Here is a 50,787-nt window from a genome sequence, read left to right on the forward strand (position 1 = left end):
TCCGCGTGCTCGTAGCAACAATCCACGATTCCCGTGGTAGGCCCCGCACCCCACACTGAGGAACTGGCTCACTGACACAAGGGAAGCGTCCGGGGACGGCCACGATCCACCCATCAATGATCCCCCCACCGACCCCAGGTGGCCAGCATCCACTCTTCGCTCCCCACCACGGCCGCCACCGGCGGCCTCAGACACTGAGGAGCGAGCTCGCGAGCGTCACGAAGGGACGCAACCGCCCCTACCCTCGCCGATGCGGCCGGAACCGCCGCAACCGCAGGCTGTTGGCGACGACGAACACCGACGACAACGCCATCGCGGCACCGGCGAGCATCGGATTCAGCAGACCGGCCGCGGCCACCGGAATCGCGGCCACGTTGTAGGCGAATGCCCAGAACAGGTTGCCCTTGATGGTTCCGAGGGTGCGCCGGGCCAACCGGATGGCGTCGACGACGGCCCACAGGTCGCCGCTCACGACGGTGAGATCGCTCGCCTCGATCGCGACGTCGGTACCCGTCCCCATCGCGAGCCCGAGGTCGGCGCGGGCCAGCGCACCTGCGTCGTTCACGCCGTCGCCGGCCATGGCCACCGAATGTCCTTGCCGCTGGAGCTCGGCGATCGCGTCGACCTTCCCCGCCGGGGAGACCTCCGAGATGACGGTGTCGATGCCGACCTCACGCGCGACGTGTTCCGCCGCCCCTGCGTTGTCGCCGGTCAGCAACACCGGCGTCAGGCCCATCCGTCGCAGCTGTCCGATCGCCGCGCGTGACGTCGGCTTCACGCGGTCGCCGACCGCGATGACACCGACCGGATCGCCGTCGAACGAGACCACCACTGCGGTCGCGCCGTTCGCCTGAGCAGCGCTCACCGCCTCGGAAAGCTGTTCCGGCAGTGGATGGTCGACCCGCGACGGATTGGTCACCTCGACACGGACGTCGCCGACGGCGCCGACGACACCGGTCGCGTCGACGGTCCGGAACTCGCGCATCGCAAGTCCGATCGGCCCGTATCTCGCACGGGCGCCCTGGACGATCGCCGCCCCGATCGGATGCTCGGAGGCCTCCTCCACCGCCGCCGCGTACGTGAGAACCGTTTGCTCATCGGGACTCTCGCCGACGACGGTGACCGCATCGAGGGTCATCTCGCCGGTCGTCACGGTTCCGGTCTTGTCGAGGACGATGGTGTCGACCCGACGCGTCGACTCCAAGACCTCGGGTCCCTTCAGCAGGATGCCGAGCTGGGCTCCGCGACCGGTACCGACCATCAGCGCTGTCGGCGTCGCCAGGCCGAGGGCGCACGGACACGCGATGATCAGCACCGCGACCGCGGCGGTGAAGGCGAAAGTGATACCACCGGTCCCGTCTTCGGCGGCAGTGCCAACACTCGCGGCACCGATCAGATCCGGCCCGCTCGCGATGCTCCCGGCGCCGAGCCAGAACCCCAGCGTCGCAACAGCAATGGCGATGACGCCGGGCACGAAGAACGCCGAGATACGATCGGCCAGGCGTTGCGCCTGCGCCTTGCCCGCCTGTGCGTCGGCGACCATCGTAGCCATCTGCGCGAGCGCGGTGTCGGCGCCGACCCGGCCGGCGCGGACGACGAGCCGGCCGCTGGTGTTGACCGTCGCACCGATGACCTCGTCGCCCTCGGTGACCTCCACCGGCACCGATTCTCCGGTGATCATCGACGCGTCGACCGCCGATGCGCCGCGCACGACAACACCGTCCGTGGCGATTTTCTCACCGGGCCGGACAACGAACTCGTCACCGACGGCGAGCTCCCCCACCGGGATTCGTCGCTCTGCCCCGTCGACGAGCACGGCGACGTCCTTGGCGCCCATCTCGAGCAGCGCGCGGAGCGCGTCCCCCGCGCGTCGCTTGGAGCGCTTCTCGAAGTATCGGCCCGCCAGCAGGAACGTGGTCACCCCCGCGGCCGCCTCCAGATAGATCATCGAGGCGCCCTCGCCTCGCGACGCGATGAGATCGAAGCCGTGCCGCATGCCGGGTTCGCCTGCGGTGCCGAAGAACAGCGCATACAGCGACCAGCCGAAGGCGGCCAGGGTGCCGACCGACACCAGGGTGTCCATCGTCGTCGAACCGTGACGCAGGTTGACCCACGCAGCGCGATGGAACGGATAGGCGCCCCACACGACCACGGGAGCGGCCAGCGTAAGCGACATCCACTGCCAGTAGGTGAACTGCAGCGCAGGCACCATCGCCAGCAGCACCACCGGCACGGTGAGGACGGCCGACACGACGAGACGCTGCCGCAGGGCGTCGAGTTCACGATCCGCTCGGTCGCCGACGGCAGGCCCGCCCGCGGCGTCGTCGGACGGCTCTGTTGCCCCCGGCACCTGCGTGGCGCCGTAGCCGGCATCACGCACGACGGCGATGAGGTCGTCGGCGCCGAGGCCGGCAGGGAACTCGACGTGGGCCTGCTCGGTCGCGTAGTTGACCGACGCACTCACCCCGTCGAGCTTGTTGAGTTTGCGTTCGATCCGATTGGCGCACGACGCGCAGGTCATGCCGTCGATGTCGAAGTCGACCCGTTCGACGCTGGTCATCGATTCACTCCGTGTGCTGCTGATGGACCGACGGTTGCTGCGGAGGCTCACCGATCCCGGGGTCCACCGCACGCCCGATTCCGAAGGCGAGACCGAACACCGCCACCATCGCGATCAGGAAGCCGCCGATTCGATAGGCGGGGTTCATGCCAGTGCGTAACCGGCCTCGGCGACGGCCGCCTCGACCTCGGTGCGGGCGAGTTCACGGTCGCTGGTGATCTCCACGGCGCCGCTGTCGAGGGCGACGTCAACCTGCACGACACCACTGATGTCGGCGACCTCCTCGCGAACCGACGCGACACAATGTCCGCAGGTCATACCGGTGACGGTGTAGGTTGCGGTGGTCATGGCTTCCTCCCTGAAGTCGATGGTCTGGTTATCCGAAAATGCTTGTTGGCCAATACTTTCGGCGTGATGCCGGTCAGGACTTCACGAGCCGGGCGATCGCCTGCATCGCCTCGTCGACCTTCTCCCGCCCGGCCGAGTCACTCTCTTGAGCGGCATGGACGACGCAGTGGTTCATGTGCTCCTCGAGCAGCCCGAGGCCGACGGCCTGCAGCGCCTTGGTCATCGCGGATACCTGCGTGAGGATGTCGATGCAGTAGGCCTCGTCGTCGACCATCCGCTGCAGACCGCGGGCCTGGCCCTCGATCCGCCGGAGCCGGCGCAGATAGTCGTCCTTGCGGCCGATGTAGCCGTGTTGCGCATGCTCCATGTCGCAGATCCTCCGTGTAGCCCGTGGCGTCCTGGTCAATACCCCCACCAGGTATACCAGGTTCGCGCACATACCGGTACCCCCATGGGGTATACGTCGCGCAACGGATTGCGGCCGCAGATCCGACGACACAGCCAGGAAGATACCCCGAATCCACAACACCACCCGTCTTGTTTTCAGGGTGGTGTTGTGGATTCGGGGTGGATCGGTTCGGCGGTGGATCGGTTCAGCAGGCGACCGGGCCCGACTGCAGATCGTGGCGAAAATTCCCCGACTACCGCATCGCGGCGGCGAGCCGTTCGAGCGCGGCGGCGACGTCACGCAGCGCCGCGGCGATCTCCGCGTCCGATCGTCCGGCCGACGAGGCGGCATTTGCAGTCGGACCTGCGGTCGACGATCCGGGAGGTGCGGCGGGTGGTGGGGTAATCGGTTGCGAGCGGGCCGGCTGCGGGCTCGGCGGTGTCGCCGGGGCTTCGGACTGCGACTCCTGGTCGTCGGCGTCCGGCAATCGATGACGGCTGCCGGCGCGCGCAGCAGTGGTAGGCGGCTCGGCGCCCGTCGACCGACGGCCCGGACGGTAGCCGTCGTGATGACCGCCGGAGGCATGCGCACCGGCCGCGACCGGCGGGCGTCCCATGGACGCCTGCGGCATGACCTGCGACGACTCCTGGGTGGCGGTCGCAGAGGCCGGTTCTGCACGACGTCTGGCCGCGGGCGGTGCCGACGACGGCGTCATCGGGGTCGGCGACTCCGGAGGTGGCGGCGCAGGGCGATTCATCGGGGGCGGAGGCTGGTGCGGCGGCAGTGGCGGTTGCATCGGACCCGACTGGTGACCGGGCCCCTGTTGGGGCGGCATCGGCGGCGGCCCCGGCGGGATCAGGCCGGACTGTGGTGCCTGCCCCGGTTGCTGGACCGGACCCTGCCCCGGCATGGCGCCGCTCTGCGGACCTCGCGCGGGAGCGGGGGCATGACCGTTCGACGGCGCGAAGAAGTGCGTGCCGCCGTGACCCTCGAAGTAGAGGCAGGCCGCGCCGTGCTGCGAGCGAAAGGAACACGGGTTGCGTTCGATCAGCGACTGGGCGTGGTCGTCGAAGTCGTTCCACTCGAGCCACAGACGTCGGTCAGTACGCGGACGCACACTCGCGTCCGATGCGTGATTACCGCGGTGGCCGGCGGCGAGCCGGCAGTGCAGCAACCACTCCGATTGTCCCGTCAAACCCAGCGCCCCGCGTTCCGCGGGCGTGCAGACGACCGTCGACCAGCAGCCTTCGCCGTTCATCCGGCCTCTCCTTCGCGCTCACCGCGCACACGCAATCGGTCAAACGGTCTGCTCCCTGCGCTCGCGTTCGTGGCACGGGACATGGGGACGTCCTGGCACGCCGTCAACACGCGACACCGATTCTCTCCCCCGGCGGTCAGTGTACGAATAATCGGACCCTCCCCGCCATAGACGCGGCGCAAATATGTGCCGCCGATGCGCCGGCGGTCCGGCCGCGGGCTATCTGCGCGCACGGATGAAGTCGAGGACGACACCGGTGAACGCGTCGTTGTCGTCGGCGGCCGCGGTGTGTGCGGCATCCGAGAGTTCGACGACCTCGGCCTTCGGGACGACCGCGCGGAAGCCCTCGACGGCGTCGGCCGGGACGACGTCGGACAGCTTGCCGCGGATGAGCAGGATCGGCACCGACAGCGAGGCCAGTTGCTCCTCGAGATGTTCGGCTCGCACGAACCGGTCGTCGCCCGGTTTCGAGCGCACGAACGCCGGGTCCCAGTGCCAGTACCAGCGGCCGTCGTCTCCCTGACGCAGATTGCGTTTGAGCCCTTCCGGATTGAAGATCTTGTCGCGGTGCGGGAGATAGGAGGAGATCGCGTCGGCGGCGTCGTGCAGCGTGTCGAATCCGTCGACGTTGCCGGTCATGAAGTCGCGGATGCGGGCGCTGCCCTGCTGATCGAACCGCGGTACGACGTCGACGAGGACGAGTGCTTCGACGATGTCCGGCCCGAGCGTCGCGGCGGCCCCGATGCTGCTGAGCCCGCCCATGCTGGCTCCGACGAGCGTGACGGGCCGGCCGATCTGCCGGACGACCTCGACGACATCTGCGGTGAACAGGTCGAGGCTGTAGTGACCGTCGGGCGACCAGTCGCTGCGGCCGTGTCCCCGTGTGTCGAGCGAGAAGACCCGGGCACCCGCGTCGGCGAGGAGATGGCCCGTCTTCTTCCAGGAATGCCGGGTCTGACCGCCGCCGTGCAGCAGCAGGATCGTCGGTCCGGTCGGCCCGTCGGTGTCGGTGGCACTGCTGCCGACGCTGCCGGTGTCGTCAGAGGGCGGACGCCATTCGTCGGCGCGCGATGTGATGCCGCCGACGCCGGTGAAGTCGATCTCGTCGGGCGGCGTCGTCGAGGTCGGCATGGATCCGATTGTGCGCCCGTGCCCGCACCGGACTGTCCCCGGGTGTGCGATCAGGTGTCGGCGAGGAATCCGCGGATCGCGGAGTGCACTGCGGCGGGGTCGTCGAGGTGCGCGAAGTGTCCGGCATCGGCCACGCGCACGACGCCACTGCCCGCGGGGAGCAGCTCCTCGAGCCCGTCGGTGAAGGCGACCTGCATGCACCCGTCGGCGATCCCGTGCACATACAGCAGTGGCACGCGCGGTGGGTTCAGCCACGAGGTGGCGTCGTGGGCGTAACGATCGGCGACGCGCGGTCGCAGCATGGCCCGGTAGTAGCCGACGACGGCGGCCCGGTGGGCGGTGGTCGGCACCGCGGCGAGAGCGTTGTCGATGTCGACGGCGTCCGGCCGCGGCCCCCATCGTCGCCACAACAGTGGGATCAGCCACCCGAGACTGCGCTCGGCGAGCACCGGCACCTGGTTGAAGGCCATGTACCAGCTCATGACCATCTGCCGCGGCAGCAGCCGCAACTGTGTGCGCACCGACGTCCCGCCCTGCCGCAACGCGGCGATCGGCGGGACGGCCATCGCGACCACCCGCCGGAACGGGTTGTCGACGCGGGACGCGATGCCATGGACGGTGAGGGCTCCCCAGTCGTGGCCGATGAGAACGGCGTCGTCGCCGCCGCCGAGCGCGCGGTGCACCGCGAGTGCGTCGTCCACCAGTGCTGCGACGTGATAATCGCCGTCGGCAGGAAGCGCTGACGGGGCGTAGCCCCGCGTGAACGGTGCGACGACCCGATAACCGGCCTCCGCCAGCACCGGCCCGAGATGGCGCCACGTCCACGCCGAATCGGGGAAACCGTGGAGACACAGGGCGAGCGGTGCGGACTCCTCACCCCAGGTCAGCGCATGCAGCCGGATGTGGCCGAGGTCGACGTCGATACGGCCGGGCGCGGTCATGATCGCCGACGTTACCGCGTGCGGGTACTCGCGGTCAGCACCCGATATCAACACCCGATGTCAGAGTGCGACGGCGTCGATCGCCACGATCGACTCGGCTCCCTCGCAGTCGGAGATCTCGCCGTCGATCAACCCGAAGCACCTGCTGCGCGCGACCGGATCGGTCGTGGGGTGATCGGTCCGCGAGTGGCACCCGCGAGACTCGGTTCGTGCCGCTGCCGCCGCCACCACGACCCGTGCGGTGAGGGTCAGTGCGGCGTCCTCGACATCGCAATCGGTGACGTGCTGCCGAATCGGGGCGTGCTCGAGAAGCGCGGCCAGGCGACCCAGCCCCTCGGCGTCGCGTCGCAATGCCACCGATCGGGACATGTTGTCCTGCAACAGATATCGATCCACAGCGGGCTCTCCGCGAACATCCGACGGTGTGGCGTCGACGACCGGTCGGCCGACGCGGGCCACCGCGACCGCAGCAGCCCGCCGACCCATGACGAGTCCTTCGAGGAGACTGTTGGACGCCAGCCGGTTGCCGCCATGCAGGCCGGTCCGCGCGACCTCGCCCGCCGCGAGCAGACCGGGGATCGCCGTCCGGCCGTCGACGTCGGTGAGGACGCCGCCGCAGAGGTAGTGCGCACCGGGGACGACCGGGATGAGGCCGGCATCGGGGTCGAGCCCGGCGGCGGCGACACCGGCGGTGACCGTCGGAAAACGGGTCGCGAAGTCGGGGATGCTGCGCACGTCGAGGAACACGCATGGATCGCCCGTCTCGGTCAGTCGGGTCTCGACGGCGTTGGCGACCACATCACGCGGTGCCAGGTCGCCCAGGGGATGAACGCCGTCGGTCACCGGGCGACCGGCGGCATCGACGAGCCGACCGCCCTCGCCGCGCACCGCCTCGCTGATCAGCGTGCGACGTCCGCGCGCGCCGTCGACATACAGCATGGTCGGGTGGAACTGGATGAACTCCATGTCGGCGACGACCGCACCGGCACGAAGGGCGAGCGCGATGCCGTCGGCGGTCGCGCCGGCCGGGTTGGTGGTGTCCGCGTACAGGTGCCCGCTCCCACCGGTGGCCAGCAGGACGCTGGGAGCACGCACGACGTGGCGGCGTCCGGCCGACCGGAACACGACGCCCGCGGTCTGCCCGTCGGCGCGCAGGATCTCGGTCGCCACGGCGTCGTCGTGGCATGTGATCGCCAGATGTCGCGACGCATCATGCAGCCGAGCGCCGAGGGCGCGCTGCACCTGGGCGCCGGTGGCGTCACCGCCGGCGTGGATGATGCGGCGGACCGAGTGACCGCCCTCGCGGGTCCGCGCCGGCAAGCCGACGGCGTCGCGATCGAACTCGGCACCCCGCGCTATCAGTTCACTCACGGCCGACCACCCGTCGCCGAGGATCGGGCGGGTCGTCAGCGGATCGGTGAGGCCGGCGCCGGCGGCGACGGTGTCCGCGACGTGCAGGTCGACGGAGTCGCCGGGGACATCGGGCATGACGACGGCGATGCCGCCCTGCGCGTAGTAGGTCGCCGTCGGCTGCTCCGCATCCGACCGAAGGGCCGAGTCCGGCCAGACGCGACCCTTGGTGAGGACGATGACGCGCAACCCGGCCTCGGCGGCGGTGAGCGCGGCGGTGAGGCCGGCGACCCCCGCGCCGACCACGACCAGGTCGGCGCGCGACTCACCGCCGACGGTGTTCCGATCTGCTCGCGTATCGGTCATGTCACACCTCTCCGGGACGGGTTTCGTTGACCTGGTCAACGACGACACCGGCGTTTTCGATTCCCAGTCGAAAACTCTACCCGTCAGAGGGTCGTCAATGCACGGACAGATCCGCCCGGCGAAGGAGTTGGGCGTTCAGCGCGACGATCACCGTCGACGCCGACATGAGGATCGCACCGATCGCCATCGGCAAGACGAATCCGATCGGCGCCAGCACACCGGCGGCCAGCGGCACGGAGATCAGGTTGTAGCCGGCGGCCCACCACAGGTTCTGGGTCATCTTCCGGTAGGCCTGCGCCGACAGGTCCATCGCCGACACCACCGTCCGCGGATCGTCGCCCGCGAGCACCACGCCCGCCGAGCCGATCGCGACATCGGTTCCCGCGCCGATTGCCACACCGACGTCCGCGCGGGCCAGCGCGGGTGCGTCGTTGACACCGTCCCCGACCATCACGACGGTATTGCCCTCACTCTGAAGGTCGGCGACGATCGATTCCTTGTCCTCGGGACGCACTCCGGCGTAGACCCGTTCGATGCCGAGTTCGGCGGCCACCCGTTCGGCCACGTCGCGTGCGTCGCCGGTGGCCATCACGGCCTCGACCCCACGCCGGCCCAGCGCCCGCACGGCCTCCGCCGACTCCGGACGCACCTCGTCGGCGAGCGCCAGCGCACCGACGACCCGGCCGTCGACGACGACGTGCAGGACCGTGTTGCCGTTGCCGACGAGGCGGTCGGCGGCACCGATGGCGTCCAGTCGCCGATCCTCGAGCAACCGCGGTCCGCCGACGGCGACCTCGAGCCCGTTCACCACGGCCCGCACCCCGACTGCCGCGCTCGACGAGAAGTCCTGGGCAACAGGGATGTTGAGGCCACGCTCACGGGCCGCGCGCACCACGGCGGCGCCGAGCGGATGCTCGCTGTCGGACTCCGCGGCAGCCGCCAGGGCCAGCACCTCGCCGCCGGACATAGCACCGGTTTCGGAATCCGCCACCACGTCGACCACGGCGGGCTCACCCCTGGTGAGTGTCCCGGTCTTGTCGAACAGGACGACGTCGGCAAGGCGCAGTGTCTCCAGCGCGATCCGGTCGGTCACCAGGACACCCATCTTCGCCGCGCGTTCGGTCGCGATTGCGACGACCAACGGGATCGCGAGGCCGAGCGCGTGCGGGCAGGCGATGACGAGTACGGTGATCGTCCGGATCACCGCGTTGTCGGGCTGCCCTACCGCCGTCCACACGACCGCGGTGAGCACGGCGGCGCCGAGGGCGAACCAGAACAGCCAGCCTGCCGCGCGATCGGCCAGGCGTTGTGCACGGCTCGACGAGTTCTGCGCCTCGGCGACGAGGCGCTGAATGCCGGCGAGGGTGGTGTCGTCGCCGACGGCGGTGACCCGTACCCGGATGGCGGTGTCGGCGCTGACCGTGCCGGCGACGACCTTGTCGCCGACCGTGCGTGTCACCAACGCCGATTCGCCGGTGATCATCGACTCGTCGACATCTGCTGTGCCGGAGACGATCTCGCCGTCGGCGGGGACACGGCCACCCGGTCGCACGATCACGGTGTCCCCCGCCCGCAACTCCGACGGCGGGACCGTCGTCACCTCGTCGCCGACGACGCGTTCGGCCTCGTCGGGCAGTAGTGCGGCCAGTGATTGCAGCGCCGAGGTCGTCTGGGCGATCGAACGCATCTCGATCCAGTGGCCGAGCAGCATGATGACGATCAGCAGTGCGAGTTCCCACCAGAAGTCCAGTTCGTGGTGCAGCACCCCGAGCGACGCACCCCACGACGCGACGAACGCCACCGAGATGGCGAGCGCGATGAGCGTCATCATCCCCGGTGCGCGAGATCGCAACTCGCCCACCGCCCCAGCGAGGAAGGGGCGGCCGCCCCATACGAGCATGACCGTTCCCAGGACCGGCGAGATCCAGTCGACGATCCCCCATGACGGCAGCGAGTACCCGACCAGGTCGGCGAACATCGGACTGGCGATCACCACCGGGACCGCGAGGACCGTCATGGCCCAGAACAGTCGGCGGAACAAGGCGACGTGATCGCCGTGGCCGGCGTGACCGTCATGGGCGCCATGACCGCCGTGACCCGCATGGTCATGATGCGCGTCGGCGTCCTCGTGATGCGTTGCGGCGTGGCCGTGGCGGCTACGGGGCGATCCGGCCACAGTGTTCTTCTCCATTCCCCCGTTTTATACCCCTAGGGGGTATGCGTCAAGGGCCCGGGACCACGCAGAGTGCGAGAAATGACGCGCCGGGTGGACGCCGCGCGATCTCAACGCGTGGTCGTCGGTGCGCCGTCCAGGAACTCCACCACTTTCCTCGGCCACCGACGCAGCTCGGCGGGTGTCGCCGCCACATCGAGTTGCGCATCCGGTAAGGCGTCGGCGAGCAGCCGCCCGCTGCTCACCGGATGCGTGTCGTCGCCGGTCCAGCTGAGAATCAGCACCGGAAGGTCCAGGGCGGCAAGTTCTTCCGGCGGCGGCAGATCCGAGATCGCCGATCCGCGCAACACCCAGGGATAGATCGACGAGCGAACGGCAACCGGGCTGACGAACCGCTTGGCGTCGGCGAGCGCCGGTGATGCCGGGGCGTCCACGGACAGTCGTTCCAGCGCGGCGAGTCCGTGGCGTTCGATCAGGTCCGCGGACGCGATCCGGATGGGGATCTGGACACGACGCGTCTCCCAGATCGTCGGCGGGGTGGTCAATACGAGGCGGGTGAACCGATCCGGTTGCGCCAGGGCGGCATAGAGGATCGAGGCGGCACCCATCGACGAGCCGATCGCACCGACACGTTCGCCCGGCGCGGCGACGTCGAGCAGCGCGGTCAGGTCACGGCCCAGCTCGGGCCACGTGAACTCCTGTTCAGATCGGCCACCCGACGACCGCCCGTGCCCACGGGCGTCGTAGCGGATCAGCCGATGCGCCGACGACACCGCGCGCCAATCGAATTGGCCGGAGGACTCCTGCCGGTAGGCGCTCGAACTCATCCCGTGCGCCCACACCACCGCGGGGCCCCGACCGGTCTGGTTCCACGCGATCCGCGCCCCGCGGATCTCGGCGAACCGGAAGGCCGGGGTCATGTCACCCCATCACAGGGTGGCCGTGTCGATGACGAACCGGTAGCGCACGTCGCTCGCGACCACACGGTCGTAGGCCTCGTTGATCTTGTCCGCGCCGATGACCTCGATCTCGGAACCGATGCCGTGCTCGGCGCAGAAGTCGAGCATCTCCTGGGTCTCGGCGATACCGCCGATCATCGACCCGGCGAAGCTGCGCCGATTCGCGGTGACGGCGAACGCCGGGATCTCGATGGGATGCTCCGGAAGACCCAACTCGACCAGGGTGCCGTTGATCGCGAGCATGCCGAGGTACTTGTGGATCGGGAGATTCGCCGACACCGTGTTGATGATCAGGTCGAACTCGTTGCGCAACGTGTCGAAGGTGTCGGGATCGCTGGTGGCGTAATAGTGGTCGGCACCCAGACGCAGTCCGTCCTCCATCTTCTTGAGTGATTGCGAGAGCACGGTCACCTCGGCGCCCATCGCATGCGCGATCTTGACACCCATGTGCCCGAGACCGCCGAGTCCGACGATCGCGACCTTCTTGCCCGGCCCGGCATTCCAGTGGCGCAACGGCGAGAACAGGGTGATCCCGGCGCACAGCAGCGGTGCGGCCTCGTCGAGTCCGATGCCTTCGGGGATGCCGCAGACATAGTTCTCGTCGACGACGATGGCCGTGCTGTAGCCACCGTGGGTGGGCTGTCCATCACGGTCGACGGCGTTGTAGGTGCCAGTCATGCCCCGCTCGCAGTACTGCTCGTCGCCGGCCTTACACGGCTCGCATTCGCGACACGAGTCGACGAAGCATCCGACGCCGACGCGGTCACCGACGGAGTAGCGGGTGACGTCGGATCCGACGGACGAGACGATGCCGGCGATCTCATGACCGGGCACGACCGGGAATGCGGTCCGGCCCCATTCGCTGCGGGCAGTGTGGATGTCGGAGTGACAGATGCCCGCGTAGGCGATGTCGATGACGACGTCGTGCGGCTTCGGGTCGCGACGCTCGATGGTGGCCGCCTCGAGTGGCTGATCGGAGGCGGTGGCGATGTAGGCGTTGACGGTGGTGGGCATGAGTGCTCCCTCGGATCGACGTCAGATGCGCGGGTCGGGATCGTGGTCGCCGACGCTCGCTGCGGGTCTCCCCGCACCCACTCCAGTGTTGCGGAGATCCGTGGTCACGTGGGACGTCGGGCGAATAGATCACATTCAGGAATATTTATGTGCGCATATGCGCACTCATATCTACCATCGAGCTGTGGCCGCACTCTTCCGCATCCCGACGTTCCGTCGACTGTTCGCCGCGCAGGTCGCCTCCCTGCTGGGAACGGGCCTGATGACGGTCGCTCTCGGCCTGCTGGCCTTCGACCTCGCGGGTTCGGATGCCGGGACCGTGCTCGGTACCGCGCTCGCGATCAAGATGGTCGCGTACGTGGTGATGGCCCCGGTGATGCGCGCGGTCTGCGCACGGTGGTCGGCGCGTTCGGTGATGGTGGGCGCCGACGTCATCCGCATCGCCATGGCTGCCGCGCTGCCCGTCGTCGGCGAGGTCTGGCAGATCTATGTCCTCGTCTTCGCCCTACAGTCTGCGTCGGCGACGTTCACACCCACCTTTCCAATCCGTCATCCCGACGGTGGTGACCGACCGCGACGTCTACACCCGGGCGGTGTCGGCGTCGCGGATCGCCTACGACCTCGAGTCAGTGGTCAGTCCGATGATCGCGGCCGCGCTGCTCGGTGTGGTCGGCTACTCGTTCTTGTTCGTGGGGACCGCGGTGGGTTTCGCCGCCTCGGCCGCCCTCGTGGCGAGGTCCGGGCCGCGGATCCCGTCGCAGCGCGCGGACTCCGTCGGTGACTTCTGGTCGCGGACCACCGCAGGTTTACGGATCATGCTGTCCCGTCCGGTCTTCCGCGGCATTCTGTGGGCGAACATCGCCACCGCCGCGGCGACGTCCGTCGTGGTGGTCGGTTCGGTGGTCTATGTCCGCGCCGAACTCAGTCTGGGTGACTCGGTGCTCGCGGTTGCGCTGGGTGTCTTCGGGACCGGATCGATCGTGGCGGCGGTGGCGTTGCCGTGGTTGCTGCGCAGGGTCGCCGCGGGGCGGGTCGTCGGCGGAGGTGCGCTGGGATGTGCGGCCGCTCTCGCGGGTGTGGGACTGATGACGGCGATCGCACCGACGATCGGTGCAGTTCTCGTCCTGTGGTTCGTCTTCGGGGTAGCGACGTCGCTGGTGAACACCGCATCCACCCGAATGCTCCGCGACCACAGCGCCGCCGACGACCGTGACGCGGTGTTCACCGCACAGTTCTCGCTGTCGCACGCGGCATTCCTCGTGACCTATCCGGCAGCGGGGTGGGGGCCTACCCTCGTCGGACCGTGGGCGACCCCCGTGATCCTCGCCGTCCTGGCCGCGGCGGCCGCGATCGCCGCGCGGCGGACGTGGTCGCGGGCGGCGTCGTCGAGACCGGTTCGCGCACACCGACCGCCTACCATGACTGCAACGGCACCGACCGGCTGAGCTCGTCGAGCACGCGGGCCGCCGGTACCGCGAGGAGGTCTGTCGACGATGGACGAGATGGCGTCACCGCGCGACCCCGTCAGTCTCCACCACGCCGTCGAGCCCGATCCGGCCCTGCTCAGCGCAGCGACGTCCGTGTTCGCGATGCTCGCCGACCCCACCCGGCTGCACATCGTGTGGCTGCTCTCCGACGGCGAAGCCGACGTCACCGCGCTGACCGAGGCCACCGGCGCGTCCCGGACCGCGGTCAGCCAGCACCTCGCGAAGCTTCGCTTCACCGGGCTCGTCGACACCCGTCGCGACGGCAGGCGGATGATCTATCGCCTCCGCGACGGGCACCTGAGCCGCCTCATCGAGGAGGCGCTGAATCATGCCGATCATCGGCTGACCGGGGAGCCGGTCCACGAGTGAGGCCGGTGCGCTCGGGCCGTCGGGCAGAGCTCGGCACACCTGACCTGATGACGGTGAACGTAATGCTGAGCGTGACGATCGCCGTCATCTGTGTGCAAGCACCGAGAAACGCGGCTCATGCGAACTGAATTTTGGCACCGCTAACTTGCAAGTTCGGGTGACCGAACTTAGAGTTGGCGCATGTCAGCAGCCCGCCGACCCGCGATCGCGCTCCTCGCCGTGGCCGTGATGCTGGTTGTCGGCGCATGCACTGCCGAACCCGCGCGGGACCGCCCCAAGGTCCTCACCACTTTCACCGTGCTCGCCGATGTCGCCCGGAATGTGGCCGGTGAGAACGCCGACGTCGTCTCGCTCACGAAGTTCGGCGCCGAGATCCACGGTTACGAACCCACCCCCGGAGACCTCCACAAGGCCGTCGACGCCTCACTGGTGGTCGTCAACGGACTCCATCTCGACGACTGGTTCGAGCGCTTCCTCACCGACATCGACGTCCCCCGCATCGTCGCGTCCGACGGCGTCGAGCCGATGCACATCACCGACATCCCGGGCGCGGCCGGACAACCGGGCAGCGCAGCGCCACCGAACCCCCATGCGTGGATGTCGCCGACGGCGGTGAAGACCTACGCCGACAACATCTCTCGCGCGCTGGCGACGATCGATCCAGAGCACGCCGACGCCTACCGCGACAACGCCGCCTCCTACGGGGCGCAACTCGATGCCGAACAGCGGCGGCTGACGTCGGCGGTCGCCGCACTCCCACCGAACGAGCGCGCGTTGGTCAGCTGCGAGGGCGCCTTCAGCTACCTCGCCCGCGACACGGGGCTCACCGAGTTCTACATCTGGCCGGTGAACTCCGAGCAGGAGGCGACCCCGCAGCAGATGCGCCGCACGGTGGACTTCGTCCGGGATCGCAAGGTGCCGGCCGTGTTCTGCGAATCCACCGTCAACGACGCACCCATGCGACAGGTGCAGCGGGCCACCGGCGCACGTTTCGGCGGAACGCTCTACGTCGACTCGCTCTCCGAACCCGACGGCCCGGTTCCCACCTACCTCGACCTGCTCCGCCACGACATCACCACCGTCGTCGACGGACTCACCGGAACGGAGGCCGATCATGCCTGACGACCCCGAGCACCCCGACCGCACGGCCGGGGAAACCGCCGACGTCCCCGCACTCGACATCGCCGACCTCACCGTCCGATACGGCTCGGTCACGGCGTTGCGCGACGTGTCGCTGACACTGCAGCCCGGCCGGATCTGCGGGCTCATCGGCATGAACGGATCGGGCAAATCCACGCTCTTCAAGTCGATCATGGGCCTGGTCCGGCCGGCGTCGGGGCACGTCCGGATCGGCGGACGCAGTCCGAATCAGGCGCGAGCGCGAGGGCTGGTCTCCTACGTTCCGCAGGCCGAGGCCGTCGACTGGGAGTTCCCGATCTCCGTCCGCGAGGTCGCGATGACCGGACGCTACGGACGTCAGAACATCTTCCGCCGCGCGAGCGCACGCGATCGCGCCGCTGTCGACGACGCCCTCGAGAAGGTGGGCCTGACCGATCTCGCCGACCGTCAGATCGGGAAACTCTCCGGCGGACAACGCAAGCGGGCGTTCGTTGCCCGGGGCATCGCGCAGGGCGCCGAGATCCTGCTGCTCGACGAACCGTTCGCGGGCGTCGACAAACGTTCGGAAGCAACGATCATCGACCTCCTCGTCGACCTCGCCGCAGACGGGCGGACCATCCTCATCTCCACCCACGATCTGTCGACGTTGCCGTCCTTCGCCACCGAGGCAGTCCTGCTGATGCAACGCGTCCTCATCCACGGCACACCCGAGGAGGCGTTGCGGCCGGAGAACCTGGCGCTCGCGTTCGGCCTCGACGTCCTCGGCGCGGGACGCACCGAAGACGTTGCGCAACAGGATGTCCGGAACTCGGAGGTGGCGTCGTGATCGACTTCCTCGTCGAACCGTGGACCCTGACATTCATGCGGGATGCGTTCGTCGCCAGCGCGATCGCGGCCGCCGTGTGCGCACTGATCAGCTGCTGGATCGTGCTGATCGGATGGTCGCTGATGGGCGATGCGGTCTCGCACGCCGTCCTTCCGGGTGTGGTCCTGTCTTACATCGTCGGAGTGCCGTTCGCGATCGGCGCGGTCGTCTTCGGCTTCCTCGCGGTGACCCTCATCGGGACGATCCGCGACACCAGCCGGGTGAAGGAGGACGCGGCGATCGGCATCGTGTTCACCACGCTGTTCGCACTCGGCCTCGTCCTCGTCTCGGCCACGCCGAGCCAGACCGACCTCAACCACATCCTGTTCGGCAACGTGCTCGGCGTGTCCGGCGCCGACCTGTGGCAGCTGGTGATCCTCGGAGCGGTAGTCGCGCTCGTGCTCATCGTCCGTCGCCGCGACCTGACACTGTTCGCCTTCGACCCCGTCCACGCACACGCGATCGGGCTGTCGCGTCGGCGACTCGGCGCCCTGCTCCTCGGGCTGCTCGCGCTGACCTGTGTGGTCGCGCTGCAGGTCGTCGGAGTGATCCTCGTCGTCGCGATGCTGATCATCCCCGGAGCGGCCGCACATCTGCTGACCGACCGCTTCGGTCACATGCTTCTCATCGCGCCCGCGCTGGCGGTCGGCGCGACCGTAGTCGGCGTCTACATCAGCTACGGCGCCGACGTCTCACCCGGCGGAATGGTCGTCCTCACCCAAGGTGTGATGTTCGCGCTGATCTATTTGTTCGCACCCCGAAATGGCCTCCTGACCAGCTGGTTGACCCATCGGCGCAGCTCGCTCACACCGGCCTGACGCCGCGTCGGGCTGGGATCCGCGCACCGCAGATCGTTACACTTGCCGATGGTGACGATGCAGAACTCTGTCGACGACGGCCCCTCCGCGGCCCAGCCGACCGACCTCCGCGCACAGCTGCCCCGCGTGTCGACGATGGCCGAGATCTCCCGATTCGGCACGGCGACCGCACATGCTGCGGCGGGCGTCGGGCGATTCGTGCTCCACACCGTCGGAGATGCCGTCCACGGGAAACCACCGACCGCGCAGCGTGTCGCGCACGAGATCCGCTCCACCTTCGAACACCTCGGGCCGACGTATGTGAAGCTGGGCCAGCTCATCGCGTCGAGCCCCGGCGTCTTCAGCGAGACGCTGTCGAACGAGTTCGAGTCCCTGCTCGACCGGGTGTCCCCCGCCGATCCCGCCCTCATCCGCGCACTGTTCATCGAGGAGATCGGCCGCCCGCCGGAGGAGGTGTTCGCCGCTTTCGACGTCGTCCCGATCGCGTCGGCCTCGATCGCGCAGGTCCACACCGCGACCCTGCATTCGGGCGAGGAGGTCGTCGTCAAGATCCAGCGGCCGGGGATCACCGACCGGCTCGCACCCGACGTCGCGCTGCTCGAACGTGTCGCGGGTCTGGCCGAGATCTCGGAGTACGGACGCATGCTCAGCGCCCGGCACGTCGTCGAAGATTTCGCCGACGGTCTCGCCGCCGAACTCGACTTCCGCAACGAGGCGAACACCATGCGGGAGTGGTACGAGTGTCTGCGCCCCGGACCGTTCGGCGACCGCGTGCGCGTCCCGAAGGTCTACGACGACTTCACGACGTCGCGCGTCCTCACGATGGAGCGCATCTACGCCATCCGGATCGACGATGCGACAGCAGTCCGGGCGGCCGGTCACGACGGCGTCGCACTGTGCCGCAATCTGCTGCTGTCGCTGCTCGAGTCCGCGTTCCACGGTGGTCTGTTTCACGGCGACCTGCATGCGGGGAACGTGCTCGTCGATGCCGACGGCACGCTGGTGCTCCTCGACTTCGGCATCGTCGGCCGGTTCACCAAGCGGACCCGGCGCATTCTGCGCCAGCTCGTCGTCGACCTGCTCGTGCGTGGCGACTACGAGTCGGCCGGGCGGGCGATCTTCCTGCTCGGTGCCGTGCACAAGCCGGGCTCGACGAGCGAGGGCGCCGACGACATCCGCAAGGTCACCATGCCGTTGTCGACGACCGACCTCGGCTCGATGTCGTACACGGACCTCGGACGGCAACTCGCCGCCGTCGCGAAGGCCCACGACGCGCGCCTGCCCCGCGAACTGGTCCTCGTCGGCAAGCAACTCCTCTACGTGGAGAAGTACATGAAGCTCCTGGCTCCACGCTGGAAGGCCATGTCGGACAAGGAGATATACGCCTACATGGCCGGCATCATGAAGGAGGCCGAGCGGGATCGGCGTGCCGATCGCGACCGGCTGGGCGGATAGCGGATCGCACCATCACTGTCGTGAATGCCCGAGTGTCCTTCGGCTCTCGGTGGGGCGCAGTTAGGGTTGGGGCGTTGAGCCCGGATAACAGGAGTGGAGAATGAGACGACTTTGGCTGGCGCTGCCGGCGTTCCTCGGCGCCGCGTGCATTGCTGCCGCCATAGCCATACCGCTGTTCCTCGTGCCACAGCTCCGGGTGGTGCCACTGGACCTCGACATCACGTCGGTGGCGAACACGGTGCCCGAGGACGGCTCGACCGGGGAACGTTTCCCGGCCGAGATCTTCGACCGCTGTTCGGTGAGTCAGCGCAAGGCGCGGGTCGTCGACGCGAATCTGACGCAGCAGCGTCGTTCGGTGATCATCGAGCCGTCGGACCGCCGGCAGGCGACCGTGCAGTCGGCGCAGACGGTGCAGATCGACCGCTACCGCGATGCGCAGGGGAACGAGACCGACCCGTCGATGGCTGCGGCAGACGCGGAACGCAAGTGCGACGACGGGCTGCTCACCGCGAACATCGACCGGGTGTCGGTGAACCGCAAGACCTCGGTGCCCAACGGGACGGTGAGCTCGCTGCAGCTCGAGGCCGCGCCGGAGGGTGTGGACGCCAAGGACGTGTCGGTGGATCTCCCCGACCGCAAAGGCTTCCAGTACAAGTTCGGTTTCGATGTGAAGAAGCGGTCGTACCTCTACTACGACACGAACACCCGCCAGGACATCCCGGTGAACTTCGTCGCCGAGAAGACCATCAACGGGGTGAAGACCTACGAGTTCGTCGGTGAGGTCCCCGAGACCGACGTGTCGGGCCTGCCGAATGCCCAGGGCGAGGCCGCCCTCGGCACCATGCTGACGATGCCCGCCAGCTGGTGGGGCATCTCCGGCCGTGGGGTGCAGCCCAACGACAAGATCACTATGCACCGCTACGCGACGGCCACGCGGCACGTCTTCGTCGAGCCGGAGACCGGCACCATCGTCGACGGCCTCGAGGACCAGCATCAGTACTTCCGTTCGCCGGACCAGAGTTCGGACACGCCCGCACCGGTCCGCGACTTCCGGATGGACGTGCTCAAGGCGCGGTTCAAGTGGTCGGATCAGACCGTCAGCAACCAGACCGCGAAGGCCGACCACTATGTCGGCCTCCTGAAGCTCGGCGGGTTCTGGCTGCCGCTGATCCTCGGTATCGTCGGCGTCCTGCTGCTCGCGGTCTGGGCATTCCTGTTCTGGCGCACGCGCCGTCAGGGTGCCGACGACACACCGCCGCCCGACGACGACTCGACGTCGTGGCTCGGTGACCGGGCCGGAGATCCGACACCGCCCACCACGGCGACCGCCGCGGGTGCCGGTGCGGCAGGCGCCGCCGGTGGCGCCGCTGCGGCCGGGTCGTCGGCGTCGGTCGATCCCTGGGACCGGCCGACCGAGCAGATCCCCGTCGTCCGGGATCCTGCCCAGGCACCCGCCGACGACAGCGCCACACGGTCGTTCACACCGCCGCCCGCCGACGACAGCGCGACACGATCGTTCACACCGCCGCCCGACGATGGAGAGACGCAGACGTTCCGTCGCCCGCCGGCGGAGTAGCCGCGCGTTCGTATTCGCAGAGCCGACCGCCGTCGGCCGCACCACCATCACCGCTGGTGGGTCGATGATTGGATAATCCAGTCATCCGCCCGTCAGCGGTGATGCTCATGCCAGGCCTCAACGGGCACTCCCGACCCGCAACCGACGACGAGCCCGCTCGGCCGCTCAGCCCGGGTATCAGACCGCCCGCCGTCGCCCGCTCGGCGCTCGGGCTCGGGTATCAAACCGCCCGCCGTCGCCCGCATGACGATCACCTGAGCGCTCCGGAAAGTGGATTATCCACTCGTCGACGCGCTGTGGTGACCTTCATGCGGCGACCCCTCATGCGGAACCGCCGCACCCGCCCCTCTGCGAGGCCGATCGGCACCACATCGGTGTGGCCGTGCGGCCGTGCAGCTACCGACACGACAACGGCGGCCGGTGACCCGAAGGTCACCGGCCGCCGCCGTGAGAGTTACTCGTTCAGCCGATCAGATTCAGCCGATCAGAAGAACGCCGGCCGGAACGTGGTGGCCCACGACTGCTTGAAGTCGTTCTGCCAGTAGTCCCACCAGTGGACGCCGTCCGGGGTCACCTTGGTGGTGAGCTTGACGCCGGGGACGACCGCGACGCGCGGGATGTAGAGCTGGGTGCTGACCGATGCGGCGGTCTCCAGCGGAACCATCTGCGAGAACTTGACCGGGTCGAAGTTGCCGCTGGTCGGGTTGACCGAGCTGTCGTACTTGCTGCCCAGGCCGGTGCCCGAGGACAGGTAGACATGCTTGCCCGCCAGGTTGTTGGCGCTCAGGAACGGGTCGTTGGCGAACCACTCACCGGCCGGGAAGAAGCCCCACATGTTGGTGGCGTTGCCACCGGTCTGCGCGACCGCGACCTGGATGCCCTGGGTGAAGCCGGGGGCGGTGACGGTCGGGTAGCCGCTGTAGGAGGCGACGGCGTCGTAGAAGCCGGGATGGCGCGACGCGAGGTTCAGGGCCGAGGTGCCCGACATCGACAGACCGGCGATGCCGTTGCGACGGTTGTCGCTGTTGTGGCGGGCCTTCATGTACGCGGGAAGCTCGCGGGTCAGGAAGGTCTCCCACTTGTTGACGCCCAGCTTCGGGTCGGCGCGCTCCCAGTCGGTGTAGAAGCTGCCGGCGCCGCCGAACGGCATCGCGACGTTGGTGCCCTTGCCGACCATGAAGTCGTCGACGTCGGTGTTGATCAGCCAGCCGCTGTTGTTGTTCGGCGCACGCAGACCGTCCAGGACATACAAGGTGGGCTTCGGCCCGCCCCCGCCGCCGTCGACGATGCGCACCGGGATGCTGCGATGCATCGCCGCCGAGTAGACGTACTCGGTGGTTCCGGCTGCCTGGGCGGTGGGCGCAGCAACCAGGGTCGCACCCGAGACGGCCATGAGGGCCACGAGTCCGGCGACCAGGCGCTTACGGGCGCGAGTCAGCATTCACTTTGTCCTTATCGGTATTGACCTCGAGATGGGCCAGGTCATTCTCACTGGGGTCATTCTCACGGGATTCTATGGCTCGCAGGCCCCCGAGATACCCGTCGTCACGCAGTGTAACGGCTCTATAACACTCCGGCAAAGCCAGAGGACGAGGCCCCTGACCGGCGCGAATGCGACATCCACCCCTCCCTATGTGGCCCCACCTGCATAAACACCCCGGTGCGCGAATGGTCCCGGCCAGTCCGTTCCTGGGACGATCGTCCAGCTCAACCTGGCCGTTATCGGTTTGCTGGACCAACGGTGACAAACCGTCCGACGACGGGGATCGAAGGTCGGGGATCGCAGGTCGCAAGTCTTCCTCCGTCGTCTGCCGCGTCGTAGTGTGGCCGGGTGAAGCCGAGCGAGTACCTGAGCCACGACGCGACCGACCTCGCCCGCCTCGTCGCCGCCGGCGAGGTGACCCCCGCCGAACTCCTCACCCTGGCCCGACAACGCGCCGATCAGGTGAATCCCCGACTGAACGCGATCGTCCGGCGTATGGACGACGCCGCCGACGGCCGCATCGCCGCCGACGACCTCACCGGGCCGTTCGCCGGCGTCCCGTTCCTCATCAAGGATCTCGCCCAGGAGTACCGCGGCTACCCGACGTCGTCGGGCTCGCGCTCCCTGTCGCGGTATGTGGCGGGCGAACACTCCAACGTCGTGCGCCGGTTCCTCGACGCCGGACTGGTGATCTTCGGCAAGACCAACACCCCCGAGTTCGGCGCGAAAGGCGTCACCGAACCCGATCTCTGGGGTCCGGCGCGCAATCCGTGGAACACCGACCACACGCCCGGCGGGTCGTCGGGCGGTTCGGGTGCCGCGGTGGCCGCCGGGATCGTGCCCGCCGCGGGCGCCAACGACGGCGGCGGATCGATCCGCATCCCGGCGGCGTGCAACGGGCTCGTCGGACTGAAGCCGACGCGCGGTCTGGCGCCCTACGGTCCCGCGACCGGTGAGTCGATGTTCGGGATGGCCGTGCAGGGTGTCGTCTCGCGGACCGTCCGCGACGCCGCCGCCCTCTACGACGCCATCGTCGGCCCCACCGCCGGATCGGTGTACCCGATCGCCACCCCCGACACCCCGTTCACCGCCCGCATCGCCACGCCGCCGACAGGGCTTCGGATCGGGTATTCATCGGAGTCCTCGATCAACCCGAATCCCGACCCGGAGGCGGTCGCCGCCGTGGAGCACGCGGCCAGGGTGCTCACCGATCTCGGCCACCACGTCGAGGAGGTCCCGCAGCCCTACGACGACGCGGCCCTCGCCCGCGACTTCCTGACCATCTGGTTCGCGGTGCTGGCGACCGAGGTCGACGAGGCCCGGGCCCTGACCGGCGCCTCCGACCGCGACTTCGAGGCGGACACCCTCGCCATCGCCGAGCTCGGACGGTCGGCCGGGGTCGTCGCGGCGCTGACCGCGCTCGGCAAGGTCAACGACTACGTCCTGTCCCTCGAGCGGTTCCATCAGCGGTTCGACCTGCTCCTCACCCCGACGCTCGCCACACCACCGCTGCCCGTCGGCGCCACCTCCACCCCGCCGCTGCTGCAGGGCGCATCGCGGGTCATCGCGAAGGTGCATGGCGGAAACCTGCTCGCACGCACCGGAATCCTCGACGATCTGATCGAACAGAGCCTCGGCTGGGTCCCCTACACCCAGCTCGCGAACCTCACCGGCCGGCCCGCCATCAGCGTGCCGCTGCACTGGACGGCGACCGGTCTGCCACTCGGGGTGCAGTTCGTCGGACGCCTCGGCAGCGACGGTGATCTCCTCGCCCTCGCCGCCCAGCTCGAACAGGCGGCGCCGTGGGTGCATCGGTACGCCGACATCGCGCTCTGAGCGGACCTCGCGGGCGCTAAGGTCGACGTCAACACAGGCGAATGAGGAGGGGCGCGTGAGCGAGCAGCAGGCCGATGCGGTGGTCGTCGGTGCGGGGTTGGCGGGGTTGGTCGCGACCTACGAGCTCACCCGCGCGGGCCGCAAGGTCATCGTGGTCGATCAGGAGAACCGGGCCAATCTCGGTGGGCAGGCCTTCTGGTCACTCGGCGGTCTGTTCCTCGTCGACACCCCGGAGCAGCGCCGGCTCGGCATCCACGACTCCGCCGAACTCGCCCTGCAGGACTGGATGGGATCGGCCGGCTTCGACCGCGACGACGAGGACTTCTGGCCGCGGCAGTGGGCACGCGCCTATGTCGACTTCGCCTCCACCATCAAGCGCCAGTATCTGCACGACCTCGGTCTGCGCATCACCCCCATCGTCGGCTGGGCCGAGCGCGGCGGCGGATTCGCCGACGGTCACGGCAACTCGGTTCCGCGGTTCCACCTCACCTGGGGCACCGGGCCCGAGGTGGTGCGGGTGTTCGCCGAGCCGGTGCTCGAGGCCGAGAAGAACGGGCTCGTGGAGTTCCGCTTCCGCCATCGCGTCGACGACCTCGTCGTCGAGGACGGCGCCGCGGTGGGCGTGCGCGGTGCGGTGCTCGCGCCGACGGACCTCGATCGTGGCGTCGCGTCGTCGCGCGATGTCGTCGGCGACTTCGAGATCCGCGCCGGCGCGGTCATCATCACGTCGGGCGGCATCGGCCACAACCACGACATGATCCGCCGGAACTGGCCGACCGAACGACTGGGTCCGGCCCCGAAGACGATGATCTCCGGTGTGCCCGCGTACGTCGACGGCCGGATGCTGGGGATCGCCGAGGAGTCCGGGGCCAGCCTCGTCAACCGCGACCGCATGTGGCATTACACCGAGGGCATCCACAACTGGGACCCGATCTGGCCCGATCACGCGATCCGCATCATCCCCGGGCCGTCGTCCCTCTGGCTCGACGCCGACGGAAACCGGCTGGCGCCGCCCAACTTCCCGGGATTCGACACCAACTCGACGATGAAGGCGATCCTGTCGACCGGGCACGACTACTCGTGGTTCATCCTCACGCAGAGCATCATCGAGAAGGAGTTCGCCCTCTCCGGTTCCGAACAGAATCCCGACATCACCAGCAAGGACCTCAAGTTCGCGGCCAAGAGCAGGCTGGCCAAGGGCGCACCCGGACCCGTCGACGCCTTCACCAAGCACGGGGTGGACTTCGTGGTGCGCGACAACCTCTCCGAGCTGGTGGCCGGAATGAACGAGATCTCGCGGGGACCGAAACTCGACCTGCAGCACATCGAGCGGGTGATCTCGGCCCGCGACGCCGAGATCGACAACAAGTTCTCCAAGGACGCCCAGCTGATGGCGATCACCAATGCCCGCCAGTACCGCGGCGACAAGATCGTGCGGGTGGCCAAGCCGCATCGTCTGCTCGACCCCGAACACGGACCACTCATCGCCGTCCGGCTGAACATCTTGACGCGAAAGACGTTGGGCGGCTTGGAGACCAATCTCGAGTCGCAGGTACTGCGGCCCGACGGCACCGCCTTCGACGGGCTGTTCGCGGCCGGCGAGGTGGCCGGGTTCGGCGGCGGCGGCGTGCACGGGTACAACGCGCTCGAGGGCACGTTCCTCGGCGGCTGCATCTTCTCCGGGCGCGCGGCGGGCCGTGCCATCGCCCGCGGCTGACCCGTTCCCGATGCCCTCACCTGGCCGAAAAGGTATGCCTCACCTGCCCATTCGACCGACGACGACCGTCGGGCGTCGATGCGCCCGTCGCGTACAGTGAACGCCGTGCCGGTCCCGCAGACGATCCTCACACGCAAGACGAAACAGGCCCTGTTCCTCGTCCTGACCATCGACGACGGTGGGGAATCCGCGGTCCGCGACCTGCTGTCGGATCTGCCGACGCTGACCCGTGCCGTGTCGTCGCGCGCACCCGAGGCCGCACTCGCCGCCATCGTGTCGGTCGGCTCGGATGCCTGGGACCGCCTCTTCGCCGGCGCCCGCCCCCGTGGGCTGCGGCCGTTCGTCCCCTACGAGGGTGAGGTGCACACGGCGCCCGCGACCCCCGGTGACCTGCTGCTGCACATCAAGGCCGATCAGATGGACCTCTGCTTCGAGGTCGGTCGGCTCGCGATGGACGCCCTGGGCGATGCGGTCACCGTCGTCGACGAGGTGCACGGATTCCGCTACTTCGACCTGCGTGACCTCATCGGCTTCGTCGACGGCACCGAGAACCCGGTCGGTCAGGCCGCGATCGACGCGATCACCGTCGGCGACGACGACCCCGCATTCGCCGGCGGCAGTTACGTGGCGATCCAGCGTTACGTCACCGACCTCGGCGCGTGGGGCTCGCTCACCGTCGAGGAGCAGGAGGCCGCGATCGGGCGCACCAAGACCGACAACGTCGAGATGTCCGACGACGTCAAGCCGTCGAACTCGCACATCGCGCTCAACGTCGTCGAGGACGCCGACGGCGAGGAGATCGACGTCGTCCGCGACAACATGCCCTATGGGGACGTCTCCGGCACCGGCGAGCTCGGCACCTTCTACATCGCCTACTCGGCGGGTCCCGATGTCACCGAGGAGATGCTGCGGAAGATGTTCATCGGGGATCCGCCCGGCAATTACGACCGCCTCCTCGACTTCACCACCGCCGTCACCGGCTCCCAGTTCTTCACCCCGACCGTCGACTTCCTCGAAGACCTGCCCGACCCGCCGTCCGCCGCGAGCGACAGCGACGCCTCCTCCGCGACGAGCGATTCCCCCGCTGGTCGAGTAGCGGCGAGCGAGCCCCTCTCCGCTGGTCGAGTAGCGGCGAGCGAGCCCCTCTCCGCTGGTCGAGTAGCGGCGAGCGAGCGAAGCGAGCCCGACGCGTATCGAGACCACGACGCACACTCAGACTCCCGCCCCACCGACGGCTCTCTCGGCATCGGCTCCCTGCACTAACCACCCGCTCTCTCACCGACAACGACACCCCCGACGACCCGACCCACCACCAGGAGGCCACCATGAGCAATCTGCATCGCGAACTCGCACCGATATCCGAGGCCGCCTGGGCCGAGATCGACGAGGAGGCGACCCGCTCGTTCAAACGCAACAGCGCGGCGCGCCGCCTGGTCGACGTCAAAGGTCCGCTGGGCAACGACGCCGCCGCCGTCACCCTCGGTCACCGCGCCAAGATCGATGCGCCCGCCGACGGCATCATCGCGTTCACCCGCAAGGCCCAGCCGCTGATCGAGCTGAAGGTGCCGTTCACGCTCACCCGCGAGGCCATCGACGACGTCGAACGCGGTTCGCAGGACTCCGACTGGGATCCCGTCCGCGACGCGGCAGCCGAACTCGCCCGTGCCGAGGACCGCGCGATCTTCGAGGGCTATGCCGCCGGCGGCATCACGGGCCTGCGGTCCGAGGCATCGGCGACCCCCATCGAACTGCCCGCCGACGTCCGCGACTATCCCGAGGCATTGACGCGGGCCACCACCGCGCTGCGACTCGCGTCGGTCGAGGGGCCGTACTCGCTGGCGCTGTCGGCCGACGTCTACACGTTGGTCAACGAGACCTCCAACCACGGCGTGCCGATCCGCGATCATCTGCAGCGACTGCTCGTCGCCGGCGGCGACATCGTGTGGGCACCCGCGATCTCCGGGGCCTTCCTGCTCAGCACCCGCGGCGGTGACTTCGAGATGAGCATCGGCCAGGACGTCTCGATCGGGTACGACCACCACGACGCCGACTCGGTGACGCTCTATTTCCAGGAGACCTTCACCTACCTCACCTACACCCCGGAGGCCGTCGTCCCGTTCACCTTCAGCGAGGTGTGACCATCGGGCGGCGTGCTGTCGATACCCACCGGGCGGTGAGGACGGCGTCGATATCACATCGCGACCCCCACCGGTGTGTTGCTAGCGTCGTACAAGTGATCTCGCCATGCTGACCCGTCTCATCCGCATGTACCTGGCGCGCTACAGCTCGTACATGACGGCTGTCGTGGCGCTGCAGCTCGTCGCCACCGGCGCGATGTTGTACCTGCCCACACTCAACGCCGACATCATCGACAACGGTGTCGCACGCGGTGACACCGGCTACATCCTCAGCACCGGCGGGTGGATGTTGGTGGTGACGGTCGTCCAGGTCGTCGTCACCGTCGTCGCCCAGTACTTCGGTGGCCGCGCCGTCCTCGGCGCCGGCCGCGACATCCGCCACGACCTGGTCCATCGCGTCAACAGTTTCTCCGCCCGCGAGATCGGCACCTTCGGTGCGCCGTCGCTCATCACCCGCACCACCAACGACGTGCAGCAGGTCCAGCTGATGATCGTGATGAGCACGACCATCCTGGTGATGGCGCCGATCATGTGCATCGGTGGCGTCGCGATGGGCATCCACGTAGCACCGAGCCTGTCCTGGTTGCTCGCCGTCGCGGTGCCGGTGCTCGCGATCACCGTCGCCATCCTGATCAGCCGGATGGTGCCCGCCTTCCGCGCCATGCAGGAACGCATCGACATGGTCAACCGCATCCTGCGCGAACAGATCACCGGCATCCGCGTCGTCCGCGCTTTCGTGCGCGAACGTCACGAGATCACCCGATTCTCGGGCGCCAACGACTCGCTGTCCGACGCCACCTACCGGGTCGGCAAGATCATGGCGCTCGCGCTGCCGCTCGTCATGCTCATCACCAACCTGACGATCGTCGCGATCATCTGGTTCGGCGGGCACGCCGTCGCCGACGGCACCGTCGAGATCGGCGCGCTGACCGCGATGATCAGCTACGTCATGCAGATCATGATGTCGGTGATGATGGCATCGTTCCTGGCGATGATGGCGCCGCGTGCCGCCGTCTGCGCCGAACGGATCTGCGAGGTGCTCGACACCGAGACGTCGGTCCGCCCGCCGACGACACCGGCCGATTTCGCCGACGACCCATCCCGCATCGAGTTCCGCGCCGCCGAGTTCCGCTACCCCGGCGCCGACGACCCGGTGTTGCGCGACATCACCTTCCGCGTGGAGCCGGGTACGACGACGGCCATCGTCGGGTCCACCGGGTCGGGCAAGACGACGGTCACCAGCCTGGTGCCGCGACTCATCGACGCCACCGACGGTGCCGTGTTCGTCGGCGGCACCGACGTGCGACACCTCGATCCGGACACCCTGCGCGGCGTCATCGGACTGGTGCCGCAGCGGCCGTACCTGTTCTTCGGCACCGTCGCATCGAACATCCGGCACGGCAAACCCGACGCCACCGACGAGGAGATCTGGGAGGCGCTGCGGATCGCCCAGGCCGAGGATTTCGTCACACGCATGCCGCAGGGTCTCGAGACGCCGATCGCGCAGGGCGGCACCACGGTGTCGGGCGGTCAGCGGCAGCGACTCGCCATCGCCCGGGCCATCGTCCGGCGCCCGTCGATCTACGTCTTCGACGACTCGTTCTCCGCCCTCGACCTCGCGACCGACGCCCGGCTGCGTGCGGCGCTGCGGCCGGCCACCCGCGACGCCGCGGTCATCGTGGTGGCACAGCGGATCTCCACCATCGTCGACGCCGACCAGATCGTCGTCCTCGACCGCGGACGGATCGTCGGGCTCGGTCGGCACGACGACCTGCTGTCGACGTGCACGACGTATGCGGAGATCGTCGAGTCCCAGCTGGCGATCGCGGAGGCATCATGACGCGCGGGGGCGGGCCGCCGATGCGGCCGGACGGGCCGGTCGAGAAGCCGCGGTCGTTCGGGCCGTCGGTGAAGCGGCTCGTGCGACTTCTCCTCGGGCACCGCTGGTCGATGCTCACGATCCTCGGGTCGACCCTGGTGGGCGTGGCCCTCACCGCCGTCGGACCCCTCATCCTCGGTCACGCGACCAACCTCGTCTTCGACGGCGTCATCGGCGGCATGCTGCCGGATGGTCAGTCCAAGTCCGAGGCCGTCGCACAGCTGCGGGCGGACGGGCAGAACACCTTCGCCGACATGGTCAACTCGATGGACGTGACGCCCGGCACCGGTGTCGACTTCGGCGATGTGGCGCAGGTCCTGCTGTTCGCCGTCCTGCTCTACGCGATCGCATCGGCACTGTCCTGGGTGGCTGCCTACCTGCTCAACAACGTCGTCGTCGGCACCATCCAGGGACTGCGCGCCGAGGTCGAGCACAAGATCCACCGTCTGCCACTGCGCTACTACGACGCCTCGGCACGCGGTGATCTGCTCAGTCGCGTCACCAACGACCTCGACAACCTCACGCAGAGCCTGCAGCAGACGATCTCCCAGCTGCTCAACTCGGTGCTGATGGTCATCGCGCTGCTGATCGCGATGATCTGGGTGTCGCCGCTGCTGGCGCTGATCGCCATCGCGACCGTCCCCCTGGCCATCATCGCGACGACGCTGATCGCGAAACGGTCCAAGCCGCACTTCATCGCGCAGTGGTCGTCGACCGGCGCCCTCAACGCCCAGATCGAGGAGGCGTTCACCGGCCACGAACTGGTGAAGGCGTTCGGCCGGCAGGCCGAGGTCGAGGCCACTTTCGACGAACGCAACGAGAAGCTCTACCAGTCGAGCTGGCGGGCCCAGTTCATCTCCGGGATCATCATGCCGACCGTGATGTTCCTCGGGAACCTCAACTACGTGGCGGTCGCCGTCGTCGGTGGTCTGCGCGTCGCATCGGGATCGCTGAGTCTCGGTGAGGTGCAGGCGTTCATCCAGTACTCACGACAGTTCACCCAGCCGCTGACCCAGATCGGGTCGATGTTCAACCTGATGCAGAGCGGTGTCGCGTCTGCGGAACGCATCTTCGACGTCCTCGACGCCGACGAGGAGTCGAGCGATCCGGCCGATCCGGTGTCCCCGGCCGACGACCACGGTCGCATCGTCTTCGACGACGTGTCCTTCCGCTATCTGCCCGACAAGCCGCTCATCGAACGCCTGTCGCTGGTGGCGCAGCCCGGCCACATGGTCGCCATCGTCGGCCCCACCGGCGCCGGCAAGACGACGCTGGTCAACCTGATCATGCGGTTCTACGACGTCGATTCCGGCGCGATCCTCGTCGACGGCGTCGATTCTCGGCAGATGACCCGGGACGATCTGCGCGAACGGACCGGCATGGTGCTGCAGGATTCGTGGCTGTTCGGCGGGACCATCTACGACAACATCGCCTACGGCGACCCGACCGCGTCGCGCGAGGAGGTCATGCAGGCCGCCGAACTCAGCCACGTCGACCACTTCGTGCGGACGCTGCCCGACGGCTACGACACCGTCCTCGACGAAGAGGGCGGCGGGGTGAGTGCCGGTGAGCGACAGCTGATCACGATCGCGCGTGCGTTCCTCGCCAAGCCGACGATCCTCATCCTCGACGAGGCGACCAGCTCCGTCGACACCCGCACCGAGTTGCTCATCCAGCAGGCGATGGCCAACCTGCGGACCGACCGGACGAGTTTCGTGATCGCACACCGGTTGTCGACGGTCCGCGACGCCGACGTCATCGTCGTGATGGAGGACGGACACATCGTCGAGCAGGGCACGCACGACGAACTGCTCGCAGCCCAGGGCGCGTACTGCCGCCTCTACAACAGCCAGTTCGCCGGGCCGGTCGATGCCGAACCCGTCGATCCCGAACATCCCGACCGCGTCGACGAGCCGGTCGGTCCGTAGTCGCCGGTCGCCGGTCTCGGCCGCCGTCACCAGAGCGGCGCCACCGGTGGGCCGCGACAACAGTTGTCGCGAGCGGTCGCTCACGACGCGGCTGTATACGGTCTCAGTCGCGGCGAGGCTCGAGCGCCGCGGCGATCCGACTCTCGAGTTGCTCGCTCGCCGCGGGTGGCACGGCGATCAACCCGTCGAGTTCGGAGCGGGCCCTGCGGTAGGCGGCCTGCCGCTCCGCCGGGGTCGCGGCGTCGTCGGCAGCGATGGCGACCAGTCGGCGGGCACGTTCGAGCCGCTCGCGTTCGACGGGTGAGAAGTCGGACTGCCGCCGACGACGCGCCTCGCGCTCGGCCGCGTCGAAGGACGTCGCATACTCGCCGACGGCATCGCGATACTCCGCGAACGCGGCCGGGTCGAGGAGCTCGTCGGGATCGGTGGGGCGCAGATCGTCGGCGCGCAGTTTCGCCCGGTGGAAGGCGAGCGTCAGCGGCTCACGGAGGTCGGTCATCATCGGATAGTCGATGAGGGTGGCCAGGTCGACCTCGTAGCCGAACCAGCGTTCGTTGACGCCGTCGTGGCGGGCGAACGCCTTCTGGATCGCGGTCTTGCTCGTCTGCGTGATGCGTGTCTGCTCGGTCTGGGCCGACGCCTTGATCCGGGCGAGTTCGATCTTGTCGCGCCGCCGCTTCTCGTTGTAGGCGCCGACCCGCGTGGCCCACCCACCGGCGACGCCGCCGATCGGGAAGATCAGCCACCAGTAGTCCTTGGCGAAGTCGAGCACCTCGTTCACGAGTTCGATCGTACCGACGAGGACCGCCTCAGCGCCTACCCTGGTCAGGTGGCCGACCCGAACGCGGAGCATCTGCATCCCGAGTCCCTCGACGAGTGGCGCGCGTGGTTGCGCGACCATCACGCGGACTCCGCCGGTGTCTGGCTTGTGTTCTGGCGCAAGGAATCCGGCAAAACGCCGCTCGACTACGACCAGACCGTGCGGGAGGCGCTGTGCTGGGGGTGGGTCGACGGGCACACCCGCACCATCGACGACGACCGGCGCGGCATGTGGTTCACCCGCCGTGGCCGCACGAGCGCGTGGGCGGCGTCGAACAAGGCCCGCGTCGCCGATCTCCTCGCCGAGGGCCGGATGCAGCCCGCCGGGCAGGCCGTCATCGACGACGCCAAGGAACGCGGACTGTGGAATCTGCTCGACGACGCCGAGGCACTCATCGAGTCGTCGGAACTCGCCGCCGCTCTCGATGCCGACCCGCAGGCCCGCACGCACTGGGACGCCTGGCCGCCCAGCGTGCGGAAGTTCGCACTCAGTCAGATCGCGTTCGCCAAACAGCCTGCGACCAAGACCAAGAGGATCGCGACGATCGTGGAGAAGGCTGCTCGCGACGAGCGTCCGTGACCCCCCGCCACCCTTCGTGACGTTCCTCCGCAAGCTCCGGAACCCTCAGGGACCGAGGGCAGGTCGTCACCCCGACCCCTGAGGAGACCGCGAGGAACGAGCGGTCGTCACGAAGGGTCTACAGATCCGGGATCGGCAGATCGAGATTCGGCGCGATGATGCCGCCGTCGACCTCGAGGATCTTGCCGGTGACATAGGCACCCGCGGGTGAGGCCAGGTAGAGCGCGGCTGCAGCGATGTCGTCCGGGTCGCCGAGCCTGTGCAACGGCGTCGCCGACTCGACCGCGGACCGCATCCCGTCGTCGGAGGCGACGATGTCGAGCGCGGAGGTCAGGATCGCCCCGGGCGCGATGCCGTTGACGCGGATGCGCGGGTTCAGGTCCATCGCCGCGATCCGGGTGTAGTGGGCAAGCGCCGCCTTCGCGGTGCCGTAGGCGGCATAGGCGCGACCCGGCAGCCGTCCGACCGCCGACGTCACGTTGATGATCGAGCCGGTCTGCCCGTCGTCGGCGAGCATGTGCGGCACGGCCGCCGTGACCAGCGCATGCGCATTGGTGACATTGAAGTCGAAGGCCTGCGCGAGGTGTTTGGGCTTCGTGTCGAGCAAGGGCCGGGGCAGCGCACCGCCGACGTTGTTCACGAGTATGTCGAGGCGTCCGAAGGTGTCGACGGCCCGCTGGGCGAGCGCCGCCGCGGCATCCGGATCGCTCAGATCGGCGACGACCACCTCGGCCCGTCGACCGACCTCGGCCACCCGGGCCGCCACCTTGTCGAGTTCGGTCTCACTGCGTGCGGAGATCACCACGTCCGCGCCCGCCTCGGCGAAGGCGACGGCGATCGCCGCCCCCAGCCCGCGGCCGGCGCCCGTGATGATCGCAACCTTGTCGTCGATACGGAATCTGTCGAGGATCACGCCACTGAGGATGCCACCGAATCAGCGAAACTGGAACACGTTCTAGAATTTGATCGGGCGGCGCAGGGTGTGCGCGCCTCGTCTGGTCCCGCTCCGACTCGATCGGGCGCGGGACGCGCGAATCGGCGCAGGAACTCCGGAGCGGTCGGCTAGTAGGCGCTGTCGGGGTCGACGCGCGCCAGCATGTCCTCGCCGGCGAGGTAGCGACGGATGTTCTCGGCGAGCCACGGCGCCATCGTCCGCGTCAGCCCCGACGACGGGTTCGCGACGTGCGGCGTGATGATCACGTTCGGCAGCGACCAGAGCGGATCGTCGTCGGCGGGCGGTTCGGGATCTGTGACGTCGAGGGCGGCCCCGGCGATCTGTCCGTCGCGCAGCGCTGTGACCAGCGCATCCTGGTCGACGAGCGGTCCGCGCGCGACGTTGACCACCCAGGCGTGCGACGGGAGGGCGGCGAGCGACTCTGCGTTGATCAGGTGACGCGTCTCGGCGGTGGCCGGCGCGGCGAGCACCACGTGGTCGGTCTGACCCCACACCTCGGCCGTGCGCTCGGACGGCAGGGTCACCGCAGCGCCCTCGACGGGCCTGCCCGACCGGTTCACCGCGATCACGCGTGCCCCCGACGCGGTCAGTCGTGGGATCAGAGATGCCGCGATCCCGCCGGCACCGATGATCGCGACCGTCGAACCGTGCAGTGAGCGGACGGCGGTGTCGATCGGCTGTTTGTCCCAGTGCCGCACGACGGCTGTGTTGATCTGACGCAGACCGGCGAGCAACAGGGCGAGGGCGTGCTCGGCGACGTTGTCGGCGTAGAAACCGGAGGCGTTGGTCCACAGCCGACGGTCGTCGAGGGTTCCGGCGCCGACGTACTCCTCGATGCCCGCGGTCTTCAGGGCGACCCATTCGATGTGGTCGGGCAGCTCGGGAAACGCGTCGACGGTACCGATCCACACCAGCACACGCGCCTCGTCGAGGCCGACGACCCGTCCGCCCGCCTGCTCGACCGCGGCGACCAGGTGCTCGTCGGGCTCGGGCTCGACCGCGACGGTCAGTTGTCGCGCATCCCCACGATCGCTCATCGGGCGTCCGCGATCTGTCGGGCGGCCGACGTGGCGAGCTCGTCGGCGATCTCGTTGTAGTGATCGCCCGCGTGGCCCTTCACCCACTTCCAGGTGACCTCGTGCCGCTTCTCCTCGTCGACGAGGCGTCGCCACAGATCGGCGTTCTTCACCGGCTTCTTGTCGGAGGTCTTCCAGCCGTTGCGTTGCCACCCGGCCACCCACTTGGTGATGCCGTTGCGGACATAACTGGAGTCGGTGTAGAGCACGACGGTCGACGGCCGGGTCAGCGCGGCCAGTGCCTCGATGGCACCGGTGAGTTCCATCTTGTTGTTCGTGGTGGCGGGATCGGCTCCGGAGATGCGCTTCTCCTTGCCCCGGTAGCGCAGGATCGCACCCCACCCCCCGGGCCCGGGATTGCCCAGGCACGCACCGTCGGTGGAGATCTCGACAACATCGGTCGGATCCGATGACCCTCGGCCGTCGGAGGGATCGAGGGTCTCGAGTCGGGGGTCGTCGAACACTGCGTCGGTCACGCAAGGAAGGGTACCCCCACCCCGATCCGACACCCGGTGCTCGGCCGCCGGCAACCTTCGACCCCTGCCGAGTGGCTGTCCGAAACACTAGGGTGGGTTCATGCAGACGTGGGATCCGGATCGCTACCTCCAGTTCGCCGACGACCGCGCACGGCCCTACCTCGATCTCATCGCACAGATTCCGACGGCGCCGTCGACGATCATCGATCTCGGTTGTGGTCCAGGCCATCTCACCCGTCACCTGCGCGCGATGTGGCCGGACGCGCAGGTTCTCGGCATCGATTCGTCACCGACGATGATCGATCAGGCGATTCGCGAGAACACCGACGCGCACGCCAACTACGACATCGCCGACGCCTCCGAGTGGACACCGGATCAGCCCGTCGACCTCATCATCTCCAACGCGATGTTCCAGTGGGTGCCCGATCAGTTCGCGGCAATCGACCGTCTCCTCGCCTATCTGACCGAGGGCGGAGTGTTCGCGTTGCAGGTGCCCGACAACAGCGACTCGCCCACGCATCGCAGCCTCGCCGAGCTCGCCGACGACCCGCGTTTCGCCGATCGCCTGGGTGGTGTCCGACGACTGCCCGCGTTCGATCCGGCGCAGTATCTGGAGTTCTTCACCGACCGGGGCTTCTTCACCAACGCGTGGTCGACGACGTACATGCACGTGCTGCACGGCACCGACCCGGTCTACGACTGGATCTCCGGAACCGCCGCGCGACCGTATCTGCTGGCACTCGACGACGGTGACCGCGAGACGTTCGTCGCCGAGCTGAAAGAGCGCCTGCGCGAGGCCTATCCGCCGAAGTCGTGGGGCACGGTGTTGCCGTTCCGTCGCACGTTCGCGGTGGCCGGACCGCCGTCCTGATCCGCTGCTCCATCTCGACGCGGCCGCAGCAGTGACGGGACGACGCCGTCGACGACCTTGAACGCCGCGGCGAGGATCAGGCCGAGGATGACGACGAGGATCGCGTTCACGACCGCACGCAGGTAGCCGACGTCGGTGACGTCGAGGAACGGGTACGGGTACCAGTCGGTGAACGCGCCCTGGGTGAAGATGTAGATCAGCCAGATCACCGGCAGGATGAACGCGCCCGGGATCGTCGACCACCGGAACGCCGGCCGCGGACCGAAGAGCAGCCAGCCCAGGACGAACGCCCACGGCGCAATGTAGTGGAAGCCGATCGTGGCGACCAGCGCGCCACCGGTGAGGTGCACGTCGGGGGCGAGCACGATGTCGAACACGAGACCGGTGATGGTGATCGCCAGCAGCGCGTTCAACCTCGCCACCGACCACCACGTCCCGTGCCGTAGCGGATCGAGAACGAGGAGCACGCTCACCACGAGGACGACGATGTTGCTGTCGATGGTGAAGTAGCTGAACATCCGCCACAGCCGGACCGGCATGCTCACCGCCTCGCCGGTGTCGCCGGAGTTCGCGTCCGCGCCGCCGGAGAAGATCAGCCACAGTTGCAGGATCAGCGAGCCGACGATGACGGCGGCGAGGATCGCATGCCACCACCGACTCGCCGCGATGCGTCCGGACTGCTCCGGGTCAGAGGTCATCCTCTCATTGTTCGTGACGACCGCCCGAGCACAACGTGACACGCGCGATACCCGACCGACCGTCACACCTTCCCCCTTCCCCGTCCCCTGTTCGCAGACGTAGCGAAAATCGTCGCTGGACGACGGTTCCCGCTATGTCTGCGGAGGGAATGGCGGAGAGGCGCCGGGCCGTACTCCGGTGTAGACACCCTCGGGGCGGAACCGCAGTCGGCGCTCGCCGTACTCCTCGAGGGCGTGGGCGGTCCAGCCCACCATCCGGGCGAGACCGAAGATCGTCTCGGCCGCGTCCGGCGTCATCCGGTGACGCAGCGCGAGCGCCGCGAGCGCGAAGTCAGAGTTGACGAAGGTGCCGTCGGGAAGCTGCCGACGGATGTCGTCGACGGCGGGCATGACGCGTCGGTCACCTCCGCCGGACGTGCGCAGCAGTTCGATGAGGATCTCGGCACGCGGGTCACGGTGGCGATAGACGACGTGCCCGGTCCCCGGCACCGGCCTGCCCAGGTAGAGCTGCTCCGACAGCGCGGCGGCCGGGTCGTCGAGGGCATCGGCGAGGAAGCGATGGGCCAATGTCGTCGCGCCACCGTGGACCGGACCGTCGAAGGCTCCGAGCCCCGCCCCGAGCACCGCGTAGATGCTGCCGCGCGCGCTCGCCGCGACCCGCGCCGCGATTGTCCCCGCGGCGAGATCGTGATCGGCGAGCAGGATCAGCGCGGCGTCGAGGGCGTCGATCTTGCGCCGCGTCGGTCGTTCGTCGGTGAGACACGGCCAGAGTCGTGCGGCGATAGTTCCCGCCGGTTCCGTCGCACAAGTCCCGTCGGGGTCGAGCACATCCACGCACGCGCCGATGATGCGTGCGGCGGTATCCGCCACCGCCGACGACTCGCGACGATGACGGCCGGGGTCGCGGGCGCCGAGGACATCGACGGTCAGGCGGATGAGGTCGAGGCCGCGCGCGTTGGGGCCACCGGCAGCCCGGATCACCGAACGGAGGCCACCACGGTCGACAGCGTGCGACGACTTCCAGTCGACATCGTTGTCCCACAACAGATTCGCGACGTCTTCGAATCGTTCCGTGGCGACGAGCTCGGCGACGTCGCGTCCGCGATAGAACAGCTGGTCGCCGTTCAGCAGGGTGAGTCGGGTCTGGATGCGTTCGACGACGCCGGCAGGTGCGCGACCACGCCGACCGGAGACGAGATTCTCGATCTCCTCGACGGCGAACACGCTGCCATCGACCCCGTCGATCCGCGCACTCGTGAGGCGCCCTCGGCTGACGTAGGCGTACACGGTGGGCACCTTCACCCCGAGCAACCGCGCTACCTGCCCGGTGGTGAGGTAGTCGCGCCCGTCGTGGTGGATCGGCGTCGGGAAACGCCGTGTGTGCATACGGTTCACATGTTGATCAAATCAACATTGACGATGATCATCAACACCGCCCATCGTGAGAGGTGCCGTCGCGGAACCTGCTGCGGCCGTGGATGAGCGGAGGTCGGAGATGGAACAACTGATCGCACCGGAGGGGCTGGCGAACGTCGTCGTGGCCGACACCGAGATCGGCGACGTACGCGGCGACGAGGGCTTCTATCACTATCGTGAGCATTCGGCGGTCGACCTCGCCCGCACCCGGTCCTTCGAGGACGTGTGGTACCTCTTCGTGCACGGTGAGCTTCCCGGCCCCGCGGACCTCGACGACTTCCGCGCGGCGACGACGGCCCTGCGCGACATCCCGGATGAGCTCACCGGATTGCTCCGGACGGCCGCGCTGCTCGGCGACGATCGTGACACCCTCGCGGGATTGCGGACGGTGTTGTCGGCGGCGGGCCCGGCCGCCCATGCCGGACCGCTCTGGGACGCCGATCCCGACACCATCCGGCACGACACGATGCGGGTGGCCGCACTGACGCCGACGGTGCTCGCGGCGCTCCACCGCATCCGTGTGGGTGAGGAGCCGATCGCCCCCGATCCGGCGCTGTCGGTGGCGGCGAACTGGCTGTATCAGGTGACCGGACGACGACCGGCACCCGAGCATGTGCGCGCCGTCGAGCAGTACCTCATCGCGACCGTCGACCACGGCTTCAACGCGTCGACGTTCACCGCCAGGGTCATCGCATCGACCGGCGCGGATGTCTATGCCGCGGTGTGCGGTGCGCTCGGCGCATTCTCGGGTCCGCTGCACGGCGGCGCTCCTGACCGCGCCCTCGACTCCCTCGACGAGATCGCCCGCCACGGTGACGCCACCGCGTGGGCGCGCGAGCAGGTGGCGGCACGTCGACGGATCATGGGATTCGGCCATGCCGTCTACCGAACCGTCGACCCGCGCTCGGAGTTGTTGCGCGACATCGCCGTCGACCTGGGCGGGCCCACGGTCGATGCGGCCGTCGACGTGGAGAGGCGTGTCGTCGAGGTGCTGCGCGAGGCGCATCCCGATCAGCCGCGCTATGCCAACGTCGAGTTCTACGCCGGCGTCGTGATGGACGCCTGTGGCATACCGCGATCGATGTTCACGCCGACATTTGCGGTGAGTCGGGTGGTCGGCTGGTGCGCCAACATCGCCGAGCAGGCGCGCTCACGCAAGATCATCCGGCCACGGGCCCGCTACATCGGGCCGGCCCCCACACCGTCGGCCGGGTCCTGAACTGCCGATGACGCTGCCGATAACGCCTACGTCTCGGTTCGGACCACGATCTGTGGAGATCCCCTGAGTTCTGCAACACTGGCACCATCAGTCACCAGTCCGCAGGGGGTCGTCCATGTCCAGATGGCGTCTGCTCATCGTCGGAACGTCCGCCGCGCTGGCGATCACGGGTCTCGCGACGGTCTCCTCACCTGCGCAGGCCTCGATCTGCAGTGCGGTCGGCTTCCATGGCGGCGACGTCGGCAGCACCGGGAGCAGCGGATCGAGCGACATCGGTCTCGGCAGCATGGACTTCGGCAGCTACCGGGCCAACGGCAAGAAGCCGCAGGGACCTCTGGTGAAGCTCAAGGGCGCCAGCCGCGCGGTGCAGTGGGTGACCGGACCGCGCAGTCCCAACCGCACCGATCAGCGGTTCTCGATCACCTCGACCGACGTGGGCGTGCCGTGGGACAACGGGTCCGGCCAGGTGCTCATGGCCTTCGGCGACACCTGGGGCGAGTGCGCCGGCCAGATGGTGTGGCGCCACAACACGATGCTGCGCAGCAACGGCAATGCCGACCTCGACAAGGGCATCACGTTCCCGAACGCGATCCCCGGGTCCGTCCGGTCCGGCGCCTCGGTGACACCGGCACATCCGACGTTCGCCCAGCCGATGCTGAACGCGATCGGGGTGCGCAACACCGAGGTCGGCAAGATCCCGACGGGTGGCATCGCGATCGGCGGCACACAGTTCATGAGCTACATGTCGATCCACCGCTGGGTCGGCCCCGGTCGCTGGGAGACCAACTATTCGGCGATCGCCGTCTCCCGCGACAACGGGCAGACGTGGACGACCGACAACAGCACCATCCGCGCGAATCTCGACCTGACCGTGCCGGGCGTCAGTCAGGTCGCCCAGGGGCATGGGCGATTCCAGATGGGGGCGTTCCTGCGGTCCGGCGGCTACGTCTACCAGTACGGGACCCCGAACGGCCGCTTCGGCGCCGCCTTCGTGTCCCGTGTCCGTCCAGCCGACATCCTGAACCTCGATCGTTACGAGTACTACCGGGGTGGCACATGGTCACCGCGTCCGGCCGACGCCGTCCCGATCGTGCGACAACCGGTGAGCGAGATGTCGGTCGCCTGGAACAGCTATCTCGGCCGGTTCGTGATGCTCTCGGAGCAGGCCGGGTCCATCCTGCTACGGACCTCGCCCACCCCGGTCGGCCCGTGGAGCGGACCGAAGGTGATCGTGCCGGCCGCGCAGACCCAGGGTCTCTATGCGCCCTACATCCATCCGCGGGCGACCGGACAGATGCTGTACTTCGTCGCATCCCGGTGGGATGACTACAACGTCATGCTCATCAAGACCGATCTCGCCAAACTCCGCTGACCTCGCTGCGGAGGCGCGTCGCCGGCACCGATGACTTTGCGTTGCGACCCGAGTCTGACCCGACGAATCATCGACCGCAGGAGGACCAATGCCACGAGTCACGGCCGACATCGCCATCTCCCTCGACGGATACGGCGCCGGGCCCGGCCAGACCGAGGACGCCCCCATGGGCACCGGGTTCGAGCAGGCGCACCGCTGGATGTTCGACGCTGCCGAGGAGAACACCGCCGAGATCGAGGCGATCCTGGGACACGGTGCATACATCATGGGGCGCAACATGTTCGGTCCGATCCGAGGAGACTGGCCGGACGACGCCTGGAAAGGGTGGTGGGGTCCCGAGCCGCCGTATCACGCCCCGGTCTTCGTGCTCACCCATCACGCGCGTGAGCCGCTGGAGATGGACGGCGGCACCGTGTTTCACTTCGTCACCGGCGGCATCGAGGATGCCTTCGCGCGGGCCGTCGACGTCGTGGGCGACGACGGTTCGATCTCGATCGCCGGCGGCACCGACACGTTGCGCCAGTATCTTCTCGCCGGCTTCGTCGACGAATTGCGGTTGCACGTCGCACCGTTCGTCAGCGGTGCCGGCGAGAACCTCTTCGACGGCCTCGAGGACGTGACGCTCACCCCGACGTCGGCGCGCGCCACCTCGCTGGTGACACATCTGACGTATGACGTGGCCGGACCACGATCCTCGGCGTAACGTCGGGCAGGTGGGCCGATCCCACAACCGACGAGCACCCGTCGTCGTTCTCCCCTCAGTGAGGAGTGATCATGGGCCAGCCAGTCCCTCCCCCGCAGCCGCCGCCTGATCCGATGCCGGCACCGGAGCCGGTCCCCGAGCCACCGCCGGAGCCGCCCATCCCGACTCCCCCACCGCCGGACCCGGGAACACCGAATCCCGGCCCTCCGCAGCCGGATCCGCCGCCGCGTCCGACGGTGATCTGACCCGTCCCGACCGAGGAGGACCATGTCGCGTCGCGTGGTGCTGATCCGCGCGGTCAACGTCGGTGGCGCCAAGCTCCCCATGGCCGATCTGCGTGCCATGGCCGAAGAGCTCGGCGCCACCAACGTCTCGACCTACATCGCGTCGGGAAACCTGCTGTGCGAACCACCCGGTGCGGCAGCGACTTTCGATCGCGCACTGGAGAAGGCGATCACCGAGCGATTCGGATACTCCCGCGAGGTCATCAGCCGCTCCCGTGACGAGCTGGCCGCGGCGCTGCAGGCGCATCCCTTCGAGGTGTCGGAGCCGAAGTTCTCCTACGTCTACTGTCTGACCGGTGTGCCGGCCGCCGACAAGGTGGCGGCCTTCGCCGAGCGGCAGTTCGGCTCCGACGAATTCACCGTCATCGGCAACGATCTGCACATCCGGTACGTCGAGGGCGCCGGCGTCTCCAAGCTCACCGCGCCCGTCATCGCCAAGGGGCTGGGCGTCCAGGGCACGGGCCGCAATCTGAAGACCGTCCAGAAGCTGATCGACCTGGCAGATCAGGACGCCTGAAGTTCCGGTCCCTGAGGAGCGATCCCGCAAACCCGGTCCCTGAGGAGCGAGCTTGCGAGCGTCACGAAGGGCCGTCGCTACCCCGACCCCTGACCAGCGAGCCCGCCCAACCCGGTCCCTGAGGAGCGAGCTTGCGAGCATCACGAAGGGCCGGCCACACCACCCCGCGCACCCCCGACCCCACGCTCGAGCATCCGCACCCGCAGGGCGTCGTAGATCGGCGGTGAACGCAGCAGCGACGCGATCACCACCGCCATCGCACCGGAGACGAGCATCGGGATCGTCACCGAGGTCACCGCGGTCATCTCGATCACCAGCACCAGCCCGGTGAACGGCGCCCGGACGATCGCCGCGAACAGCGTGGACATCCCGACGAGCGCGAACGCGATGGTCAGATCCTGATCGAGGCCGGGCACCACGACTTCGGTGATGCGGCCGGCGACCACACCCATGAGGGCGCCCAACGCGAGGATCGGGGCGAAGATGCCACCCGGTGTACCGGCGGCATAGGAGATGGGCCCCAGGACGAAACGCACCGCGACATAGAGGATCACCGCCGGCAGCGCGAAGTGCTGCCCGGTCAGGATCAGATGTGCGAGAACGTCTCCGCCGCCGACGACATCGGGTTCGGCGAACAGCAGTATTCCGACGACCCCACCGATGACGCCCGCCTTCACCACCGCGGGTATCCGGCCGATGCTGTCGAATATGTCCATGCAGGACAGGATCAGCCGGTTGTAGACGACGCCGAGCAGACCGACGGCGAGGCCGAAGACGACGAAGATCGGCACCGTCGTGAGCGAAGGCGCGGAGACGTTCCCGACGTGCGGGAAGTCCGGTTGGTCACCGAGGACGAGTCGACTGGCCCCGACCCCGATGGCGACCGCCACCATCGTCACGACCGCCTCGCGCAGCCGGAACTTCTTGGCGACCTCTTCGAAGATGAAGAAGACCGCGCTGATCGGTGCGTTGAACGCGACCGCGAGTCCGGTGCCCGACAGCACGGTCTGCAGCAAACGGATCTCGTCGATCGCGAGTCGTGCCCATCGCCCGGCTGCCGCACCGATCGCCGCCGCCATGTGCACCGTGGGTCCCTCCCGACCGAGGACCATTCCCGCGGCACCGATGGACAGCAGACCACCGACGAACCTCGCGGGAACCACCGACAGCGGCGGCGGATCGGCCTCACCGCGGTCGACGGCCTCCACGTGCTGGATGCCGCTGCCCGCCGACAACGGCTGCCATCGGGCGATCGCGGCCGCGGCGGCCGCCGCAACAGCGGAGACGGCGACCGGCACCAACCACGCCCAGGTCGCGTGTCCGTGCGACCAGTCGACGAGGTCGCCGCGCCAGGCGTCGATGTGTTCGAGCAGCCAACGGAACGCGCCACCGAGGAAACCCGCGACGGCGCCGGCGATCAGGGCCAGCAGCAGGATGACCCACAGTGTGCGACCGGTGAGGAGATCGTCGTCGACGCCGGCGTCGCCGGCCGGTTCGTCGTGGCCGTGGGAGTCGTCGACCATCAGCGGGCCCGCGTGCCCGCCGGGTAGCCGTGCCCGGTCATGCGCGGGCGAGTGCTGCGGTCACCTTCTCGAGATCGGTGAGCTGGGTGTCTTTCGGTGCCTCCCACAGCTTCTTCGGGAGCTCCTCGAGGACGACGACGGCCGACTCGGCCGACGACAACCGGGCGCGCTTGTCGTCGTCGTCGGACAGTTCGGCGGCGGCGATGAGTTTGTCGTCGAGGTCGAAGACGGCGTCGTCGAGACGGTCTCGCGCCGCGACCAGGTCGGCGTCGTGCGGGATCGCCGGATTCGCATGCACATCGGCGATCGCGTATCGGATTCGCTGATGCAGCAATGCTTCCGTCGAAGTCGCCGATGTCCAGTCCTCCGGGGCGCGTCCGGGTTTGCCGGGGACCAGGTCGGTGGAGCGCGCGAACGTCTTGACCCGCTTGTCGGAGTCCCAGGCGAACCACACCGCGCCGCCGAGGATGAACAGCGCGACCACGATGGTGATCACGATGACGACGATTGCGATCGTTCCCATGGGTCGACCATAGTCCTCGACGCCGGCGAGTCCTCGGAGGTCCGGGTGCGGGTCAGCGACGCGGCATCTGGCAGTATCGCTGCACCGGCAGCCACGGACCCAGCGAGCCGAAATCCGGCGCGCCGCTCTGGGTGGTCAGGTAGCGGTTCTGCACGGCCAGGGTCGCACCGATCAATCCACCACGCAGACCCCAGAATTCGACCAGGTGTCCGACCTCGAGTCGGGCACGGACCTTTCCGGTCCAGACGTATCCGCCGCGGAATTGGACCGGCTTGGCGGGCAGGACCTGTTGCCAGCCCGACCAGCGTGTACCCGGCATCTGCACCGCCTTGCCGTCGATGATGCGAACCACCTTGGTGCGGACGTTCGCGCCCGTCGTGCGTCCGGGGGCGAGGACGGTGAACTGCGCGTCCCGGGCGGTCAGTCCGTTCGGTGACAGGCGGCAGTCCGCCTGTTTGGCCAGCATGACCGCGCCGGTCTGGCCGCGTTTGATGTCGATCTGGGCGTTCGCCGGCGCGGCGAGAGCACCGACTCCGAGGATCACCGCAAGTACTGCGCCGACCGTGATCGATCGGGCACGACCGCGCGAACGAGGGAAGGGAGAAGAGGTCATGATCCGCCTCCTTGGGGCGATCGACGACACCTTCCTCGACGCTAGCACCGCGCGCTCACGCCCACAGCCCGTTGCCGGCACCGCACCCCGACCGCACGCTCAGCGCGAATCCGCACGCACCGCCGCCGCATTGACCCGGGTGAGGACGGAATGCAGTTCTTCCAGATCGGCCAGGTCGACCCCGAGGGCGTCGACGACGGCCGGCGGGATGTCGAGCGCCTGCCGACGCAGGGCACGACCCGGTTCGGTCAGCGCGATGTCGACGTTGCGCTCATCGTCACCGCGACGCTGCCGGACGACGAGGCCGGCGGTCTCGAGTCGCTTCAGCAACGGCGACAGTGTCGCCGAATCCAGTTGCAGCACTTGACCGATGTCCTTGACTGCGCGCGGCGACTGCTCCCACAGCGCGAGCATGACCAGGTACTGCGGATGAGTGAGCCCGAGCGGCTCGAGCAGTCGCCGGTAGATCTTGAGGACCGACCGGTTGGCGACGGCGAGCGCGAAACACACCTGCCGCTCGAGCAGGAGCGGATTGTCGCCGAGTGCGGGGTCGTCGACGATCGGGTCGTCGGTCACCTTGCCCGTCATCGTTCGCACACCCCTCGTCGTCGGTCGTGACGTCGAGTCTACAACTTTGATCGTGCGCGATTGATTGGTGCGCCATCGGTGCGCTCGGTGGTCAGGAGGTGGGGGTCTGGAACTCCGGCTGATCGATGATGCGCACCCACGAGCCGTCGTCCTGCCGGGCGACGACCTGCGCGCGTGCACCGGCGCCGTCGCGTGGCGGAGTGGAGGTGAGGGCCAGGTCATCACCGAAATACAGTGTCGGGAGCGGTGTCTCGGGGGTGAATGTGGGGCGGTGTTCGAGCACCGACGCCCACAGCTCGCGGATGGCCGACCGACCGCGGGTCACCTGCCCCGGCGGGTACGCCATCACGGCATCCGGGTGGTAGAGCGACGCGACGGCATCGGCGTCGCCGGCGTTCGAGAACTCCACGAACAGGCGGGTGATCTCCTCGGGCGTGGTCGCCACGGGTACGGACTTCTTGTCGGTCATGACGTCTCCTTCGGTCGGTTCCCGCGTCGGCGGGGCTTGTGTGTTCTCCATCGACAATGCCGACGACGGCACGAGAAGTCCAACTGATTCAGACGATGAAAAGTATCATCATCAGTTATGGACTTGCGTCAACTCGAGTACTTCGTCGCGGTGGCGACCGACGCCAACTTCACCAGCGCCGCCACTCGCGTCCACACCACCCAGCCCAACATCAGCGCGCAGATCCGCGGACTCGAACGGGAGCTCGGGGCGCCGCTGTTCGATCGCGCCGGGCGACGGGTCGCACTCACCGACGCCGGACGTGCGGCACTCCCGGCAGCTCGGGACGCGCTCGCCGCCGCAGACTCGGTGCGGCAGGCGGTTGCCGATGTGAATCAGTTGCTCCGCGGGAACCTGGCCGTCGGCATGGTCGACGGATGCACGGTGCGGCCGCTGTTCGCCGCGCTCGGCGAGTTCCGGACAACGCATCCCGGCGTCGGGCTGTCGCTGACGGAGGCCGCGTCCGATCTGCTCGTCGAAAGGGTCATGCGCGGCGAGCTCGACGTCGCGCTCGCCGGGTACGCGGGCGATCTGCCCGACGGCATCGAGGAGTTCGCCGTCGTCCGCGAGCGGGTCGTCGCGGTTGTCCCGCATGGACACCCACTCGCGACGCGCACCGCGGTGTCGTTGCGGGATCTGCGCGACGCCACCGTCGTCGGGCTGCCGCGCGGCGCCGGCATCCGGGCCGCCTTCGACCGCGACAGCGGTGATGTGCGGATCACGCTGGAGGCGTCGTCGCCCGACGCCGTCGTCGAACTCGTCGCCTGCGGCCTCGGTGTGGGAATCCTGAGCGAGTCGATCGCGGCCGACCGCGCGGATGTCGTGGTGGGCAAGCCGATCCGCGGCGTCGACGATCGCGCGTCTCTCGGATTCGTGTGGCGTGCCACCGCCGGACCCGCGGTCCGGGCATTCATGGACCTGGCCCGGGCGGCGTTCGGACCCGGTGGATCTCAGGCGGCAGCGGCGGGTTGAGCCTCCTGGCCGTCGTCGGTCGGGCGGCCGGCGACGAGGTCCTCGACGTCGAGACCCCAGGAGCCGTAACGCTTGTCGAAGGCCTCGGCACGCACTCGTGCTCGCTCACGCTTCTCGGTCGAATAGCGTTTGCGCGCCCACCGGGACCGCGGTCGGGCGAGCCGGATGGCCCCGATCCAGGCGACCGGCGCGATGAACGCGCCGATGGCCGCGGTCGAGTACTTCCCCTTGGCCACGCAGATCAGGAGACAGCCGATCGTGATCGGCAGATTCAGCGAGAGCGCGATGGGTCCGATCGTCACCGTGTCGTCGGCGTCGGAGCGCAGGGGATTCAGTCCCAGCACGGACAGACCGAGCCCGGCCATCGTCAGACACACCACCTGCACCGACAGCTGTCCCTCGCGCGACCAGTAGACGTCCTCGAGATGCAGGATGAGCGCGAACTCGTCGAGCACCAGCGAGGTCCCGATGCCGATCATGACCGCGCTGATCTCCGCGCCGGGCCGCGCACCGTCGACGGCCACCGAGACGAATGCACCGGCGACGGTCAGGATGATGCCGGGCACCGCGTGGTGGATGTGCACCCCGCCCCGCACATTGTTCTTGAAGGGCCCCTTGCCCGCACGGATGAGGCGGGTGATCAACCGCGTCGTCAGGAAGGTGATCACGAACGACAGGAAGAGCAGGAACAGCGGGAGTCGGTCGCCGGTGATGTCGGCGGTCTCGAAATGCACGGGTCGTGTCCCCGATCAGCTCGTGACGCGGGCGGGTCGGGAGTCAGGCCGTCGGAGCGGTGAGGCCGGTCCGACGCTGTTCGATGATCAGGCAGCGGTCCTCGACGTAGCTCAGGCCGGCCTCCTCGGCGATCGCACGCGCTTCGGGCGACCGGATCCCCAGTTGCAGCCAGAGCGCGGAGGCGCCGGCGGCGACGGCCTGTCGCGCGACCTCGGCGGCATCCTCCGACGGGCGGAAGACGTCGACCAGACCGACCTGCTCGGGGATGTCGGCGAGGGTGCGGTACACCTTCTGTCCGACGATCTCGTCGGCGTGCGGGTTGACCGGGATGATCCGCCAGCCGTGCTCGGCCATGTAGGCCGGGACCTCGTTGGCCGCCTTCGACGGATTGGCGCTCGCACCGACGACCGTGATCGTGTCGTAGGTGCTCAGGATCTGTTCGACGACCTCGTCAGTGCTGCTCATGTTTCGAGCTTAGGGCGTCGTCGGCGAATCGTCCGGCAGAGTGCGACCGATCCGACGGGGACCCCGCTGATCCGGCCGCGGGCAACGACGGGCACCCTCGACAGGTGACGACCTGGGAACTGCTCGCCGTCCTGCTCGCCGGAGTCGGGGCGGGCGCGATCAATGCCGTGGTGGGCAGCGGGACACTGATCACGTTCCCGACGCTGGTCGCCTTCGGGGTGCCGCCGGTGACCGCGACCATGTCCAACGCCATCGGTCTCGTCGCGGGTGGTGTGTCAGGGACGTGGGGCTACCGTCGTGAGCTCGAGGGACAGTGGCCGCAGCTGCGCTGGCAGATACCGGCGTCGTTCACCGGCGCGGTGGTCGGCTGCTGGCTGCTGCTGCACCTGCCCGAGACGGTGTTCGAGGCGATCGTGCCGGTCCTACTGGTCGCGGCCCTGATCCTCGTCGTCGCGCAGCCCAGAATCCAGAAGTGGGTGGGCCTGCGATCGGTCGGCCCCGGGCACGACGCACCGGCGCTGAGCGGCACCCGGATCGCGCTGATGGTGATCGGCACCTTCGCGGTCGGGATCTACGGCGGCTATTTCACCGCCGCCCAGGGCATTCTGCTGATGGGGGTGCTCGGCGTGGTCGTACCGGATCACCTGCAGCGGATGAACGCCGCGAAGAACCTGCTGTCCCTGGTCGTCAATGTCGTGGCCGCCGTCGTGTACACCGCGGTCGCCTTCGACCGGATCGACTGGGCGGCAGCCGGTGTGATCGCCGTCGGCTCGCTCGCCGGCGGCGTGATCGGAGCCCGCTACGGGCGACGACTGTCCCCCGGCGCACTCCGCGCGATCATCGTCGTCGTCGGCTTGATCGGGCTGTGGCGACTGCTTGCCTGACCCGCTCGGCCATCGGACTCAGAACGGTGTCGGGATCTGGGTGACCGCCAGATGGGGACTGACGTAGTCGCTGCGCTTGCGTTCGGGCAGTTCGATGTCCGGTGCCTCGAGCGGCGTGTACGGGATCTGGTCGAGCAGATGCGTGATGATGTTCAGCCGACCACGCTTCTTGTCGTCGGTGCGCGCGACATACCAGGGCGCCCATCCGGTGTCGGTGTATCGGAACATGTCGTCACGGGCGCGGGTGTAATCGTCCCAGTGGGTGTAGGACTTCACGTCCATCGGCGACAGCTTCCAGTACTTGCGCGGATCCTCGATGCGACTCTGCAACCGGAGGGTCTGCTGCTCCTGGCTCACCTCGAGCCAGTACTTGATCAGGATGACACCCGAACGCACGACCGCCCGCTCGAACTCCGGGCAGTCGGCAAGGAACTGTTCGGACTGTTCCTCGGTGCAGAATCCCATCACCCGTTCCACACCCGTGCGGTTGTACCAACTGCGATCGAAGATCACGACCTCACCGGCAGCCGGCAGGTGCGGGACGTAGCGCTGCAGGAACATCTGCGACTTCTCACGCTCGGTCGGGGTCGGCAGCGCCACGACGCGGAACACGCGCGGACTGACCCGCTCGGTGATCGCCTTGATCGTGCCGCCCTTGCCCGCGGTGTCGCGACCCTCGAAGATCACACAGACCTTGGCGCCGGTGGACTTCACCCACTCCTGCATCGCGACCAGCTCCGCATGCAGCTCCTTCAGCTGCTTGCGGTACTCCTTGTTCTTCATCGGAGGTGCTGTTGCAGAGTCGTTCTCACCGGCCGTCGTACCGACGACGTCCTGACCGGACCGCCCGTGCCCGTGCTTCTTCGGATGCGACTTCGCCGACTTCTTCGACTTCTTGCCCATGCGCGGAGATGCTACGGCAGCCCGAGCGAGGGGATGGTCAGAAGCTGAGGCTGCCGGTGCCCCCGCCGCCCCCGCCACCGGTGGTGGTCGTGACGTCGATCGACTCGCTGGCGACGCCGCCGAGGCCGGTACAGGTCACGGTGACCGTGTAGTCGGTCGTCGGGCTCACTGGAGCGATCCGCACGCCCGTGGTCCCGTTGGGTCCGACGAGCGTCGGGTTGCTCGGGATGGAGACGTTCACGCCGTCCGGCAGGCCTTGCTGCTTGGCCACGCCGATGCAGACGTACGGCCCGCCGGCGGAGTCGTCGCGGGTCACGTTCACGGTCAGCGAGGTACCGCCGACCGCCCCTTCCGACAGTTCGAAGGGAGGAAGTGCAGCACTCGCCGTGCCGGCCCCGACGAATCCGAGCCCGGCAGCCGCACCGATGACAGGTATGAGACCGAGAAGATTCTTTCGCATAGTGCAGACCGTACAGTACGGAACGCGCCATGTCAGCGCCTCAAAGCTTTTGTCCCTGTTGGCTTCTCGTTGCAACGGGTGTTGTGCGGCGGGGCGTTCCACACCCCGCGACCGTGTCCTGCTTTTCGCCGACCGTGCCCTCGATTTCGCCGACCGTGTCCTCGATTTCGCCGATCGGGTCCACGCGGACACGCTCGACGACACCCGGGCACGCTCGGCGATTTGTGAGACACAGTCGGCGAAAAACTGGACACGGTCGGCGGCCGCTGGGCCGACTCGGGATGGGCGTGGTCGGCGGGTCCGACATGAGCGTCACCGCTGGTGTGCGCATGTCTGGACTATCCAGTTATCCACCCACCTGCGGTGATGCTGGTGTCGGGTTGGCCGGGAGCGGTCGGCGGGTCCGGCGTGAGCGTCACCGCTGGTGTGCGCATGTCCGGAGTGGACCCCCGACCCCTGACCCCTGACC

Annotated in this window: 48 protein-coding genes; 21 read left to right on the top strand and 27 right to left on the bottom strand. The window is 68.5% G+C overall.

Annotated elements, in window-relative coordinates; translation table 11 throughout:
• Positions 1-238: 238 nt before the first annotated feature.
• The 11 genes from EEB19_RS23725 to EEB19_RS23775 form a co-directional block, all read right to left on the bottom strand.
• Entirely contained in the window at positions 239-2,560 is a 2,322-nt protein-coding gene (locus EEB19_RS23725; RefSeq protein WP_187589788.1) for a cation-translocating P-type ATPase, read from the bottom strand.
• Between the two features lie 4 nt (positions 2,561-2,564).
• Positions 2,565-2,708, bottom strand: coding sequence for a hypothetical protein (locus tag EEB19_RS23730; protein ID WP_187589789.1), 144 nt, complete (start codon positions 2,706-2,708; stop codon positions 2,565-2,567).
• Positions 2,705-2,908 (bottom strand): heavy-metal-associated domain-containing protein, encoded by a 204-nt coding sequence (locus tag EEB19_RS23735; protein WP_187589790.1) that lies wholly within the window; start codon positions 2,906-2,908, stop codon positions 2,705-2,707. Before EEB19_RS23735 ends, EEB19_RS23730 begins: the two co-directional genes overlap by 4 nt.
• A gap of 73 nt (positions 2,909-2,981) precedes the next feature.
• The gene (locus EEB19_RS23740) at positions 2,982-3,275 is read right to left on the bottom strand and encodes a metal-sensitive transcriptional regulator (RefSeq protein WP_187589791.1); all 294 of its coding nucleotides are present in this window, start codon (positions 3,273-3,275) and stop codon (positions 2,982-2,984) included.
• 274 nt (positions 3,276-3,549) lie between these two features.
• Complete coding sequence (locus EEB19_RS23745; RefSeq protein ID WP_187589792.1) at positions 3,550-4,554, bottom strand: hypothetical protein; 1,005 nt, start codon at positions 4,552-4,554, stop codon at positions 3,550-3,552.
• A 219-nt stretch (positions 4,555-4,773) separates the two neighbouring features.
• Positions 4,774-5,685, bottom strand: coding sequence for an alpha/beta fold hydrolase (locus tag EEB19_RS23750; protein ID WP_187589793.1), 912 nt, complete (start codon positions 5,683-5,685; stop codon positions 4,774-4,776).
• Between the two features lie 50 nt (positions 5,686-5,735).
• Positions 5,736-6,626 (bottom strand): alpha/beta fold hydrolase, encoded by an 891-nt coding sequence (locus tag EEB19_RS23755; RefSeq protein WP_187589794.1) that lies wholly within the window; start codon positions 6,624-6,626, stop codon positions 5,736-5,738.
• A gap of 60 nt (positions 6,627-6,686) precedes the next feature.
• Positions 6,687-8,342: an L-aspartate oxidase gene (gene nadB, locus EEB19_RS23760; RefSeq protein ID WP_187589795.1), complete on the bottom strand. Its 1,656-nt coding sequence runs from the start codon at positions 8,340-8,342 to the stop codon at positions 6,687-6,689.
• 94 nt (positions 8,343-8,436) lie between these two features.
• Positions 8,437-10,533: a heavy metal translocating P-type ATPase gene (locus EEB19_RS23765; protein WP_187589796.1), complete on the bottom strand. Its 2,097-nt coding sequence runs from the start codon at positions 10,531-10,533 to the stop codon at positions 8,437-8,439.
• A gap of 92 nt (positions 10,534-10,625) precedes the next feature.
• Positions 10,626-11,435, bottom strand: coding sequence for an alpha/beta fold hydrolase (locus EEB19_RS23770; protein WP_187589797.1), 810 nt, complete (start codon positions 11,433-11,435; stop codon positions 10,626-10,628).
• 9 nt (positions 11,436-11,444) lie between these two features.
• Positions 11,445-12,488: an NAD(P)-dependent alcohol dehydrogenase gene (locus tag EEB19_RS23775; protein ID WP_187589798.1), complete on the bottom strand. Its 1,044-nt coding sequence runs from the start codon at positions 12,486-12,488 to the stop codon at positions 11,445-11,447.
• Between the two features lie 488 nt (positions 12,489-12,976).
• Between EEB19_RS23775 and EEB19_RS23780 the strand changes: the two genes are divergently transcribed.
• From EEB19_RS23780 to EEB19_RS23810, 7 genes are all read left to right on the top strand, one after another.
• Positions 12,977-13,933: an MFS transporter gene (locus tag EEB19_RS23780; protein WP_262365883.1), complete on the top strand. Its 957-nt coding sequence runs from the start codon at positions 12,977-12,979 to the stop codon at positions 13,931-13,933.
• 48 nt (positions 13,934-13,981) lie between these two features.
• Complete coding sequence (locus EEB19_RS23785; RefSeq protein WP_187589799.1) at positions 13,982-14,344, top strand: metalloregulator ArsR/SmtB family transcription factor; 363 nt, start codon at positions 13,982-13,984, stop codon at positions 14,342-14,344.
• 180 nt (positions 14,345-14,524) lie between these two features.
• Positions 14,525-15,466 (top strand): metal ABC transporter substrate-binding protein, encoded by a 942-nt coding sequence (locus tag EEB19_RS23790; RefSeq protein ID WP_187589800.1) that lies wholly within the window; start codon positions 14,525-14,527, stop codon positions 15,464-15,466.
• Positions 15,459-16,289, top strand: a complete 831-nt coding sequence (locus EEB19_RS23795) for a metal ABC transporter ATP-binding protein (protein ID WP_187589801.1) — start codon at positions 15,459-15,461, stop codon at positions 16,287-16,289. Before EEB19_RS23790 ends, EEB19_RS23795 begins: the two co-directional genes overlap by 8 nt.
• Before the next feature lie 35 nt (positions 16,290-16,324).
• Positions 16,325-17,146, top strand: a complete 822-nt coding sequence (locus EEB19_RS23800) for a metal ABC transporter permease (protein ID WP_187589832.1) — start codon at positions 16,325-16,327, stop codon at positions 17,144-17,146.
• Positions 17,147-17,203: 57 nt separating this feature from the next.
• Positions 17,204-18,601: an AarF/ABC1/UbiB kinase family protein gene (locus tag EEB19_RS23805; protein ID WP_187589802.1), complete on the top strand. Its 1,398-nt coding sequence runs from the start codon at positions 17,204-17,206 to the stop codon at positions 18,599-18,601.
• Positions 18,602-18,701: 100 nt separating this feature from the next.
• On the top strand, positions 18,702-20,177 hold the full coding sequence (locus EEB19_RS23810; protein ID WP_187589803.1) for a DUF3068 domain-containing protein: 1,476 nt from the start codon (positions 18,702-18,704) through the stop codon (positions 20,175-20,177).
• Between the two features lie 484 nt (positions 20,178-20,661).
• On the opposite strand, the gene EEB19_RS23815 is transcribed toward EEB19_RS23810, so the two are convergent.
• Complete coding sequence (locus tag EEB19_RS23815) at positions 20,662-21,618, bottom strand: alpha/beta hydrolase family protein (protein WP_187589804.1); 957 nt, start codon at positions 21,616-21,618, stop codon at positions 20,662-20,664.
• Between the two features lie 390 nt (positions 21,619-22,008).
• Here EEB19_RS23815 and EEB19_RS23820 point away from each other — a divergent pair, with 390 nt between their 5' ends.
• The 6 genes from EEB19_RS23820 to EEB19_RS23845 all read left to right on the top strand — a co-directional run bounded on the left by EEB19_RS23820 (position 22,009) and on the right by EEB19_RS23845 (position 31,158).
• The gene (locus tag EEB19_RS23820) at positions 22,009-23,496 is read left to right on the top strand and encodes an amidase (protein ID WP_187589805.1); all 1,488 of its coding nucleotides are present in this window, start codon (positions 22,009-22,011) and stop codon (positions 23,494-23,496) included.
• Positions 23,497-23,551: 55 nt separating this feature from the next.
• Complete coding sequence (locus tag EEB19_RS23825; protein WP_187589806.1) at positions 23,552-25,213, top strand: FAD-binding dehydrogenase; 1,662 nt, start codon at positions 23,552-23,554, stop codon at positions 25,211-25,213.
• A 105-nt stretch (positions 25,214-25,318) separates the two neighbouring features.
• Complete coding sequence (locus EEB19_RS23830; RefSeq protein ID WP_262365884.1) at positions 25,319-26,476, top strand: Dyp-type peroxidase; 1,158 nt, start codon at positions 25,319-25,321, stop codon at positions 26,474-26,476.
• A 62-nt stretch (positions 26,477-26,538) separates the two neighbouring features.
• Positions 26,539-27,351, top strand: a complete 813-nt coding sequence (locus EEB19_RS23835) for a family 1 encapsulin nanocompartment shell protein (protein ID WP_187589807.1) — start codon at positions 26,539-26,541, stop codon at positions 27,349-27,351.
• Positions 27,352-27,457: 106 nt separating this feature from the next.
• On the top strand, positions 27,458-29,191 hold the full coding sequence (locus EEB19_RS23840) for an ABC transporter ATP-binding protein (protein WP_187589808.1): 1,734 nt from the start codon (positions 27,458-27,460) through the stop codon (positions 29,189-29,191).
• A complete protein-coding gene (locus EEB19_RS23845; RefSeq protein ID WP_187589809.1) occupies positions 29,188-31,158 on the top strand; it encodes an ABC transporter ATP-binding protein in 1,971 nt (656 codons plus the stop codon). The genes EEB19_RS23840 and EEB19_RS23845 overlap by 4 nt, the downstream gene beginning before the upstream one ends.
• Positions 31,159-31,261: 103 nt before the next feature.
• Here EEB19_RS23845 and EEB19_RS23850 read toward each other — a convergent pair whose 3' ends face one another.
• Complete coding sequence (locus EEB19_RS23850) at positions 31,262-31,939, bottom strand: hypothetical protein (RefSeq protein ID WP_187589810.1); 678 nt, start codon at positions 31,937-31,939, stop codon at positions 31,262-31,264.
• Between the two features lie 48 nt (positions 31,940-31,987).
• Between EEB19_RS23850 and EEB19_RS23855 the strand changes: the two genes are divergently transcribed.
• The gene (locus tag EEB19_RS23855) at positions 31,988-32,557 is read left to right on the top strand and encodes a YdeI family protein (RefSeq protein WP_187589811.1); all 570 of its coding nucleotides are present in this window, start codon (positions 31,988-31,990) and stop codon (positions 32,555-32,557) included.
• Between the two features lie 118 nt (positions 32,558-32,675).
• On the opposite strand, the gene EEB19_RS23860 is transcribed toward EEB19_RS23855, so the two are convergent.
• The 3 genes from EEB19_RS23860 to rnhA all read right to left on the bottom strand — a co-directional run bounded on the left by EEB19_RS23860 (position 32,676) and on the right by rnhA (position 34,974).
• Positions 32,676-33,470: an SDR family oxidoreductase gene (locus EEB19_RS23860; RefSeq protein WP_187589812.1), complete on the bottom strand. Its 795-nt coding sequence runs from the start codon at positions 33,468-33,470 to the stop codon at positions 32,676-32,678.
• A 149-nt stretch (positions 33,471-33,619) separates the two neighbouring features.
• Complete coding sequence (locus EEB19_RS23865; RefSeq protein ID WP_187589813.1) at positions 33,620-34,549, bottom strand: D-isomer specific 2-hydroxyacid dehydrogenase family protein; 930 nt, start codon at positions 34,547-34,549, stop codon at positions 33,620-33,622.
• A complete protein-coding gene (rnhA, locus tag EEB19_RS23870) occupies positions 34,546-34,974 on the bottom strand; it encodes a ribonuclease HI (RefSeq protein WP_262365885.1) in 429 nt (142 codons plus the stop codon). The genes EEB19_RS23865 and rnhA overlap by 4 nt, the downstream gene beginning before the upstream one ends.
• Before the next feature lie 190 nt (positions 34,975-35,164).
• Here rnhA and EEB19_RS23875 point away from each other — a divergent pair, with 190 nt between their 5' ends.
• Positions 35,165-35,935 carry a methyltransferase domain-containing protein gene (locus tag EEB19_RS23875; protein ID WP_187589814.1) on the top strand — a complete coding sequence of 257 codons (771 nt, stop codon included), beginning with the start codon at positions 35,165-35,167 and terminating at the stop codon, positions 35,933-35,935.
• Here EEB19_RS23875 and EEB19_RS23880 read toward each other — a convergent pair.
• On the bottom strand, positions 35,863-36,633 hold the full coding sequence (locus EEB19_RS23880; RefSeq protein ID WP_187589815.1) for a Pr6Pr family membrane protein: 771 nt from the start codon (positions 36,631-36,633) through the stop codon (positions 35,863-35,865). The genes EEB19_RS23875 and EEB19_RS23880 overlap by 73 nt on opposite strands.
• Positions 36,634-36,765: 132 nt before the next feature.
• Entirely contained in the window at positions 36,766-38,028 is a 1,263-nt protein-coding gene (locus EEB19_RS23885; RefSeq protein WP_187589816.1) for a citrate synthase, read from the bottom strand.
• Between the two features lie 100 nt (positions 38,029-38,128).
• Between EEB19_RS23885 and EEB19_RS23890 the strand changes: the two genes are divergently transcribed.
• The 4 genes from EEB19_RS23890 to EEB19_RS23905 all read left to right on the top strand — a co-directional run bounded on the left by EEB19_RS23890 (position 38,129) and on the right by EEB19_RS23905 (position 42,144).
• Positions 38,129-39,268: a citrate/2-methylcitrate synthase gene (locus tag EEB19_RS23890; RefSeq protein ID WP_187589817.1), complete on the top strand. Its 1,140-nt coding sequence runs from the start codon at positions 38,129-38,131 to the stop codon at positions 39,266-39,268.
• Between the two features lie 115 nt (positions 39,269-39,383).
• The gene (locus tag EEB19_RS23895) at positions 39,384-40,640 is read left to right on the top strand and encodes a DUF4185 domain-containing protein (protein WP_187589818.1); all 1,257 of its coding nucleotides are present in this window, start codon (positions 39,384-39,386) and stop codon (positions 40,638-40,640) included.
• An 88-nt stretch (positions 40,641-40,728) separates the two neighbouring features.
• Positions 40,729-41,343, top strand: coding sequence for a dihydrofolate reductase family protein (locus tag EEB19_RS23900; protein ID WP_187589819.1), 615 nt, complete (start codon positions 40,729-40,731; stop codon positions 41,341-41,343).
• 267 nt (positions 41,344-41,610) lie between these two features.
• Positions 41,611-42,144 carry a DUF1697 domain-containing protein gene (locus EEB19_RS23905; RefSeq protein ID WP_187589820.1) on the top strand — a complete coding sequence of 178 codons (534 nt, stop codon included), beginning with the start codon at positions 41,611-41,613 and terminating at the stop codon, positions 42,142-42,144.
• A 140-nt stretch (positions 42,145-42,284) separates the two neighbouring features.
• Here the strand turns inward: EEB19_RS23905 and EEB19_RS23910 are convergent, their stop codons facing one another.
• From EEB19_RS23910 to EEB19_RS23930, 5 genes are all read right to left on the bottom strand, one after another.
• Entirely contained in the window at positions 42,285-43,667 is a 1,383-nt protein-coding gene (locus EEB19_RS23910) for a ClC family H(+)/Cl(-) exchange transporter (protein WP_187589821.1), read from the bottom strand.
• Between the two features lie 37 nt (positions 43,668-43,704).
• Positions 43,705-44,190, bottom strand: a complete 486-nt coding sequence (locus tag EEB19_RS23915) for a hypothetical protein (RefSeq protein ID WP_187589822.1) — start codon at positions 44,188-44,190, stop codon at positions 43,705-43,707.
• Between the two features lie 52 nt (positions 44,191-44,242).
• Positions 44,243-44,803 carry a hypothetical protein gene (locus EEB19_RS23920; RefSeq protein WP_187589823.1) on the bottom strand — a complete coding sequence of 187 codons (561 nt, stop codon included), beginning with the start codon at positions 44,801-44,803 and terminating at the stop codon, positions 44,243-44,245.
• 99 nt (positions 44,804-44,902) lie between these two features.
• On the bottom strand, positions 44,903-45,391 hold the full coding sequence (locus EEB19_RS23925; RefSeq protein WP_187589824.1) for a MarR family winged helix-turn-helix transcriptional regulator: 489 nt from the start codon (positions 45,389-45,391) through the stop codon (positions 44,903-44,905).
• 91 nt (positions 45,392-45,482) lie between these two features.
• Positions 45,483-45,860, bottom strand: a complete 378-nt coding sequence (locus EEB19_RS23930) for an SgcJ/EcaC family oxidoreductase (protein ID WP_187589825.1) — start codon at positions 45,858-45,860, stop codon at positions 45,483-45,485.
• A 117-nt stretch (positions 45,861-45,977) separates the two neighbouring features.
• Between EEB19_RS23930 and EEB19_RS23935 the strand changes: the two genes are divergently transcribed.
• Entirely contained in the window at positions 45,978-46,871 is an 894-nt protein-coding gene (locus EEB19_RS23935; RefSeq protein ID WP_187589826.1) for a LysR family transcriptional regulator, read from the top strand.
• On the opposite strand, the gene EEB19_RS23940 is transcribed toward EEB19_RS23935, so the two are convergent.
• Positions 46,850-47,605 carry a hypothetical protein gene (locus tag EEB19_RS23940; RefSeq protein ID WP_187589827.1) on the bottom strand — a complete coding sequence of 252 codons (756 nt, stop codon included), beginning with the start codon at positions 47,603-47,605 and terminating at the stop codon, positions 46,850-46,852. The genes EEB19_RS23935 and EEB19_RS23940 overlap by 22 nt on opposite strands.
• A 43-nt stretch (positions 47,606-47,648) precedes the next feature.
• Positions 47,649-48,071 carry a CoA-binding protein gene (locus tag EEB19_RS23945; RefSeq protein WP_187589828.1) on the bottom strand — a complete coding sequence of 141 codons (423 nt, stop codon included), beginning with the start codon at positions 48,069-48,071 and terminating at the stop codon, positions 47,649-47,651.
• Between the two features lie 104 nt (positions 48,072-48,175).
• On the opposite strand from EEB19_RS23945, the gene EEB19_RS23950 reads away from it, so the two are divergent.
• A complete protein-coding gene (locus EEB19_RS23950; protein WP_187589829.1) occupies positions 48,176-48,955 on the top strand; it encodes a sulfite exporter TauE/SafE family protein in 780 nt (259 codons plus the stop codon).
• Positions 48,956-48,973: 18 nt separating this feature from the next.
• On the opposite strand, the gene ppk2 is transcribed toward EEB19_RS23950, so the two are convergent.
• Positions 48,974-49,858, bottom strand: a complete 885-nt coding sequence (ppk2, locus tag EEB19_RS23955) for a polyphosphate kinase 2 (protein ID WP_187589830.1) — start codon at positions 49,856-49,858, stop codon at positions 48,974-48,976.
• Between the two features lie 37 nt (positions 49,859-49,895).
• On the bottom strand, positions 49,896-50,318 hold the full coding sequence (locus EEB19_RS23960) for a hypothetical protein (protein ID WP_187589831.1): 423 nt from the start codon (positions 50,316-50,318) through the stop codon (positions 49,896-49,898).
• Between the last annotated feature and the right edge of the window lie 469 nt (positions 50,319-50,787).

It is taken from the genome of Gordonia sp. OPL2 (assembly GCF_003797825.1).
Classification (GTDB): Bacteria; Actinomycetota; Actinomycetes; order Mycobacteriales; family Mycobacteriaceae; genus Gordonia.

Bases quoted from the DNA above. Each gene is read 5' to 3' on its own strand.
- EEB19_RS23740 (WP_187589791.1), bottom strand. From the start codon at position 3,275: ATGGAGCATGCGCAACACGGCTACATCGGCCGCAAGGACGACTATCTG.
- EEB19_RS23845 (WP_187589809.1), top strand. From the start codon at position 29,188: ATGACGCGCGGGGGCGGGCCGCCGATGCGGCCGGACGGGCCGGTCGAG.
- EEB19_RS23925 (WP_187589824.1), bottom strand. From the start codon at position 45,391: ATGACGGGCAAGGTGACCGACGACCCGATCGTCGACGACCCCGCACTC.
- EEB19_RS23945 (WP_187589828.1), bottom strand. From the start codon at position 48,071: ATGAGCAGCACTGACGAGGTCGTCGAACAGATCCTGAGCACCTACGAC.
- EEB19_RS23800 (WP_187589832.1), top strand. From the start codon at position 16,325: ATGCGGGATGCGTTCGTCGCCAGCGCGATCGCGGCCGCCGTGTGCGCA.
- EEB19_RS23920 (WP_187589823.1), bottom strand. From the start codon at position 44,803: ATGACCTCTTCTCCCTTCCCTCGTTCGCGCGGTCGTGCCCGATCGATC.
- EEB19_RS23735 (WP_187589790.1), bottom strand. From the start codon at position 2,908: ATGACCACCGCAACCTACACCGTCACCGGTATGACCTGCGGACATTGT.
- EEB19_RS23765 (WP_187589796.1), bottom strand. From the start codon at position 10,533: ATGGAGAAGAACACTGTGGCCGGATCGCCCCGTAGCCGCCACGGCCAC.
- EEB19_RS23745 (WP_187589792.1), bottom strand. From the start codon at position 4,554: ATGAACGGCGAAGGCTGCTGGTCGACGGTCGTCTGCACGCCCGCGGAA.
- EEB19_RS23805 (WP_187589802.1), top strand. From the start codon at position 17,204: ATGCAGAACTCTGTCGACGACGGCCCCTCCGCGGCCCAGCCGACCGAC.
- EEB19_RS23755 (WP_187589794.1), bottom strand. From the start codon at position 6,626: ATGACCGCGCCCGGCCGTATCGACGTCGACCTCGGCCACATCCGGCTG.
- EEB19_RS23775 (WP_187589798.1), bottom strand. From the start codon at position 12,488: ATGCCCACCACCGTCAACGCCTACATCGCCACCGCCTCCGATCAGCCA.
- EEB19_RS23835 (WP_187589807.1), top strand. From the start codon at position 26,539: ATGAGCAATCTGCATCGCGAACTCGCACCGATATCCGAGGCCGCCTGG.
- EEB19_RS23905 (WP_187589820.1), top strand. From the start codon at position 41,611: ATGTCGCGTCGCGTGGTGCTGATCCGCGCGGTCAACGTCGGTGGCGCC.
- EEB19_RS23780 (WP_262365883.1), top strand. From the start codon at position 12,977: ATGTCCTCGTCTTCGCCCTACAGTCTGCGTCGGCGACGTTCACACCCA.
- EEB19_RS23785 (WP_187589799.1), top strand. From the start codon at position 13,982: ATGGACGAGATGGCGTCACCGCGCGACCCCGTCAGTCTCCACCACGCC.
- EEB19_RS23770 (WP_187589797.1), bottom strand. From the start codon at position 11,435: ATGACCCCGGCCTTCCGGTTCGCCGAGATCCGCGGGGCGCGGATCGCG.
- EEB19_RS23900 (WP_187589819.1), top strand. From the start codon at position 40,729: ATGCCACGAGTCACGGCCGACATCGCCATCTCCCTCGACGGATACGGC.
- nadB (WP_187589795.1), bottom strand. From the start codon at position 8,342: ATGACCGATACGCGAGCAGATCGGAACACCGTCGGCGGTGAGTCGCGC.
- EEB19_RS23790 (WP_187589800.1), top strand. From the start codon at position 14,525: ATGTCAGCAGCCCGCCGACCCGCGATCGCGCTCCTCGCCGTGGCCGTG.
- EEB19_RS23895 (WP_187589818.1), top strand. From the start codon at position 39,384: ATGTCCAGATGGCGTCTGCTCATCGTCGGAACGTCCGCCGCGCTGGCG.
- EEB19_RS23810 (WP_187589803.1), top strand. From the start codon at position 18,702: ATGAGACGACTTTGGCTGGCGCTGCCGGCGTTCCTCGGCGCCGCGTGC.
- ppk2 (WP_187589830.1), bottom strand. From the start codon at position 49,858: ATGGGCAAGAAGTCGAAGAAGTCGGCGAAGTCGCATCCGAAGAAGCAC.
- EEB19_RS23795 (WP_187589801.1), top strand. From the start codon at position 15,459: ATGCCTGACGACCCCGAGCACCCCGACCGCACGGCCGGGGAAACCGCC.
- EEB19_RS23910 (WP_187589821.1), bottom strand. From the start codon at position 43,667: ATGGTCGACGACTCCCACGGCCACGACGAACCGGCCGGCGACGCCGGC.
- EEB19_RS23915 (WP_187589822.1), bottom strand. From the start codon at position 44,190: ATGGGAACGATCGCAATCGTCGTCATCGTGATCACCATCGTGGTCGCG.
- EEB19_RS23875 (WP_187589814.1), top strand. From the start codon at position 35,165: ATGCAGACGTGGGATCCGGATCGCTACCTCCAGTTCGCCGACGACCGC.
- EEB19_RS23750 (WP_187589793.1), bottom strand. From the start codon at position 5,685: ATGCCGACCTCGACGACGCCGCCCGACGAGATCGACTTCACCGGCGTC.
- EEB19_RS23935 (WP_187589826.1), top strand. From the start codon at position 45,978: ATGGACTTGCGTCAACTCGAGTACTTCGTCGCGGTGGCGACCGACGCC.
- EEB19_RS23725 (WP_187589788.1), bottom strand. From the start codon at position 2,560: ATGACCAGCGTCGAACGGGTCGACTTCGACATCGACGGCATGACCTGC.
- EEB19_RS23880 (WP_187589815.1), bottom strand. From the start codon at position 36,633: ATGACCTCTGACCCGGAGCAGTCCGGACGCATCGCGGCGAGTCGGTGG.
- EEB19_RS23865 (WP_187589813.1), bottom strand. From the start codon at position 34,549: ATGAGCGATCGTGGGGATGCGCGACAACTGACCGTCGCGGTCGAGCCC.
- EEB19_RS23815 (WP_187589804.1), bottom strand. From the start codon at position 21,618: ATGCTGACTCGCGCCCGTAAGCGCCTGGTCGCCGGACTCGTGGCCCTC.
- EEB19_RS23840 (WP_187589808.1), top strand. From the start codon at position 27,458: ATGCTGACCCGTCTCATCCGCATGTACCTGGCGCGCTACAGCTCGTAC.
- EEB19_RS23960 (WP_187589831.1), bottom strand. From the start codon at position 50,318: ATGCGAAAGAATCTTCTCGGTCTCATACCTGTCATCGGTGCGGCTGCC.
- EEB19_RS23890 (WP_187589817.1), top strand. From the start codon at position 38,129: ATGGAACAACTGATCGCACCGGAGGGGCTGGCGAACGTCGTCGTGGCC.
- EEB19_RS23930 (WP_187589825.1), bottom strand. From the start codon at position 45,860: ATGACCGACAAGAAGTCCGTACCCGTGGCGACCACGCCCGAGGAGATC.
- EEB19_RS23730 (WP_187589789.1), bottom strand. From the start codon at position 2,708: ATGAACCCCGCCTATCGAATCGGCGGCTTCCTGATCGCGATGGTGGCG.